Below are 57,098 nucleotides of genomic sequence, written 5' to 3'. Positions count from 1 at the left end.
ATCGATAGGACCCGTGACTGGATAAGCTGCCACAGGCGTACCGCATGCCATTGCTTCTAATAAAACTAGACCAAACGTGTCGGTCTTACTTGGAAATACAAACACATCTGCAGCTGCATACACTTTTGCCAGCTCATGTTGCTGTAAGACGCCTAGATAGTTCACTTCTGGATATTTTTCCTTTATTCCAGCCAGAGCTGGTCCGTCTCCTACCACCCACTTCGAACCTGGTAAATCAATTTCTAAAAATGCATTGATATTTTTTTCAACAGCTACACGCCCTACATATAAGAAGATTGGGTGAGCGGTATTAAGAGCCTTTGAATCCTGCATCTTAAAAATGTCGAGATCCACACCACGTGACCACAGAACTACATTCTTGAGTCCAAATTTTTCGAGATCGTCTTTAACCACAATGGTTGGTGCCATGACTGCCATAGATGGACCATGAAACCAACGAATAAATGCATAGGTAATGCTTAAAGGGATTCCGGTACGTGCCTTGACGTATTCAGGGAAGCGGGTGTGATATGCGGTAGAAAAGGGGAGGTGATTTTTTACTGCATAGGCGCGAGCAGATAATCCTAATGGACCTTCGGTGGCGATATGCATGGCATCAGGTGCAAACTCTTTAATTCGACGTGCTACCTCTTTTCCCGGGAAAAGGGATAAGGCGATATCAGGATAGGTTGGGCACGGAATTGATTTAAAACCAGTGGGGGTGATCATCTCTACTTCATGACCCATGGCAATTAATTCTGCACGGGTTTGCTTAAGGGTGCGGACAACACCGTTCACTTGTGGATCCCATGCATCAGTAATGATCATAATTTTCATAGCGCAGCCTCTTTAATAATTGATTCAATAGCGGGTGGAAGGGAAGTTTGAATGACTTCAACTGGCTCGCCTTTGATGTGCGTCCAGTAAATGATTTTGAGTTCACCAGTTTGTGTCTCAACCAGGGCGGTAAGGCTTTCAACCCAATCACCATCGTTGCAATACAACAAGCCATCGATCTCACGGATTTCTGCTTTGTGAATATGGCCACAAACAACCCCATCACAGCCTCTTAGACGTGCTTCTCTGGCCATAATGTGTTCAAAGTCTGCGATGTAGCTAACTGCGTTTTTCACCTGGTGCTTGAGGTATTGGGATAGAGACCAATATTGCAAGCCCATCTTGGCGCGGAGCATATTGAAGTAGCGGTTTACGTAAAGAATGAATGAATACATAGTGTCGCCAACATAGGCAAGCCACTTGGCGTATTGCATCACTCCATCAAATTGATCGCCATGGGTTACCCATAGCTTTCTACCATCCACGGTTGTATGGATTACCTCTTCAACTACCTTGACATCACCAAACGAAAGCCCAAAAAATTGTCTGGCGCTTTCGTCATGATTTCCGGGAACGTATATAACCTCACTGCCTTTGCGTGCCTTACGCAGGAGTTTTTGTACTACGTCATTGTGTGATTGAGGCCAATAGAAAGACTTCTTAAGTCTCCAGCCATCAATAATGTCGCCTACCAGATAGAATTTCTCTGCTTCATTGTGTTTTAAGAAATCTAGAAGGTAGTTTGCCTGACACCCCGATGTTCCCAGGTGTACATCTGAAATCCAGATAGCTTTGTAATGCATCATGAAACAGTATTAAGCCAACAGAGTGTGAAAGCAGCATGACAGTTCTGAGGCAGTTTTATGACGATGCAATTATTTTTGGAATTTGATTTATATTGCTAGTCCATATGAGCAAGAAACATTCCTCAAATCAATCGCGAAATACATCAGTAGCTTGGTGTTGGTTTCTGGTATGGGCTCACGTGATCGCTGGCTTAGCTACATTGGCTTTTAAGTTTCCCTTTGCAGATCCACAAAGAAAAGATAAGCTGATTCAGGCTTGGTCAAAAAGATTACTAAATATTTTTGGCATTGAGCTAAGGTTAAAAAATCAATCGATTCTTCCAAATACCCCATTCCTACTTGCTTCGAACCATATCTCTTGGATGGATATCCATGTAATTAATGCTTTTAACCCTATTTGTTTTGTTGCAAAGTCAGACGTAGAGGGGTGGCCGATTTTTGGCTGGATGGCAAAGCAATTAGGTACCGTGTTTATTAAGCGAGACAATGCTCGCCATGGGAAGAAAGTTGCGGAAGATGTAAGCAAAGTTCTTGCATCTCATTCTGTCTGCATTTTTCCTGAAGGCACCTCCACGCCAGGGGAGACCGTGTTGCCATTCAGGCCAAATTTATTTGAATCTGCTGTGATTGCTGGCGTCCCCGTCTATTCCTTAGCAATCTCCTATTGGTCATCAGCGTCTGGCGAAAGAAGCGATGTGGCAGCCTTTGTTGGGGAGATGGGACTGCTTGAATCTATGGCTAAGATATTGAATGATCGTCAATTAATCGTTGAATTAACCTTTTTACCTCCCTCTGGAGGGCATCCAGAAGCATCTAGAGATCGCAAGTGGCTTGCCTTGCATAGCCAGGAGGCTATTTCTGATCATTTAAAGGCTGAACTGCGCTTGATGTAATAAATATGTCATCATTTCTCACTATAAAGAGTGCACTAAAGGGAGTGGAAGCTAATGACATCAAAGCATAAAGAGATGGCCGAGTGGTATCGCCGTGCTCAAGAAGAGATTCTTGACAGCATGGATGAAGAGCTTGAAATGGAGCTTGATGATGATCGCCTATCGCCTGATGGTAGTATAAGTTCCCAAATCCCCCGCAATGTTTACTTCAAAGAGCTTTTTAGACTTCAGGGCGAGCTGGTAAAGCTACAAGATTGGGTGGTGGCTAATAAGCTCAAGGTTGCAGTTCTATTTGAAGGTCGTGATTCTGCGGGTAAGGGTGGCGCCATCAAACGCATTACCCAGCGTCTTAATCCACGCGTTTGCAAAGTAGTTGCTTTACCAGCACCCAACGAACGTGAAAAGACGCAGTGGTATTTCCAGAGATATATTTCCCATCTGCCCGCAGGCGGTGAGATCGTTCTATTCGATCGCAGTTGGTACAACCGTGCTGGTGTTGAGAGAGTGATGGGGTTTTGTACTGATTACGAATACGAGGAGTTTTTAAGAACCGTTCCTGATCTTGAGCGAATGATGATTAGCTCCGGCATTATCTTGATTAAATACTGGTTTTCTATTTCTGATGATGAACAGTACAACCGCTTCATGATGCGTATTCATGATCCATTAAAGCAGTGGAAATTGAGTCCAATGGATTTAGAGGCTAGAAGGCTTTGGGAGGCTTATACCAAGGCAAAAGAAACCATGCTTGAGCGTACGCATATTCCAGAGGCGCCATGGTGGGTTGTAGCCGCCAATGACAAGAAAAAGGCGCGCTTAAACTGTATAACGCACCTGCTAAGTCAGATTCCTTATCAAGAAATTGATCATCCTCTGATTACATTGCCTGCACGCGTACACAATCCAGATTATTTAAGGGGCCCAGTACCTCCTGAAATGTACGTGCCTGAAGTCTTCTGAAGAATTTTATTTTTCAAGTTTAGATAAATCGCCATTCCATTTAATGACGACATCTCTATCCGTCTTCAGTAGTGTCTTATCTTTTCCTGGGTAGGACACTCTAGAGAGTAAATCTCGAATTAAATTTAAGTGCGCCAGCTTCTTGTCGTTAGCCTTTACAATTGTCCAAGGAGCATCTTTAGGGCTGGCTCTCTTCAGCATTTCATTTCTACATTTACTGTAGGCATTCCAATTTTTCTGCGCTTGCTGATCAATGGGGCTGATCTTCCACTGCTTTAGAGGATCATTTTCCCTATCTTTAAGACGCAAAGCCTGCTCTTTCTTGGAGATATCTAAATAGTATTTCAGGATAGTGATGTCTGAGCGCGCTAGAATGGATTCAAAGTCATTTACGGTTTCCATGAAATTAACGTATTGGGCTTTTGTGCAGAAATTCATAACGCGCTCAACTCCAGCTCGGTTGTACCAACTGCGGTTGAATAGAACAAACTCACCTTGTTTGGGTAGTTGCGCCACATACCTCTGAAAGTACCACTCCGCAGATTCAATATCTGATGGTTTGCCAAGCGCAACAATACGCGTTTCACGTGGGCTTAGATGTTCTGTGATGGCTTTAATGGTTCCATCTTTGCCTGCTGTATCTCTACCCTCTAATATGACTAGGATCTGATCACCATTTTTGATTAGGCTGTTTTGCAGCTTCACCAACTCAATTTGCAATTTGCGAAGTTTAGAGTCGTAACTAGAATCCTCCAACTTTTCTTTGTTTTCATGACCCATTAATTTGCTTCGCTATTAGCTACAGGCTGTTTAGCAGCAGCTCTTGTAGCTGGCGCTTTTTTAGTAGGGGTCTTCTTTGCTGCGACTTTCTTTACTGCAGCCTTCTTAGTAGGTGCTTTTTTGGCTGCCGCTGATTTCTTGACAGGAGTCTTTTTATCAGCCACCTTTTTCTCCAACTTATCCAAAGCTTTTGCTAGCTTATCAATAAGTTTTTCTCTATCAGACTCTAGTTTATCGAGCTTTTTTAAAAGTTGCTTCACTAGTTTCTTTTGGCTCATATTTTTCCTGTAATTATTTATGGACTATTAGTAAATCTTCACTATTAGGTTCATCCTACGTTTTAAATCTATCAATTTCAAGCAAATATGACAGTTTTATGACAGTTCTCTAATCTTTGCTTTGGCGTGACCTAGAATAGGCTTACTTTTTAAACCTTTAGGCATTCTTTAAAATGAAACGTCATTACATAGCCTTCCTTCTTGGCCTCCTATTGTCAGCTTGCTCCACCCCTCATAGTGAATTCGGCATCTATCAACAATCCGATGGAACGATTGGAGTGCATGCGCCCAAGACTGCCAAAGAGACAGAGGCACAGGAAGCTGCTCTTGTAGAGTGCAAGAAGCAGGGCAAAAGAACGGTGACGATTCTAGAAAGCAGAAAAACGGTCAATGACCGTTTTCCAATAACTTACATCTACCTTTGCAGATAGTGGCGGATAGTTAGTCCGCCATCAGCAGTCGATCAATTAGCTAAGAAGCCACTTCTTAATGGACTTATTCACACACATAGCATCTAAAGCAAGACCAAAGAACTCGGAACCATTGGTAACCATGCTTTCGATTGCTTCCACTTTGCCTGACTTAATGCCGCGCAAATAGGTTGCAGCACGATAGCGCAAGAAATGCTCTGTTTCGCCTTCCTCGTTCTCGGTAGAGCAGAGCTCTAGGCTGCCATAGCGAGTTTCTGGGTTGATATTCAGAATAGCTAGGCTTACAGCGCCGACCAATTTCTCGGGAACCGGAATAGGTACATAAGAGTAGAGGGAGATCATCATTTCTTCTTCGTCTACTTCGATGATGTGATCAATATCCAATACGTCTTTTTCAGTTAATTCAGTTTCACCAGAGTCGCCACCGCCAAAAGTAGACTCAAACTGCAGCATTGCAGTATTGCTTCCTTTGGAGATCTCAATCATGTCAGGGTAGCCAAGCAAGCCTTTCCACCAGTACATTAATGAGAAGGTGCATGGTTTGACTTCAACCAAACCCTTTTTCGTAGACTTCGCAAAATACAAGCCGTAAAACTCATCATCTTGCTCTAGACCGTATTGATCTACCTTAGGTGCTTTAGATGAAGATTGTTTTATTACTTTCTTGGCAACTTTTTTTGCTGCCGACTTTTTAGCTGCAGGTTTCTTAGCAGCGACTTTCTTCGCTGCTGGTTTTTTCACTACCTTTTTCACTGTCTTTTTGGCTGCTACTTTTTTAGCGGCAACTTTCTTGACAGCTTTTTTTGCAGGGGCTTTTGTTACCACCTTGGTAGCTACTTTCTTTTTTACTGGAGACTTCTTTGTAGCCATGGTCTATTACCCTTCTTTTGGTAGTTATTGTGCTTAATGCACTAGCTGATATTACTGCAATTTCCATAGGGAATTCGCCTTTCCTATATGGGGTTTTTCCTCCAAATTACAAGGAGAGGGGGTAAAGTAAAAAGATGGCAATAAGCATTGTTCTTGGAATGTAGGATTGCTAAACTAATCTCAAGCAGTTTTCTACAACCCTTATTTCAAGAGGATCTATGTTTCCTGAATATCGTGAACTCATTACCAAGTTGAAAACGTCAGATCGTCACTTCCTGCATTTATTTGATAAGCACAATAATTTGGACCAGAAGATCCAAAGAATGGAGGCTCATACAGAGCCAAGCACCCAAGAAGAGATTGAGATTTTGAAGAAGGAAAAGCTTTTGTTAAAAGATCAGATTTACGCAGTCCTTAAAAAAGCGAGCGCTTAAGTCATTTCTGCTGAAAAAGCCTATATTGAAGCTGGATCTAGGCTTTCTTCAAGAAGCAGGCTTTGAGGAGCATATTGCCGGCTTCTGTTTTGCAATCCACCTCGTGGTCGCCGGAGACTAAGCGAATACCTTTGATTTTGGTGCCCACCTTGAGGGTTGTAGATGAGCCCTTAACCTTTAAGTCTTTAATGAGGGTTACCGTATCGCCATCTGCCAATAGATTGCCATTTGCGTCTTTAACGATCAATCCCGCTTCTATTTCTTCTGCGGCAGCAGCCACAGGCCATTCATGGCCGCACTGGGCGCAAACGTAATTCTCCCCATCGGGGTAGGTCATATCTTCCTGGCAGGCAGGGCACTTAGGCAAATTATCTGTACTCATAGGCGTATTTTAGTCCAGGGGTGGTTGGGGGCAGTTGAGGCAGTTGATTGCCTGTATCGCTTTAGAATGGTTGGGTGAACAAAGTCCTGAAGATTTCCTTAATTGCTTTTATAGCTTTCCTTGCTATAGCGGGGTTGGGCGCTTGGTATGCAGCTTCTTTTATTAATCCGACGCAATTAACTAAGCTTCTCAGTTCATCGGTGAAGGATGCTACGGGTCGAGAGCTCAAGATTGCTGGACCAGTTAGCCTCAATCTTTTCCCATCCATTAGCGTGAAGGCCGAACAGGTTTCTTTGAGTAATACCTCATGGGCAAGCAACCCCAACATGTTGACACTCAAGCAAATTGAGTTGGATATTAGGTTATTCCCACTACTCAAGGGTAGTGTTGAAATTAGCAGAATAGGCGTTACAGGTTTAGAGGCTAACCTACAAACTAATAAGAGTGGAGAGGGTAACTGGAATTTCACCCCGCCAGTCTTGACTACCAGTGGTACATCAACCCAAACCCCAAGCGATACAGCAAGCAACGATTCTGTGGATAACACATTTGTTTCTATTAAGACGCTGGACATTGCTGATGCCATCATCCGGTATCAAGACGGCAGTCAGGCTGCAAAAGTCATTCGCCTCCCGCGGCTAACTTTGGGTAGTAGAGATGGAAGATCGACTATTCTGTTGGATGTTCAGTACGAAAAATATAGCTTGAATCTAAAAGGTTCAACGGGTTCCTTGCGTAATGCTTACTTTGCTTGGGATCAGTCTCCTGTAAGCATGGATCTGGATTTGGATCTCACCTTAAATGGGAAAACGCTTGCTATTAAGGGTGACATTGACAAGAGGCCTCAGGTTTTACCAACATTTAATATTCAGTTAAATTCCAAATCCTTTGATTTGACTCCATTGGCTGGGTCTGCCGCCATTGCTGGCAAGGCTGGAAACGCTTCACCTGCAACTCCCCATAAACCTCAAGGTAATTATTTCTTCTCAGACGAGAAATTGCCTTTCGATTTGCTGCCTTTGGCAGATGGAGCAATCAACATCAATATTGCTGAACTGGGTATTCCAGGGCAAGCTCCATTCACAAACTTTAAAACAACAATGCAATTTAAGAAAAACAATATTGATGCAAATGATTTAAGTTTCAATATTGGCAAGGGAAGTGCGCAGGCACAAATTTTTGTTGCTGGTTTTGATGGGCCAGCTCCAAAAGTAGCTATCAAGGGGCTTGCTAAAAACTTTAGCTTGGAGCAGATAGTTGCAAGTGCTGATTCAAGCGCTAAAGTTTCTGGGGGCGCCACTCACATAGCTTGGAACCTTCAAGGTAGCGGAGTAAGTCCACATCAATTGGTCAGTCGCGCTAATGGCGCAATCCAAATTTCAGTTGGGCAGGGAAAATTAGATTCGAAGTTTATTAATAAGGGCGGGGACTTTGTTGTTTCAGTTTTTGATGCAATCAATCCAATGCGAAAAAAAACGAATCAAACTATTTTGGAATGTGCCGTTGCTTATTTGCCCATAAATAACGGCATGATTAATATTCGAGATTCAGTTGGCGCGGAAACAGACCGCTTGGACATTACGCTATCAGGATCAGTTAACCTCGCTAATGAAGCGTTGAATATCAGCATTAATCCAAGAGAAAAATCTGGCCTTACAACTGGCTTGGATCTTGGGGGCTTGGTAAAGATTGAAGGCACTCTGCAAAATCCAAAAGCGGGGGTCAACAAAGAAGGGGTGGTAAATAGTGCCGTTTCGATTGGACTAGGCTTTTTGACTGGCGGTATTAGTATTGCTGCCGAGAATGCTAAATCTTTGGCGACCAAGTCGCAGCCTTGTAAAACGGCGCTGCATTCTTGGTCGGATATCTATTCAGCGAGCAAATAAGAGAAACGAAGCTCGGGATATTTCTTAGAAAACTAAACCACTAACAAAGAGGCTGAATAAAGAAATAAAGATGCTGGCAAAAAACGCAGTCCAGAAGCTGGAAATCGTAAAGCCGCTCACTACTGCAGAGACAAGCATCAACACTAAAGCATTAATCACGAGCAGGAAGAGGCCCATCGTGACTACGGTTAGCGGAAGTGTGAAAAGAACTAATAATGGCTTAACAATTGCGTTGGCAAAGCCCAGAAGCAGAGCGGCAATGATTAAAGAGCCACCATCTGCAAAGCGTAAGCCACTAAAAATGTAGCTAGCAACCCAAAGGGATAAAGAAGTTAAGCCCCACTGGACTAAAAATAGCGTTAAGTTGCTCACGGAGGATTCCTTTGTCGATGTTGTATGGGTGTTTGTGCCTAATAGCTATATTAGCAGTTGATTAATAGTGCGGAGGAATTTCATCCTTTAAGCTACCACCTCCGCCACCACCACTGCTAGCCTGCTCTTTGATGGCTTTGAGTTCGCGATACAGAAATTCAATTTGCTGCTGTTGTTTATAAACTGTCTCATTGAGTTTCTCGATGAGATCTTCGGTAAAGCTCAGTTTGATTTCGAGATTGGTGATGCGTTCTTCGGACATGTGTATGTGACTTTCTTATTCGGAGATGAGTTCAAAGCGACCATCTTCCATTTCTGTTTTAGGTCTAATCCAGAAATCATGAGATTGCATTGATTCATAAACATAAGCAGGCTCGAGGGTAGCCTCTACATTTGCAAGAAAGACAACTCTATAAAAGCCACCGGTCTTGATATGCCTGAGTTTGCTACCTGGTTTAAATAGGCCATCATCGGGGTCAGCCATTTTTGGTTTGCTCATGTAAATAATGCACTTTCTCGGTATGATCTAGCGATGGCAAATTCCATCCCATACTCCATTCTAGATATATCTCCGATTCCGCAGGGCTTTACTGCCGCTGACGCGCTTCGAAACTCGCTGGATGTGGCACAACACGCTGAAAAATGGGGTTATACCCGCTACTGGGTTGCAGAACATCACAACATGACTGGTAATGCGAGTTCAGCAACTGCGGTTCTCGTTGGCTATATCGCTGGTGGCACTAAGCACATTCGTGTGGGTTCTGGTGGGGTGATGCTGCCTAATCATGCCCCGCTAGTAATTGCTGAGCAATTTGGCACGCTTGAGTCTTTGTATCCAGGAAGGATTGAACTTGGCTTGGGTAGGGCGCCTGGAACCGACCAAATGACTGCTAGAGCATTGAGACGAGATTTATTGGGCAGCGATGATCGCTTTCCGCAAGACGTTCGAGAGCTTCAGTATTACTTTGGCCCGCTGCAAGAGGGCCAATCGGTTAAAGCGATCCCAGGTATGAATACCAACGTACCCATTTGGATTTTGGGATCCAGTCTGTACGGCGCCCAATTGGCCGCTCACTTCGGCTTGCCCTATGCCTTTGCATCTCATTTTGCGCCTGAGCAGCTACTGGAGGCAATGAAGATTTATCATGAGCTTTTTAAACCATCGACTCAGCAAGCTAAGCCCTATAGCGCCTTTGTAATGAATGTAGTAGCGGCCGACACTGATGAAGAAGCTCGTCATCTGTTTACTACTTTGCAACAAAATGTTGTGAGGATGCGTAGGAACACCAGGGGTCAGTTGCCACCCCCAATTACAGACATGAACGAATTTTGCGAGCCTCATGAGAGGGCTTCCGCAGACCAAGCCTTGCAGGTATCAGTAGTAGGGTCGCTAGAAACTGTGAAGAAGGGAATGCGTCATTGGTTGGATACCACTGGTGCAGATGAAATCATTTGTACGGGGCAAATATTTGATCATCAGGCTCGCCTCAGATCGTTTGAGATCGCCGCTCAGGCAGCGCAAGGCCTATAGAGTGATTGCTGTGTAGTCTGCGGTAATCAGGATCTGCTCTAAAACTGCTTTATTTGCAAATCGAAGCACTTCATTGTCTTTGCTGATAAGGGTGCAGGGCTTTGCGGTAAAAGCAAGATCTAAAAAGACCTGATCATCAGGGTCTTGGCATAACCAAGGTGACTTCAGTAGCTCCTTGTCATCCAGAACTCTAGCTAAACCTTGCCATTGAAGCAAAATCTGCTCTTGTTGAGCTTGGTCCAATGAAAACAATGGGCGCGCAATGACGTCTGCAAATTCTTCTAAGGTCGCTGGGGTTGCCAAAGCATCTATCTTGCTTTCGATGAGTGCTTGCTTTAAGTGCAGCGCTCTAAAGTCATTAAAGACAAATAGATCTAACAAGACATTGGTATCAAAAACCACTACCTTCATATCTGAAGCCTATTGATTGTTGCGCCAAATCTCTGGAGTAATGGTCACTTGACCTTGGTCGGATGAAACATACGCTTCGCCATCTTGAATATTGACGTGGATGACCATGCTGCGCTCAACTAATTTATTGAGATCTTCAGCCTGTTCGGCCGGAATAGAAATCACTTGCAAGTTGCGAGCACGGGTCAATTTACTGGCAATGCCATCCCACCAAATTTTACTTGTGTGACCACCATAGCAATAGACAACCACTTGATCTGCGCGACCAGATGCTTTCAGAATACGACGCTCATCGGGTTGGCCAATTTCAATCCAAAGCTTAATGGCATCAGTGAGGTCCTTGATCCAAAGATCGGGCTCGTCGGTGTCGCTCAGGCCCTTTGTGAAGACCAGGTCTTCGTGAGCCTGCAAAGCAAAAGCGATGATCCGGATCATCATCCGCTGCTCAGTTTCTGAGGGGTGCTTAGCGATGGTTAAGGAGTGACTGCCGTAGTAATGACGGTCAGAATCTGCGACATGAAGGTCGGCTTTGTGGATAGTTGCGCGTAGAGCCATAACGCATTATCGCCTTTATGTGCGATCTCCTGGCCTGAGCGAGCCCATAACCAGTATTATTTGGTCTATGGCTTCTTCGGGGGCTAAAAAGGCCTTAAATCACTGTGTATCGTAAAACTCCATGATCCGTATTACTGAATTGCGTCTACCTATTGACCATGCTCCTGAAGCCTTGGAGCAGGCGATTCTGAAACGCTTGGATCTACATGTTAAAGACTTAATAAGCTTTGAGGTTTTTAAGCGAAGTTACGATGCCCGAAAAAATGTTGCCTTATCTTTTATCTACACCGTAGATTTATCCGTAAAGAATGAAGATGCTCTGCTGAAAAAATTTGCAGGCGATATTCATATTAGGCCTTCCCCAGATACGAGCTATCACTTTGTAGCCAAAGCACCCGAATCAATTGACTCCGGAAAAGTGCTTCGTCCAGTAGTAATTGGTTTTGGCCCCTGCGGAATTTTTGCTGCTTTGGTGCTAGCACAAATGGGCTTTAAGCCAATTGTTTTGGAGCGTGGCAAGAAAGTGCGCGAACGCACTCAAGATACTTGGGGCTTATGGCGCAAAAATAAACTGAATCCAGAATCGAATGTTCAGTTTGGTGAGGGTGGAGCGGGTACATTCTCGGACGGTAAGTTGTATAGCCAAATCAAAGATCCTAAGTTTTATGGGCGCAAAGTCATTCAAGAGTTTGTGAAGGCTGGAGCCCCAGAAGAAATCACTTATGTAGCCAAGCCTCACATCGGCACCTTCCGCTTGGTTGGCGTGGTGGAAAAGATGCGCCAAGAAATTATTGAGCTAGGCGGTGAGATACGGTTTACCCAAAAAGTGATTGGCTTTGATATTCAGAACAAGCAAATTACCGGGGTCAAGATAGAAGGGCAGCCGGATTTGCCTGCGAGTCATGTGATTTTGGCTTTAGGACACAGTGCGCGCGATACCTTCGAGGCTTTGTACCATGCTGGCGTCTATATGGAAGCCAAGCCATTCTCAGTAGGCTTTCGAATTGAGCATCCGCAGTCACTAATCGATAGAGCGCGCCTCGGTCCTCATGCGGGTAACGAGCTGATTGGCGCCGCAGACTACAAGTTGGTTCACCATGCTAAAAATGGTCGCTCGGTCTACAGCTTCTGTATGTGTCCTGGTGGCACAGTGGTTGCTGCTACCTCAGAACCCAATCGAGTCGTCACCAATGGCATGAGCCAATACTCGCGCAATGAACGCAATGCCAATGCTGGCATCGTAGTAGGCATTACCCCGGATGATTATCCAGGTGGTCCATTGGCGGGCATTGAGTTTCAGAGGGCGATTGAGTCTAAGGCTTTTGAGTTAGGTGGCGGTACGTATGAGGCGCCGGGTCAATTGATCGGTGATTTTTTAGAGGGCAAGCCATCTACTGAGTTCGGCAGTGTTCTGCCATCCTATAAACCAGGTGTTCATCTGACTGACCTGGCAGGGAGTTTGCCTGCCTATGCTATTGAGGCAATTAGAGAGGCAATTCCAGCATTTGAGAAAAAAATCAAAGGTTTCTCCATGAAAGATGCTGTATTGACTGGAGTTGAGACGCGTACCTCCTCCCCATTACGAATTACACGCGGCACCAACTATCAAAGTCTCAACATCAAAGGGCTTTACCCAGCAGGCGAGGGCGCGGGTTATGCGGGTGGAATCTTGTCTGCAGGTGTCGATGGGATTAAAGTAGCGGAAGCAGTAGCACTAGACTATTTGTCAAAGTAACTCCATATAAGCCCTCCATGACCTCTGTAGCAAATTCATCTTCAACCCAAGAGAAAGAAGTTCTATTTCATCCTGAGTTGTTGAAAAAGTTTGATATCAATGGACCACGCTATACGTCTTATCCAAGCGCTGATCGCTTTCATAATGATTTTTCCGAGGCTGATTATTTAGGCGCGCTAGAGCGTGTAGCAAAAGTGGATGAATCACTTTCTCTCTATTTCCATTTACCGTTTTGTCCTAATATCTGTTACTACTGTGGTTGTAACAAAATTATTACCAAAGATCATGGGCGCAGCGCTAAGTACATTAAGTACCTTGCTAAAGAAATGGCCATGGTGACTAAAGCCATGTGCTCCCAGAAAAAGATCCCAGTCACGCAATTACATTGGGGTGGCGGCACGCCAACCTTTCTCTCTCATGAAGAGATGATTGAGTTGATGCAGCACACCCGTGAACATTTTGAGTTATTGCCTGGTGGTGAATATTCTATTGAGATTGATCCAAGGAGAGTGACAGAAAAAGATATCGCACTTTTGGCTGAGTTGGGCTTTAACCGCATTAGTTTGGGCGTCCAAGATTTCAATCTGGCAGTACAAGAAGCTGTGCACCGTGTGCAGACAATTGAAGAAACTCAAGCGGTTATGGATTGGTCCAGAAAATATGGATTTAAATCGCGCAGTGTGGATTTAATCTACGGACTTCCCAAGCAAACACCAGCAACCTTTAAAGAAACTGTAGATGCAGTATTGGCAATGAATCCAGACCGTCTATCGGTCTATAACTATGCGCATCTGCCACACATCTTTAAGCCTCAGCGTCGAATTGCTGAGGCAGACTTACCACCGGCGGCCGACAAGTTAGATATTCTTTCCAATACGATTGAGCGTCTAGGTGAAGCTGGCTATGTCTTTATTGGAATGGACCATTTTGCTAAGCCCGATGATGAATTGGCAATCGCTCAAAAAGAGGGCAAGCTTCACCGTAACTTCCAGGGTTACTCAACCCAAGCAGAGTGCGATCTTTTAGCCTTTGGTATTTCATCTATTGGTAAGGTGGATGACTGTTATTCGCAAAACGTGCGAACCCTTGATGAATATTACGAAGCACTAGATCATGGGCATTTGCCAGTACTGCGTGGCTTAAGACTTGATCAAGATGACTTGCTGCGGCGTGAGTTAATTGGTGAACTTATGTGTCAATTCGCATTGGATACAAAGACCTTTGCCAAATCACACCAGATTGATTTCCAAACTTACTTCAAAACTGAGATTGAAGAGTTAAAACATCTGGGTGAGGCGGGCCTTCTGGATTGGGAGGGCGATACGATATTGGTTCCCACAAAGGGGCGCCTATTGGCGAGACGAGTTGCCATGTCTTTTGATCGACATCTCAGGGAATCACAAGTAAAAGGCACTTACTCTAAGGTTCTATAGGGTAACTCTCTAGTCATTTGATCTAGATCAAATAAGCTTTAAAACGGTGTTGCTTTTTAGCAATCAAAAAATTCTCAAGCGCTTTCCATTTGATTTACATCAAATTCGCGCATTGGTATCAATTCGAAAATAGTTTCATCGAAATTGATAACAAAAAGGGAAACCATCATGCGTATTAAGTCACTCGTAGCAGTTATGGCTGCAGTAGCATCCTTAGCTCCAATCGCAGCACAAGCTCAAGCAGAAGAAAATCCTTGGATGGTGCGCGTACGCGCAGTAGATTTATTGTTTCAGAATGGTCAAACAAGTACTGTTGCAGATCTCAACGTAAAAGCTAAAAATCAAGTTATTCCTGAGTTTGACGTTTCCTACTTCTTTACTAAGAATATTGCTGCTGAATTAGTGTTGACATGGCCACAACAGGTAAACATTACTGCGGGACCTGGAAATACCAATATTGGTAAAGTTTCAGCGCTGCCACCTTCATTACTAGCCCAATACCACTTTACTGATCTAGGCGCTTTCAAGCCTTACGTTGGCCTTGGTGTTAATTACACCATCTTCGGTAACCGCGCTAATTTCCCTGGCTTGAATAACTCTGTACAAGTTGATCAAAATAGCGTGGGTGTAGTTGGTCAGATTGGCGCAGACTACATGTTTGATAAAAACTGGGGCTTAAACGTTGATGTTAAATACGCAACTATGAGCACCAATGTAACTACAGTTCAAGGTGGAACAAATCTTGGAAAGTTGACATTGAATCCATGGATGCCTGCTGTTGGTGTGACTTATAAGTTCTAAGAATTCAGTTCTTGGGTCTTGAGATGGGGCTCCTTAGGAGCCCTATTTTTTCTGACTTTTTATTTCACCAACTCATCCACGAGTTTTTCAAAATCAGAATCATTAAAAACAGAGTTATCGAATCGATGCAATAAAGCATGTGTAGGTGGTTCAGTTCTACGATTTGCATATTGATTCCAATGTGTCAGCTTCCACTCATCCCTAGGGTCAGCACGTTTCTCCATGCGTTTTTTGGCTTCAAACTCATCTAAATCAATCCAGGCAATCCGAATGTTCGTTTGCGGTGGCACGCCAAGTGCTTGAGCATCAAACATTTTGCCGCTCTGAATTTCTCTCGAGAACGGCCCAACTAAAATGACATTTACTCCAAGGAGTAAATTTTCTCTTGCGATATCAATGAGCCCTTGGTATTCCCAGTCACGGAGATTTTCAAGATAGAAGGGGCTATCTCGGTCATTTGGGTTTTGGGTGGTGAGTTGCATGACATGGGCGCTAAAGGCGCCATAGGCAGTGTCCTTGTCGAGAAAGAAAAAATCTTCCCCGGTTTTCTCAATAATCAATGGCAAGGCTTTTTTTGCCAAAGTGGACTTGCCTGTGCCCGCATGACCGGCGAATAGGATGAGGCGGGGCGCAGAAGGGGTTAATTTGCAGACCATATAGAGCTAGTCTCGCAGAAATTGACGAAAATATCTCGTCTTTTGGGGAAGTGACGATAATGTCGCCATGGCTTTAATCGTACTTACTGATGCAAAACTGGCTTTTGGCCACGTTGACCTCCTCGCAAACACTGCTTTTTCACTGGAATCTGGTGAACGTGTTGGCTTAATTGGCCGTAATGGCACCGGCAAATCTTCTCTATTGAAGATCTTGGCCGGCATCGAAAAAATGGATGATGGCCTCCTGCAGTATCAGCAAGGCTTGCGCATTGCTTACGTTCCTCAAGAACCTATTTTTGAGGCTGAGGAAACCGTTTTTGATGCAGTGTCCAAGGGTGTGGCGCAAGCAAAAGCTTTGCGCGAAGAATATGAGGCGCTTAGCGTTGGCGAATGGGATGACGCTTCCCATCACCGTCTGGATGAAGTGCAATCCCAGCTGGAAGCTCTAAGCGGTTGGAACTGGGAACAGCGCGTTCATGAAACTCTAGATCGTCTCCACCTAGAAGCTGATCTGAAAATCAATACGCTTTCTGGTGGCACCAAAAAGCGGGTCGCTCTAGCGCGCGCTTTAGTAGAGATGCCCGACGTACTCTTGCTAGACGAACCAACCAACCATTTGGATTTGGATTCGATTGCATGGTTGGAAGAGTTGCTTAAGGAATATCAAGGCTCAGTTATCTTGATTACCCATGATCGCGCCTTCTTGGATAACGTCTGTACACAAATTGTTGAGCTTGATCGCGGCATTCTGCGCAGCTACCCTGGAAACTTTACTCAGTATGAAGTTCTTAAGGAACAAGAGCTTAATTCTGAATCCCTAGCTAATGCTCGTGCAGATAAATTATTGGCCCAAGAAGAGGTTTGGATTCGTAAAGGGGTTGAGGCTCGTCGCACACGCAGTGTTGCCAGAATTGCACGCCTCGAGAAATTGCGTAGTAGCCGTGCCGAACGCCGAGATGCCATGGGGCAGGTGAAGTTAGCAGTTTCTTCCGGCGACCGTAGCGGCAAGATTGTGGCAGATCTGCAAAACGTCAGCAAGACTTATGACCGTCCGATCGTGAAGGATTTCACAGCTACGATTTTGCGTGGCGATAAGGTTGGTTTACTAGGCCCTAATGGTGCCGGCAAGACAACCTTGCTCAAATTGATTTTGGGAACCATTGCACCAGACTCAGGTACCGCAACGATGGGTACTCGTATTGAGGTTGCCTATTTTGATCAAATGCGCGAAGGTCTTGATCTCAATGCTTCATTGGAAGATTACATTAGCCCAGGTAGTGAGTGGATTGAAATCAATGGCAATAAAAAGCACGTTAAGAGCTATCTGAGTGATTTCTTATTCGCACCTGAGAGAACCAATTCACCAGTAAGCACCTTGTCTGGTGGTGAGCGTAATCGTTTATTGCTTGCTAGGCTTTTTGCTAGGCCAGCCAATGTATTGGTATTAGATGAGCCAACCAACGATTTAGATATCGATACTCTAGATTTGCTTGAGCAACTCTTGCAGGATTACAAAGGCACCGTTTTCTTGGTCAGCCACGATCGTTACTTCTTAGATAACGTAGTAACAAGCATCATTGCAAATGAAGGCGATGGCTTCTGGCGTGAATACGAAGGCGGCTATGAAGACTGGAAGATTCAGAAGGCCCGTTCAGATAAGATCCGCGCTGCTAACGCTAGTTCAAAATCAGCAGAGAAGTCAGAGGCAAAGGCTGAAGTAAAGGTGGAAGCTAAAGTAGAGGCAAAGCCGGCAGCCAAAAGCGGCGTTCAAAAGCTCAACGGTAAAGAACGTCAAGAGTTAGAAGCTTTGCCATTGCAGATCGAAGCGCTAGAAACTGAGCAAGCAGATATTGGAATTGCTATGAGCAACCCCGATTTATATAAGAATGAGCCTGAGCTAGCGGCGAGCATGCAAGCCCGTCTGAGTGAAATTACTGCCGATTTAGATCAAAAACTTCAGCGCTGGGAGCAACTCTTAAGTCGCTCTGAATCTTAAGTTGTCGCGAGTTTTATCGTCCTACTTTAAACGCGCGCGCAGCTGAGCAATTTCATCAAGCAGATCAAGTGCTAGGGCAACCCCAGGCACATTCAACTCAAGATCGTATGTAAGGTGAGCTGCAGTTTTGGCTTTTCTCAATGAGTCACCACTAAAACGCCAATCTTGTGGCGATGATCCTGCTGGGCTGAGTACGCCTTCAGAAACCCAAGTCATGATGAGATCTTCTGGTGTGCGTGAAGCATGAGAGAGCTCAACAATCGTCATGTGTACTTCGTTCTCAACAACTTCGCCTTCAATCCAAGTGATATTCGTTTGTGTCATATCTATCATCCCTTCAAGTGAGATCTAGGGTTGAAATCAAAAGCCTTCTCAAAGTTTTGATAGGCTTCTTTTTGAGCATCAGTTTGTGCTGGTGGGAGGGCAATCGTAGGGACAACGTATAAATCACCCGGTTCTGAACTAGGGATACCTTTGCCTTTGAGACGCATCTTGCGACCCGCCACTGTTCCTGCTGGGATTTTTAATTCCAGAGTGCTGCCAGCTGGAGTAGGTACATTGACTGTCGTGCCTAAAGCCGCTTCCCATGGTGCCAAAGGAATGTCAATCAATACATCCTTACCATCTACGCGATAGATGGGATTTGGATGGAAGTCGATTTCTAAATAGAGATCACCGGCAGGGCCTTCGCCCATACCAGGTCCACCTTGACCAGATAGTCGTAGATTTTGTCCAGCTTTAATGCCCTTGGGGATGCTGACATCTAGCTTGCGTTCTTGTGTGCTGACATGGCCACTCGCATCTTGTGTAGGCATGTGTAAGGCAATGGTGCGTTTGGCACCGTTATAAGCATCTGCAAGATCGATCAAGATTTTGGCGTGATGATCTTGGCCTTTGAAGTTCATGCCCTGACGGCTATTTCCACCACGTCCACCTTGACGATGTTTGCCTCTACCAAAGAGAGATTCAAAGAATTCGCTTTGATCACCCTCAAAGCCTCCACCATAACCTGGATGACCGCCACCAAAGCCAGCATCAGAATATTCAAAGCCCTCATTCCAATTGGGGGGAGGTGTAAAGTCTTGACCGTTCTTCCAGTTTGCGCCAAAGCGATCATAGGCTGCACGCTTTTCAGTATCTTTTAAAACGGCATAGGCTTCACCGATTTGCTTGAACTGTTCTTCAGCACCAGCTTCTTTGTTGACGTCCGGATGATATTTGCGCGCCAGTTTGCGATAGGCTGTTTTGATTTCAGCTTCGGTGGCGCCGCGAGGAACGCCGAGAGTTTCGTAGTAATCCCTAAATTTCATAAGCCTGTTTCAGTGTCGTTTCTGTCTGGGTTGAGCTAATAGGAATAATTCTACAGTTCTCTTAGCTCATTACCCCAATTTGCCAGGGGACAAATTCATAGTCGCCCAAACCGAGTAGCTCACTTTTGGAGGCTTCCCCAGATGCAGTCCTGAGAAATAACTCAAATATGCGTTGCCCCATCTCCTGGACAGAGACAGTGCCATCCAAAATCTCACCGCAGTTGATATCCATATCCTCGGTAAGGCGTTGATACATTGGGGTATTCGTAGCCAATTTGATGCAAGGTGCTGGCTTAGAGCCAAACATAGAGCCTCGACCAGTAGTAAAGGCAATCAGGTTAGCGCCCCCAGCTATTTGTCCGGTAGCCGAGACCGGGTCAAATCCAGGGGTGTCCATAAATACGAAGCCCTTGGCTGTGACTGGCTCGGCGTACTTATAGACTTCCATCAGTGGACCTGTTCCACCTTTCATGGAGGAGCCCAATGATTTTTCAAAGATATTGGCCAGACCGCCGATTTGATTACCGGGGCTTACTTGTCCGTTGATTTGTACATCTCTACCAACAGAGTATTCATCTTTCCACCAGCGAATACGTCGAATGAGTTTTTCGCCTACCGCTTTACTCACTGCACGACGGGTGAGGGTGTGTTCTACACCATAAATCTCTGGTGTCTCAGAAAGAATGCCTGTTCCACCGTGATGAGACAAGATGTCAATTGCTGCACCTAAGGCTGGATTGGCCGTGATGGAGGAGAAGCCATCCGATCCACCGCATTGCAGTCCAACACATAAATGACTTGCTGAAACAGTTTCACGCTTGGCTTTATTTGCTTCTGGTAATAATGCTTTGACTGCTTCAATGCCGGCTTCAATCGTTTTGCGAGTACCACCTGTTTCTTGCATGATGAAAGTGTGCAAGTTGGCATTCTCAGTCAGATCTTCCTGCTCCATCAAGCCCTTAAGTTGATTGCGCTCACAGCCAAGACCTACAATGAGTGCGGCAGCTAGGTTAGGGTGCCGCGCATAGCCAGCCATCGTCCGACGCAGTAACTCCATGGGTTCACCGCTCATCTCCATGCCACAGCCAATGTCATGACTAAAGGCCACAACACCGTCTACGTTAGGAAACTCTTTGAGTCGTTCTGGCGTAAACCAATCTGCAATCTTATTAACAACTGTTGCAGAGCAATTTACTGTAGAAAGGATGCCGATGAAATTACGCGTTCCCACTTTGCCATTGGGTCTGACATAGCCCTGGAAAGTGGCGCGTTCAGATTCTGGTAAGAGGGTTGTAGGCTTGTATTCACTTGCGTAAGCATAGTCACGATCAAACTCACGAAACTCAGTATTGTGGCTATGGACCATCGTGCCAGCTTCAATATCGGTATTAGCAAACCCAACGGTAACGTTGTACTTGAGGATGGGTTCGCCCTTGAGTATTTTCTTAGCCGCGATTTTGTAACCAGCAGGAACTTGGCTACGACTTGTGAAATGCTCGCTCGGCACTTCAGTGCCTATAGCAACATCTACTCGTGCAACCACAATGTTGTCATTGGGATGCAGGCGAATAATCGGGCCAGCCAGTTTCTTTCCAGAGGTTTCAATCATGATCTTTTGGTTTTCCAGGTATTGAGCTGATCGTATATCTAGCAGGCCAAATATTTAATGACTCAAGTCAAATATCAGCACTTCTGCATCAACACCATCGCTGATCACTAGCGATGATTCATCCTCAATCAACAGGGCATCGCCACCGACCAATTTTTGGCCGTTAATGGTAAGCATTCCACGGATGAGATGAGCGTAAGATTTTCTCTTGGGATCTAGATTAAGTGTTGCTGATTGAGGACCATTGAAAAGTCCGGCATAAATCGTCGCATCTGCATGAATTTTCACGGCGCCATCATTTCCGGCGGGGGAGGCGATGATGCGAAGCTTGCCATCTTTTTCAATTGCTGGAATAGTTTTTTGTTCGTAGCTAGGCTCAATCTCAGAAACGTTGGGCTCTATCCAGATTTGTAGAAAGTGGGTTGTGTGGGCTTTGTCGTGATTGAACTCGCTATGGGTCACACCGCTACCAGCACTCATGCGCTGTACATCCCCTGGGGGGATAGACTCAATGTTTCCCATGCTGTCTTGATGAGCTAATTCACCGGAGAGAACATAGCTAATAATTTCCATATTGCGATGGCCGTGTTTACCAAAGCCCATTCCGGCTGCAACACGATCCTCATTGATCACACGCAGGTTCCCCCAGCCCATAAATTGCGGGTCATGGTAGCCAGCGAACGAAAAGGAGTGAAAGCTTTTTAGCCAGCCATGGTCGGCATAGCCACGATCTTGGGATTTTCTGAGATTTATCATGGTTTTAGGGTGTCCAAAAGCAAATTGAAAGAATCTGTATAAGGACATTATCATTAGCTTTAACGAATTTTGCAGATTGCTAGCTCATGGGTAGTTTTAAACAAGACATTAGAGAAACATTCTTAGGTCTTTCTGAGAGCGCTCAGGAGAAGTGGGGCGACTTTACTCAATTTTTACAAGAAGCGTGGCCATTGCTCCTGCTTTTATTGGCCATACTGATGGGTATCTGGTGGTATGCAGATCCACCCCCGCCAAATCGGGTGTTAATGGCTACTGGATCTCCAGGTGGATCTTATGAGGCGCTGGGAAAAAAGTATGCAGAATATTTTGCTAGTAAGGGCGTCACCCTGGAGCTTGTGCCGACCTTAGGCGCGCAAGAAAATATCGAGCGCTTAGCGGACCGTAATGACCCTGTTCAGGCTGCATTTGTACAAGCAGGGGTGGCTCACGCAAAAGAAATCAAGGGAGTCCAATCGCTGGGAGCGATCGCCTACGATCCGGTTTGGTTTTTTTATCGTGGCCCAGAAGTGAAAAATAGTGATCTAGAGGCGCACAGAGGAAATTTCAAATATTTCTCATCTAAAACCCTTTCTATTGGCGTGAAGGGTAGCGGCACTTACGCGCAAGCATCTAAGATTTTGAAAATATCAGGATTTGAGCATCTTCCACAGTTCGTATATTTACCTGGAGGAGAAGCGGTTAGGGCACTGCAAGCAGGAAAAATTGACGGTGCTTTTATCGTCGATGCTTTTGAAGCCCCTAATGTGCAGGCGCTACTTAATGACCCATCTGTGCATGTCGTCACTTTTAAGCGTGCTGAAGCCTATGTCAAACTCATCCCCTACCTTCATATTTTGGAGGTGCCTCAGGGATCTTTTGATCTAGCTCGTAACTTCCCTCCAGAGGATATGAAGTTACTTGCTACCACTACTAATCTACTGGTAGATGATCGCATGCATCCAGCAATTCAATTCCTCTTTTTAGAGGCTGCTCGTGAAATCAATGGTCGCGGCTCATTTTTCTCAGAGCGAGGAGAATTTCCTTCTTTCAAGGATTCGATATTGCCCGATAGTCCCATAGCAGTACATTACGAAAATAATCATTACCCACTATTGTCGACCTACGTGCCGTTTTGGTTGGCCGAACTGATTAATCGACTAGTCTTTATTCTGTTGCCATTTTGTGCTCTTGCGTACCCGATCCTGCAATCTCTGCCTGGCTACCGTACGAAGCGGATGCAAAATAAGATCAATCGTTTATATGGTTCTCTTAAAGCCTTAGAGCAAGAATTGCTGAATGGATTTAATAATGAGCAGCGCGACGAGTATCTGAAGAGGCTAAATCTACTGGAGTATCAAGCGCTCAGAATCAAAGTCTCTAAGCGGTTGTCGAGCGATTACTACACCTTGCGAACCAGTATCGATTACGTACGCAATTGCTTAAATAGGGGTGAGCACCCCTATGGATATGAGAATTTCGATATAAATAGCGAACCTATTTAGATTCATGGGTATGCGTGAGATAGCTTGGGTATATGATCTAAAGAAATAAAAAAATACATAAGCTATGAGACCATACGATCACCCATCTAGAGCGCTATTGCATGAAGAGGTACATGCTCGACCTCCTATTCCCTTATGGCCAAACGAGAGGGTGATTTCTCAATCCTTCTTATTGGACGCTGCTACACGTAAGCAGCAGATTGCCTGGGTACAAAAGCTAAGCCATGCTTTAGGTTGTGCTCCTAGCAGAGATGACCACTCATTTATGACACTGCATTTGGCGCCAGAACCAGAAAGAGTTTTGGTGAAATGGGAGTTGCATGGTGAATTTGCAACCATTGCAGTCATTGTTCACAATAAGACCAAGGTTAAAGAACCATTGCTCAAGTCGAGGTTAGAAATTGAGCGTGATCTGGATTTGCTTTTCAAGGGTTTGGGTTGCCCAACTATTTCTGAGTCTGGCGGACAAAGAATTTCTGCCTTAGATTTAGTGTTTGAGCATCGCCCTTTATTTGCTGAGGCTTTGGAAGTATCTGAAATTTTTAATGGCAACACTGTACTTGGTAGTTTTATTCTCTCAAGTAAGAAAGCACAGCTGTGGACCGACTTGCAGCTTGATGAAGATGGCTTTATTTCTTTCTTTATTCCACATGATGTATTGGGCTCCAGACAACTTGGTCGAATAGCCAGGGGTTTAGCTGAAGCTGAAACTTACCGCATGGTTGCCATGGTTTCGTTTCCAGTGGCCAAAAGTCTGTCACTGCCTTTAAGAGAGGCAGAGTCGGAGTTGGCTGCGGTATCCGAAAAAATTTCCAAACTTCAAGCAGAGTCGGGTGTAAATACCGAAAAAGATGGGTTGTTTTTAGAGGAACTTTCTCGATTGGCTTCCCGTATTGAGCAATGGATCTCTGGATATGGGCTTCGCTTTACTGCAGCCGAGGCTTATAGCCAGCTACTATCAAAAAATTTACTGGAGCTAAACGAAACCTCTATTCCGGGAGTGCAAACGTTGTCAGAGTTTATGGATCGACGTTTTCAGCCGGCTATGGGTACTTGTATCTGGACTCAACGTCGCTTACGCGAATTGTCTGACCGTATTTCTAGAACAACACAAACCCTCAGAACCCGTATTGAGTTTGTAAATGAACAGCAGACGCAAAAATTATTGGCCAGCATGGATCAACGCGCTAGACTTCAACTCAGACTTCAAGAGACCGTAGAGAGCTTGTCTGTATTGGTGCTAACGTATTACGCAGTTGGTTTATTGGCATACATCGTCAAGGGCGGCAAGGAGGCTGGACTCGCTATTCATCCCGAGATTATTGCCGCAATTGCTGCCCCAATAATTGCCATTACCTTTTTGGTGATTAGTAGGCGCAGACGTCGTAGACAAAAGTCATAATTGACTCAGGAAATAAAAAAGAGACCCGAAGGTCTCTTTTTTATTAGGAGCGAAGGCCTTGGCTTCTTAACCCAAGCTATCTGCCCAGATATTATGAGCCCAGCCCCAAGCATAGACTCCCTCAAGAGTAGATGGAGCAGGGGATAGGCCGCCAGATCCAGGAACCGTTTTAAAAGTCTTTTCTGCCGCGTTGTATTGGTGGACGCTAGCAACGTGGACAACTTCCTTGGAATTAACAAAGCTATAGCAAGTGTTTGTTAATACCGGCGCTGGGTTAACCTCCCAACCGCTGAGTTCTGCGACGATGGCTGCTGCAGCTACTTTGGCGTGTTGGTTAGCCATATGTCCAGACTTGGGCATTGCTGGCGCAATCTGAATCGCATCGCCTAAGACGTGAATATCTTTACGAGCAGTCGATTCAAAGTTGAGGAAGTTCACATTCGCCCAGCGACCATTGGAATTTGCTAAGCCAGTTTTGATAGCAATTTCACCAGCGGCCATTTGTGGCAAGACGTTGAGTACATCTGCCTTCACATCATCCTCGACTTCGAGTTTGAGTGTTCTGGTTTTGGCATCTACGCCAATCACATTACTCTTTGGTCGGTACTCAATGATTCCGGCGTACTGCTCAGCCCAAACTTTCTTGAACAAAGCGCCCTTAGAGGTGACGTCTTGGTTTGCATCCAAGATCAGCACCTTGCCACGCGGGTTGTTTTGTTTCAGGTAATTGGCTACCTGGCAAGCACGCTCGTAGGGACCAGGAGGGCAGCGATACGGGGCTTCTGGAATGCTGATCGCAAAAGTTCCACCTTCACGCATTGCTGCAATTTGCTTGTGTAGCGCAACTGTTTCTGGTCCAGCCTTCCAGGCTTGCAGAGTAATACCATCTTTATTGGCTTGTGCAAGACCTTCAATACTCTTGAAGTTGAGTGATACGCCCGGAGAAACAACTGCTTTGTCGTAACGCAAAGTTTTGCCAGAGGCCAGTTTTACGATTTTCTTGTCTGGGTCAATACTACTTACGCTATCTTGAATAATCTTGATGCCATGACGTTTGCTGAGTGTGTCATATGGTGAGGTGATTTCAGCCAGAGTGCGTGAACCACCAATCACTAAGTTAGACATAGGGCAAGAAATGAAAGAGGTATTTGGCTCAATCAATGTGACCTTGGCTGTGTTGTTAGAAAACAAGCGCAGATATTTAGCGGCAGTAGCACCACCATAACCGCCACCAATCACCAGAATTTCTGCCTTTTGTAAATTAGCGTGCGCTTGTCCAGAGAAGCCAGCCAATAAGCCAATTGCTGCTGCGCCTTGGCCAATAAAGTGTCTACGATCCATGATGGGCTTCCTTATTATTTCTTGCCAAGTTGATTGGCGATGGTTTCTAGTTGCTCGTCGGTATAGCCTTTGGCTAACTGCGGCATGATGGTGCCTTCACGTGCGCCAGACTTAAATGCTTTCATTTGAGTCAAAATTTGTTCGCTGGTGAGGTTGTTAATTAATGGCATACCGCCGTCAACTACGCCCTTGCCATCGGTTCCATGACAATTAGCGCAGGTGGCTGCAAGACCACGTTTATATAAATTGCTGGCATCAGCATTTTGCGCGAGGGCAACGCCACTCCACTGGCTAATGCCAATATAAATAGATGCTAGGATTGCGGGTTTTAAATACCTTGCTCGCATATGGTGGTTCTCCGTTCGGATTATTTCTAAGTAATAAATTACTAATTCGTTTTTAGGTATCTTAATCAAGAAACTCTTAAAACCTGATATTCATATCAGATTGATTTTTCATAAGCTCATTCAAAAATACAGGCATTAACAGTTTTATAGGGCTTTCCTGCAAGCCCTATAAACTATAGCTATGCGTGCCTCATTTTCTTACCGTTCTGCCGTATTAATCCTGCTTTTAGGTGTATTTACCTATCTTTACGGCTTAGATAGTCGTTTTGCCCCTAAAAATGGCGATGAGTATCCCTACATGCATATTGTGCGCATGACGGCAGATGCGGGGCAGTGGCTGCCTTTGCAGTCCGAGATGGATGGCATAAAAAACACGAAGCCCCCGCTTATTTTTTGGCAGGGTATTGCTAGCACCTATTGGGCATCCGATTGGACTTTGGCTAATTTGCGCTGGCCAAGCGTTTTATATACCGGCTTAACTGCTTTCTTCTTGTTTTTAGCGGTGCGTCGGTTTAGTGGCAAAACACAAACGGGATTATTAGCTGCATTAGTCTGGCTATCTTTTTTTGCGACGTATCGCTATGGTCGTCCATTCTTGGCAGACCCCCCTGAGGTCTTCTGGATTTCGTTACCATTTTTTGCAATCTTATATTGGGGTAAGAGTGCATTCGAATCCAAATTCTTTTTCCCTTTGATGGCGGGAATATGTTTTGGTTTTGCTTTATTTGCAAAATCCTTTGCATATATCGTGCCAGCTTCTTTTGCCTTGGCTCTTTACTACTGGCGCTGGCGGCAGTGGAGTATTCCGCAAGTATTAATACGGGATCTCTATAAGTTAATCCTCATTGCCGTCCTTGCCTTGGGCGTATTTGCCTTATGGTTTGCCATGGACCCATATCCTGAGGCGGTTTGGAGGGAATTTGTCCTTGGCGAGAATGCTGGCAAGTTTGCTGCGCGCCAATCTAGCTACCTGATGGATTTACTTCGTGGTGGTGACAGTATTTGGTTGCTGTTACTGACCACAATTGCTAATGGTGGCTTATTTAGCTTTGTACTAATTTCTACATTGATGCAATGCTGGCGTACACGCCGTTTTCTGACTCTAGAAGAAGTGTTGTTATTGCTATTGATCGCAGCATTCTTGATTGTGTTTAGTTTGCCTAGTCAGCGCTCAGGCCGCTACCTTCTCCCAGTGATGCCAGCATTTGCTGCATTGATTGCTTTGTATTGGGATAAGTTACCTTTATGGGGATTCCGAATTGCCTTGCTACTGCAGTTGCTGGTGGTATCACTATTGATATGGATTGGCGGCAATTTGCAGTTTTCCCATTTTATGGGTGATTCTAGTCAGTGGACTTATTCTAATTGTCACTGGATCTTGATGTCTGTGAGTTTGTTAGTGGTCTTGGTCGGCTTGTTTAGACGTAGCCAAACCAAGGTGCTGGCATTAGCAGCTTGCTTCCTGGTCTATTGTGCTTTAACGAGTAGTCTTGCTCCATTAGAGGGGCGTCTGGGGCGCTATTCCATTGAGACTATTGCCCAGACACAAGGTAAGGATGTTTGGGTTCCTTGCGACTACCGCGCTAAAGACGAGGAATATCGTCTACTTTTGCCAGGCAGCAAGTTGCACGGCTACTTAGCCAAAGACGCTGCTGATATCAACGGACTGACTGCTAGCTATCCTCTGGTAGCGGTGCATTCGCCTCTTGGTGTTGCGCCTACCTTATGTGAATCTTGTCAGATTGTTGGGCAAAGAATGGAGATGCGGGCGCGCCACTCTAATGAAGAAATTGCGGAGATGTTAGCAGGACAAATTGGCAAACACTTATTTGTAAATGAGTATTTAATTGCCACTCCAGCTGCTATGCCAGATTTATCAAACCTGAAGGATGTTTGTAGATGAGTCGTATTTTTGCACTTTGTTTTTTATTGCTTGCTGCTGTATTGGGCTTTCTACATATCGATAGTCGTCCTGTTTGGGCGCCATTTGTAGTGCCCGCTTTTCCTCAAACGGAGGAAGTGGAAGATGAGACTGTAACTACAACACCCAAGACCAAGCCCCCGTCCAAGGCTATTGCACCAGCATCACAAGCAAATTGGTTGCCCGATACTGGAGCTCCATCGGTTCATGCAGCCTCGTTGATTGTATTAAAAGATGGTGCGGTTCGGGCATTTTGGTTTGCAGGTACTCGCGAGGGCGCAGCGGATGTCTCGATCTATAGCTCGGTATACGGTTCGCATTCTGCTAACTGGAGTGCGCCTACTGTTGTGATGGATCGAGTTAGCGCCGAAAAAGGTTTGTTACGCTATATCGCTAAGTTAGGCAACCCTGTACCAAGTAGATTGCCCGATGGAAGGCTGCAGCTATTTTTCGTGACTGTTTCTATTGGTGGTTGGGCGGGAAGTTCAATCTCTGCGATTACTTCAGATGATGAAGGATTGACGTGGAGTCATCCACAGCGACTGATCGCTTCTCCGTTATTGAACTTAAGCACCCTTGTGAAATCTCCGAGCGTCTCATTCACTGATGGCTCACTGGGCTTGCCTGCCTATCATGAGTGGGTAGGGCGCTTCGGTGAGTTTTTGAGGGTAGACGCCGGGCGCGTAATCGATAAGCGTCGCATGAGTTCTGGCCGTAGTGCAATTCAGCCTCTGATGTTTGTGAACGACGCTCAAGATGCTAGCGCGTATTTTCGACAAACGCGCAGCTCTGGATTGCCAAAGCAAATTCCAGTTGGTAGTACGCAAAATGCAGGCCAAAACTGGCAACAGTCTGAGGACTTGGCAATTGCTAATCCTAATTCCGCAGTGGCAGGTGTAACGCTGAAGAACGGTGCTCGCATCTTGGCTTTAAATAACATTGAGTACGGTCGCCATCGATTGGTTTTAATGATGAGCAGTACCAAGTCGGGTCAATGGCAAACCGTTGAGGTATTGGAGGATGACGAAGCTTTGCCTGATGCGCAGCGTAAAGAATTTTCCTATCCGTACATGATTACTGTTGATGGTGATGATGCCCATTTAGCGTATACCTGGGATCGTAAAAAAATTCGACATCGTTATTTTTCGGGTGCTTGGCTAAAACAAGCTTTAAATAAGGTGCAGACACAAGAATTGGAAGTGCAGCGTTCGGAGGCCCAACAATGAATTCATTAATGCAAATCTTGCCTTTGATAGAGCTATCTATTACGTCCTCGGTTATTTGTATTTGGGTGCTGCAAAAATTCGCCACCAATCCTTTTCCGTTCGCCGTAAAGCTTTTCTTGGTCCTGTTAATCGGAAATGTATTGTTCTGGCCGCTAGGCTTGGGCATGGAATTACCCTTGGTAGCTTATGTGCGTGGAGTAACTGGAGATCTCAGTATTGTCTTGACTCTATTGCTGTGGAGCTCCTTGTTGCCTTCAAGCCAGCCGACGCCTATCGCGTTTAAATTTGCCGTTGCCATCTTGGCGTTCTGCTTTTATCCATTTGCTCTAGGATTTGGAATGATTGATCCCTATGCCTGGGGATATGGATCTATTACATTCTTAATAGCGGTTCTGGTATTCGCAGTAGTTTGTGCATTAGCCAATTGGACGAAGGGCGCTTGGATCATTGCGATTGCCATTATTGCTTGGGCGGCTCAGTGGCATGAATCCAGCAATCTTTGGGATTATTTGCTCGATCCTTTCCTGGCGATTTGGGCTTTGATTTCCTTCGTTGGAGTGATTTATAGAAGGCGTCGCGATAAGGCCCGGTCTGGATACTTGTTTAGACCGGGTTAAGTGAAGAAGAATTTACTCACCGCTAGGTCAGCTCAATAGTAAGAAACAAAAAAGCCAGCATTGCGCTGGCTTTTTTGTTTGAAGCGATTAATGCTTAGTCTGGAATATTCGCTTTACGGATAATTGGACCCCATTTATTAATTTCCGCATCAAGATGTGTCTTGAGGCCGTTAGGAGTCATCTTGTCTGGAGAGACAATATCGATATTGGCATCTGCCAGACGTTTTTGCACATCAGGAGTATTGAGTGCTTTTTTCAGGGCAGCATTCAACTTATCCAAGATTGGCTTAGGAACGCCTTTTGGTGTGTACATGCCATGCCAAACTTTTACTTCAAAGCCTTTGAGGCCTTGCTCGTCCAAAGTAGGAACATTAGGAATGGCAGGCAAACGCTTCAAGGTAGTTGTGCCGTAGGCTTTAACGCGACCATCTTTAATGTAAGGAATGGTTTGTGTTGTTTGGTCGCAAAGAAGATCTACTTGACCGCCCAGTAAATCGGTAAGTGCAGGGCCAGTTCCTTTGTAAGGAATGTTGGTTAACTTCACGCCCATGCGGCTTTGAAACAACAATCCGCATAACTGTGAAACAGCGCCTGGACCAGCGTTGGCCATCGTAACTTTAGAACCGTTGGCTCTGATGTAAGCCTCAAGCTCTTTAAAGTTATTTGCTGGCAAATCTTTTTTACCCAAAAGAACCATGGGGACGTCTGCAACTTGACCAATGTATTCAAAGTTGGTCATCGGATCATATGGGAGCTTGTCATACAGGGCATTTGCTGTTGCCATACCCATGTGATGCAAGTAGATGGTGTAGCCGTCTGGAGCTGCACGCGCAACTTTGGTGGAAGCGATTGTGCCGCCCGCGCCTGGTACGTTCTCAACAACAACTGTTTGGCCAAGTGCTTGACCCATTGGAACTGCAATCAAACGTGCCACAGAGTCGGTTGGGCCACCAGCTGCAAATGGAACAATCAGATTGATTGATTTAGTAGGCCAGTCTTTTTGCGCTAGAGCGCTAGTGCTTAGAAATGCGCCAGCCGTTAATGCTGCTGCAATTCCTGAAAATAAAAATTTCTTCACTTTCAATTTGATCTCCATGTTGTTGTTATGTAGATCGATTTTGCCAGTTTTAAAACTTTTTTGTCTTGAATAACCCTAGTGTTTACCAGTAATTGCCAAGGTTCTTTGAGCCAATAACACTACTGGCCTATCAATCATCCGGCCATCTAATTTCACTGCGCCACCTTTAGAGGCTTTATCTGCATCAATCACTCGCTGGGCCCATGCCAGCTCTTCCTCTGTGGGTGTAAAGGCGGCAATAACAATACCCACTTGCTTAGGATGAATGCACAGTTTTCCGCCAAAACCCATGCGTTTTGCACGTTCCGCATCTTCTGCAATACGCTCAACATCATCGGTAGAGGGTGTAACCCCATCAATAGGAGGGGCAATCTGCGCAAGGCGAGAGGCCAAAACTATTTGATAGCGAGCGGTTTGTAGCTCAGTTTCTTGACGATCGCAAACCATGCCAAGGTCAGCCTGCAAATCTAAGTTGCCCAAGGCGAGACGAATCACCTGATTGGAGTTAGCAATTTCCTTCAGCTGATCCAAGCCGACTGCAGTCTCAATCATCGGAATAATGGCGGTGTTGGGCAATATCAAAGCGGCGCCATTAATTTGATCGAGCGATTCGCTTTTAGGAATGAGTAGACATGCCACTTGCAGTTCTTGCGCAAGAATGAGATCGGCCGCATAAAACTTACTACCTGGTGAGTTCGTGCGAATGACTAAGCGTTTCTTTTGCTCAGCGCTAAAGTTAGGCCAAGCAGCGCGAATGGCATCGCGCGCGCTGACTTTATCTTCCTCGGCAACAGCATCTTCAAGATCTAATACAACGCCACTGGCACCACTATCAAGGGCTTTTACAAAACGCTCAGGGCGAGTGCCCGGGACAAAAAGAAAGTTGGTGCTATAGCCTAGTGGCGTATCAAGTGGATTCATAAAAGAGTTATGTGCTTAATTCGAAGGAAGTAGAAAGCCTATCTTGGCTTGTTTGCGGATATTCCACAAGAGATCAATTGCTTTATTCATCTCGGCTGGGTTGGCGCCACCGCTGAAGGCAGCTAGACGCATTGCCTTGTCGGTAATTTCTGCGCGAGATAGGGTGTTGCCAGGATCGCCCTTAGGCTCGTCTACACGACCGTCCAAGACTTGCCCGCTTTTTAAATGCACTTTGACTTTGCCGATCCAGCGTTGTGGATAGGCTCCATCTACTTCGGGATCCAGGATCATCGTAACGCGCTCGCGGAATGCGCAAATCTCATCATCATGAAAGTGCTTGTCGAACTCTTGAAGGCCGGCAAATTGATAGTGAGCAACTAAAGCCAAGACTGTGCCCATAGAAAACTTCGATTGATGCACGGTAGCCGGATCAGTGACTGGTCCTAAAACATCAATAGCGCCCTGATGAACTAAAGTCTCGACCTTGGCGATATCGCTAGGGGCTAACTTACTGGCCAACATCACTTGCAATAAAGCATCTGCAGCAGGGTGAGTATGGCGGCATGAGGCGTAGTACTTAAAACTGGTTTCTGCTAAAGCCCAGCGACTACCCAAACGATCTACGAGCTTACTTGGATCGCTATCGCTAGACATGCCAGCTGCAAGACCTTGCTTGCCTTCCAGAATATGCTGCGCACCTGTAAAACCAGCTTGTGCAATATAAGCAGACATCAAGCCGGTAGATGCGGCATGTGCAGTATGGAGTTGCTTTGAGTCGGCCGCATCGCGCAGAAATTCCCAAAGACCAGCTGACTGTGTGCCCGCTGAACCAAAGGCGTTGAGCATTTGCTCTGGAGACAATTTCAGAAGTCTTCCAACTGCTGCAGCCGCCGCTAGAGTGCCAGCGGTGCCAGTAGTGTGAAACACTTTGTAATGAGAGCGACCTAGAAATTCGCCAACACGGATACCTACTTCATAGCCCGCTACTGCAGCAACCAATAATTCTTCTCCAGAGGAGCCCAGCGCTTGTGCGCAAGCCAGTGCAGGAGGAAAGACTACTGTCGCCGGATGAAAGACTGAACCATTGTGCACATCATCTTGTTCTGCAACATGGGATGCTGCCGCATTTGCCATTGCCGCCAAAAAGGGGCTGGAGGTTTTGCGTGAAACCAGAATCTCAGATGGGCCAGCGTGTGCCGCATCAAACCCACCCATGTTCTGCGCAAATTGGGTAATAAGCTCAACCGGGCGTGAGCCTTTGCCGGCGATAGCAGAACCAAACCAATCTACCAATAAATCTTCGGCACGGTTCATGACATCGTTAGGGATGTCTGCAGCCTTGAGATTTGCTGCAAAGCTGGCGAGCTCACGAGAGAGGTGTTGAGTAGTCATAAATAAATAGTGTTTGATTAAGCTAGTACGGCAGTGGCTTGCATCGTGAGCCAACCTTCATGATCTTGCGCCCAAATCGAAATCGTTTTTCCGCTGGGATCTTTTTCCAAATCTGGCTTGGCATTCACTTTAAAAATATTGATGTCAAAAGTCGGGCGAATAGCGCGGAACTCAAAACTCTTCAGCTTGCAGCCTGGAATGCTTTGGCGTACCAGATCAACTAATAAGGTTGCAATCAACGGTCCATGCACAATTAAGCCAGGATAGCCTTCAACCTCCGTAACGTATTTACGATCGTAGTGAATGCGATGACCGTTAAATGTTAGTGCTGAATAGCGAAACAGCAATACATCATCTGGCGTAATTGTTTTGCTCCATTTGGCATCAGTTGGTGCGGAAGTAGGGGCCACGGGCTTGTCGTCTGGTCCAGGAGCATCGCGATACACGATGTCATGTTCTTCTATGATTGCTAAGCCATTTTGATTGGAGATCTTGTGATTGACTAAAACGAAAATCAAATCACCAGTGCGACCTGCTTTATGAGTGACAGATTCAATTGTGGAAACCCGTTCAATTTCATCGCCAACAGCTAATGGTTTTAGCCATTCAATACGACTACCTGCCCACATGCGACGTGGCAATGGAACGGGAGGTAAAAAACCGCCACGTTTTGGATGACCATCAGGGCCTATTTCAGATTCGCGGGCATGAGGTAGAAAGTACAGCCAGTGCCACAACTCCGGCAAAAAAGTACCCTTGCTGGGCGCGGGATCTTCGCGATCCAAGGTGGCTGAGAGGGCGCGCACTGGCGCTGATGTAACTGTGTCTTGAAATGACTCCGTTTTACCGAGCCATTCTTGCAGATGAGTGATGGTTTGAGGTTCGATTCGCATAACTTCCATTATGCCAATCTTGGAGAAAAATTCACCCCATCAAGATGGAGATGTAATGAAAGAGTAATCCAGCTAAGGCAGAACCACCCAATACTGTGAGAACACCCTTTTGAAATTTAAATAAGGCTAATCCAGCCAGGGCGCAGATCAAGATCGAGATCCAAGAAATCGAGCCGCTAAAGCCTCTCGGTAAAAAGACGTGATAGGCAAAAAAGAGACCCAGATTGGCAATAACACCAACTACGGCTGCAGTGATGGCGGTCAGTGGCGCTGTAAAGCCCAGTTTGCCGTGAGTTGACTCAATGAGTGGTCCACCAACCAAGATAAAAAAGAAGGAGGGCAAGAAAGTAAACCAAGTAGCAACGCATGCACCCAGCACGCCAAACCAAAAAGGATTGCTAGCACCTATCAAGTGTTGAATATGTCCCGCAAGGTAGCCAACAAAAGCAACCACCATAATCAACGGTCCTGGGGTGGTTTCGCCAAGCGCCAGGCCATCAATCATTTGGTTAGCGCTGAGCCAATGGAAGTGATCAACGGCGCCTTGATATACGTAAGGAAGAACTGCATATGCACCACCAAACGTCAGAAAGGCGGCTTTAGTAAAGAACCAGGCTATCTGAGGATATAGGGTCTTCCAGCCGAAGAGTAAGACTAGAGCGCCTATAGATAGCAACCAACAACCCAGAGCAATCAAAGAGTGGCGAATCATTTTTTGATAATGAAATTGCGCATGCTCCGGAGTGGGAGTGTGATCATCAATAAGCGCGCTACCATATCCGCTAGTTTCTTTACTGCTATGGGTATTTTTTTGTTGAAAATATTCTGGATATTTTTTGCCACCCCAATAGCCAATAGCAGCAGCAATCGCCACGATGATCGGAAAGGCGAGATTGAGAATAAAGATAGCCAAGAAAGAACCCAAAGCAATCCATTGCAATACTTGGTTATGAATGGTGCGTTTACCAATACGTACTGCAGCGTGTAATACGATTGCAGTGACTGCTGGCTTGATGCCAAAAAAGATCGCTGCAATCCAAGGTACTTGTCCGAATGTGAGGTAAACCCACGATAGGCCAATCAATATGAATAAAGAGGGCAACACAAAGAGTGTTCCTGCCAGAATGCCGCCCCAGCTGCGGTGCATCAGCCAACCTATATAGGTCACCAGCTGTTGAGCCTCAGGCCCGGGAAGGAGCATGCAGTAGTTCAGCGCATGTAAAAAGCGCCGCTCAGAAATCCAGCGACGCTTTTCAACTAACTCTTGATGTAGAACGGCGATTTGTCCTGCCGGCCCACCAAAACTAATGAAGCCCAGCTTGGCCCAAAACTTCAGGGCCTCGCGTAGTGGAACACTCAAACTTCGTCCATTCCGCCAACTACTTGGCTAAAGCCGTTATCAACATAAATGATTTCAGCAGTAATACCATTTGCCAAATCAGATAACAAGAATGCTGCAGTGTTGCCCACATCATCAATGGTGACATTGCGACGCAGTGGTGCAGTTTGTTCAACTGCTTCCAAAATCTTGCTAAAGCCTTTGATGCCAGACGCTGCCAAAGTTTTAATTGGGCCAGCAGAAATTCCGTTAGCACGAATGCCTTTAGGGCCAACTGAGCCAGCGAGGTAACGCACGGAAGCTTCAAGAGAAGCTTTGGCTAAACCCATGGTGTTGTAGTTTGGAACATTCTTCATCGAACCCAAATAAGTCAGGGTGAGTAAAGAGGATTTATCGCGCAACATTGGTAAAGCCTCTTTTGCCATTGCTGGGAAGCTATATGCTGAAATGTCATGGGCAATCTTGAAGCCCTCACGAGAGAGGCCATCTAAGAAATCACCGGCAATTGCTTCGCGCGGTGCAAAGCCAATAGCATGAACGAAGCCGTCAAATTGAGGCCAGGATTTAGCCAAATCCTTGAAAAGTGCGCTAATTTGCTCATCGCTGCCCACATCACAGTCAAAAATCAGGTCGGTATTGAATTCTTTTGCAAAATCAACGATGCGGTCCTTAAAGCGTTCACCCACGTAGGTAAAAGCTAGTTCAGCGCCTTCGCGGTGGCAAGCCTTGGCAATGCCATAGGCGATAGAGCGGTTTGAGAGGAGGCCGGTAATGAGGATTTTTTTGCCGGAGAGAAAGCCCATGTTGTGTCCTTTGCTTCAAATATGATTAGCTATCTACAATTGTTGCATATATGCCCACCCTAAAACCCATTCGCCAAATTGCCCATTTCCTGCTGCTAGCGCTGCTAGTGGGGCTAGGACTCAATACGGCCATGGCTGGACAGGGCATTGCGCAATACGGTAAACCCAAATATCCCGATGGATTCGCCCATTTTGATTACGTGAATCCGAATGCCCCTCGGGGTGGCACCTTGGTATTACCCAATCCGGGGCAAAGAACCAGCTTCGATAAATTTAATCCGTTTACGTTGCGCGGCATTACTGCCCCAGGTATTGATTTGATGTTTGAATCTTTGGCCGAGGGAAGTGCTGATGAGGTATCCAGTATTTACGGGTTATTGGCTGACGATATTCAGGTGGCTAAAGATCATAAATCCGTGACGTTTCATATTCGTTCGGAAGCGAAGTTTTCTGATGGTAGTCCAGTACTAGCAGCTGACGTTAAATATAGCTTTGATACTTTAATGAGTGGTAAGGCCCACCCACGCTACAAGACAACTTTTGCTGACATTAAAGAAGCAGTAGTTTTGTCTGAGCGCTCCATCCGCTTTGACTTTAAAAATGACAATGCAGAGTTACCAATCTTGGCGGGTACCTTTCCAGTGTTCTCACGTAACTGGGGTAAGCGGCCCGATGGGTCGATGATCCCATTCGAGAAGCTTGCCTTTGAGGCGCCGATTGCAAGTGGCCCTTATTTGATTGAGTCTTTTAAAGCTGGCAAGTCGATTGTCTATAAAAAGAATCCAAACTATTGGGCCGACCAACTCAGTAAGCCACTTAACGTGCGCGTTGGTTTTTATAACTTTGATCGCGTGCTGTACAAGCTCTACAGCGATGATGCTGTCAGGTTAGAAGCCTTTAAAGCAGGGGAGTTTGATGCTTTAGTCGAGTATCGCGCCAAGATTTGGGCCAAAGGCTATGTTGGCTCAAAGTTTGATAAAGGTATTTTGCTGAAAAAGGCATTCCTCAATCACAACGGTGCTGGGATGCAAGGTTTTGCAATGAATGTACGCCGCCCAATCTTTAAGGATGTGCGTGTTCGCGAAGCCTTGGGGTATGCCTTAGATTTTGAGTGGCTCAATCGTCAGATATTTTTTGATCAATACAGTCGCATCAATAGCTACTTTACGAATAGCGACTTAAGTGCCAATTTTGACGGCCCTCGCAAACCAACTGAAGCTGAGTTGAAATTACTTAAACCTCTGAAAGCTAAATATCCACAATGGGTTCCAGATGCTGTCTTTGATCCAATGCCTGCGGCGCCATCAACTAAGCCGCCTGGAAGTTTGCGTCAGAACCTAAAGAGAGCAAGAGAGCTTCTCATGCATGCGGGATGGCAGTATCGCGATGGCGCATTGCGCAATGAAAAGGGCGAGCCGTTTCGTTTTGAGATCGTGGAGGATGGCGGTTTCTTCTTGAGAGTCATTTCTGCGTATGTTCGCAACTTAGAGAAGTTGGGAGTGCAGGTCGATATTCGTACGAGCGACTTTGCCTTGCATCAAAAGCGTATGAACGAGTATGACTTTGATATGACCACCGTACGATTCCAGGATTCTCAAAACCCAGGTAACGAGCTCTGGGATCGCTTTGGTAGCCAAGCTGCCAAAGAAAAAGGTTCTGATAACGTGATTGGCGTGCAATCACCTGTAGTCGATGCCTTAATTGATGAAATTACCAAGGCGCAAAATCGTGAACAGTTGAGAACTGCTACTAGAGCGCTTGATCGTGTCTTGTGGAATAGTTATTACGTAGTCCCTCAGTGGTACAACCCAACCCATCGCGTTGCCTTCCGTCATGAGATGCGCTACCCAGAGCCACCTTTGTACTATTCAGCTGAACTGTGGATCATGCAAAATTGGTGGAAAGAGGAGTCTAAATAATGCAGGGTCAAATGCGCGCCTACATCTTCAAGCGTTTGCTCTTGATGATCCCAACAATCTTGGGTGTGTTAACACTTACCTTTGCCGTAGTGCAATTTGTTCCAGGTGGTCCAGTTGAGCAAATGGTGTTGGAGTTAAAGGGTAAAGGTAGTGCAGCCACAGGCGGCTCAGAGTCATCGGGCTCTGGTGCAACCTATCGTGGTCGTCAAGGTGTTGATGCACAGCGTCTAGAAGAGGTGAAGGCCTTATATGGTTTTGATAAGCCACCTCTTGAGCGTTATTTCATGATGTTGGGTCGCTTTGCTAGATTCGATTTAGGTCAAAGTTATTACCAGCACGAAAGCGTTTGGCGTTTAGTGGTTTCAAAATTACCGGTATCAATCAGCATCGGTTTATGGACTTTCTTTATTACCTATTTAGTTTCTATTCCTTTGGGTATTGCTAAAGCGGTACGAGACGGCTCACGCTTTGACGCTATCACTAGCAGCATGATCCTTGTGGGTTATGCGATTCCGGGATTTGTGTTGGGCGTCCTATTGCTAGTAGTCTTTGGTGGAGGGAGTTTCTTACAGATCTTCCCGTTAAGAGGTTTAACTTCTGATAACTGGAGTGATCTGAGCCTCATTGGTAAGGTCATGGATTACTTGTGGCATTTGGTATTGCCAATTACTGCATCTGTTCTGGGAAGCTTTGCAGTAGTGACTATGTTGACCAAGAATTCATTCCTAGAAGAAATTCGTAAGCAATACGTCCTGACTGCACGCGCAAAGGGTCTTACAGAAAAGCAAGTTCTTTGGAAGCATGTCTTCCGCAATGCTCTCTTGCCACTGGTAACGGGTTTCCCTGCAGCGTTTATTGGTGCATTCTTTACGGGCTCCTTATTGATAGAGACCTTGTTCTCCTTAGATGGGCTTGGCTTGCTTTCGTACGAGTCAGTGATGCGCCGTGACTATCCAGTCGTATTTGGCACTCTCTACTTATTCACCTTAATTGGTTTATTTACGAAGTTAATTTCTGATCTTTGTTATGTCTACATAGACCCACGCATTCAGTTTGGTGCGGGAGGGGGTTCATGAATCGTTGGCAACGTTTTAAAAATAGCCGCATGGGCTATGCCAGCCTGTGGATCTTTATGGTGCTCTTCGGTTTATCGATGTGCGCCGAGTTGATTGCCAACGACAAGCCTTTGGTAGTTCGTTACGAGGGGCATTTCTATTTTCCAATCGTAAAAAGCCAACCAGAAACCGTGTTTGGTGGAGACTTCGCCACGCCGACTGATTTCTTGGATCCAGACATTCGTCACAACATCACGAGCAACGGTAACTGGGCAATTTACCCACCGATTCATTACAGCTACGAGACGCTCAACTATTTCTCTAAAGTGCCTAACCCAGCGCCTCCTTCTTGGGAAAACTGGCTCGGTACGGATGATCGCGGGCGCGATGTTTTGGCGCGACTCATCTATGGCTTTCGCCTATCGATACTTTTTGGTTTAGCGCTCACGATTGTTGGTGTCACTGTGGGCATCATCACTGGATCCTTGATGGGGTTCTTTGGTGGTAAGTTTGATTTGATTTCTCAGCGACTGATTGAGATTTGGTCGGCTATGCCAGAGTTGTACTTGCTCATTATTTTTGCTTCGATCTTTAACCCCAGCGTTTCCTTGCTCATCATTTTGCTGGCTGCCTTTGGTTGGATGGGCTTATCAGATTACGTGAGAGCGGAATTCTTCCGCAACCGCGCTCTGGAGTATGTGCGTGCAGCTCGAGCCTTGGGTTTAACAAATGTACAAATCATGTGGCGCCATATTTTGCCCAATAGCTTGACGCCGGTAATCACCTTTTTACCGTTCCGCATGAGTGCGGCCATCCTCTCTCTAACGAGTTTAGATTTCTTAGGCTTGGGAGTGCCGCCAGGTACGCCAAGCTTGGGTGAGTTGTTATCTCAAGGCAAGAGCAATCTCGACGCTTGGTGGATCTCCTTATCCACCTTTGTGGTCTTGGTAGCAACCTTGCTGCTATTGACCTTTATGGGCGAGGCATTACGTAACGCATTTGATTCTCGTAAAGCAGGCTTGATGAGTGGAGGTCGCTCATGAGTTTGCTGCGCTATGAAGATCTGTGTATTTCTTTTGGAACAGGTCGTCGCGAAAAGTTTGCCGTCAATCATCTTGATTTAGAAATCGGTATAGGTGAGCGTGTTGCCCTTGTCGGTGAGTCTGGTTCTGGTAAGACCCTGACTGCGCTGGCGCCTTTGAGACTTGAGCCAGAGGGCGCGAAAGTTTCTGGAAAGATTCTCTGGAATGGAAATGACGGGAAGGGCGAAGTCGATTTACTTTCCATGTCCATTCAAGACATTCGGGAGATTCGTGGCCGCGAAATTGCCATGGTGTTTCAGGAGCCAATGACGGCTTTGAACCCACTGTTTACCGTAGGCAATCAAATTATTGAAGCAGTGCAGATTTATCAGCCATTGATCTCTAAAGCAGATGCGATGGATGCGGCGGTTGATTTACTGCGCAAGACAGGCATTCCTGAGTCTGAGCGCCGTTTTCATTCCTATCCACATCAACTCTCTGGCGGTCAGCGACAGCGCGCCATGATTGCCATGGCTTTGGCATGCAAGCCACGCCTTCTCATTGCAGACGAGCCTACAACAGCATTGGATGTGAGTTTGCGTTTGCAGATTTTGGATCTACTCAAAGAGCTACAAGAGGAATCTAAAGATGATGGCGGCATGGGAATTTTATTGATTACCCATGACCTCAATTTAGTAAAACACTTTGCGCAGCGTGTGGCTGTCCTGAACCAAGGCAATCTGATGGAGTCTGGATCAACGAAGCAAGTGTTTGAACATCCCGAAGATCCATACACTCGCGCTTTGGTAAACAGTGAGCCTGTGCGTGACTTAGCACCGCTGATGCCATTGGCTCCAGTGCTGCTAAAAACAGAAGAGCTATCAGTAGCCTACCCAAGCTCTGAGTCAGCGTCTTGGTTTAAAAAAGCACCGCCACATAAAGTTCTGAAAAAAGTCAGCTTCTCGCTAAAGCAAGGTCAAACCATTGGTGTAATTGGCGAGTCTGGCTCCGGCAAAACAACTTTAGGTATGGCGGTCTTGGGTTTATTGGGTGATTCCGCTGCAGAGGTATCTGGTGATGTTGATGTGCTTGGCAATGATTGGCAGAAACTAAAACCTGTGGAGAGAAGGGCGCTTCGCTCGAGCTTACAAGTGATCTTCCAGGATCCATTTGGATCGCTATCACCGCGCATGAATGTATTGCAAATCGTTTCAGAGGGTTTGGATGTGCATTTTCCACGGCTGTCGACAGCAGAACGAGAAACTCGTGTGGTCGATATGCTCAAAGAGGTTGGTCTGGATCGTTCGGCGCTTTTACGTTATCCCCATGAATTCTCTGGTGGTCAGCGACAACGTATTGCGATTGCACGAGCGCTCATCCTGCGCCCTCAAATTTTGGTTCTGGATGAGCCTACTTCCGCGTTAGATGTTTCTATTCAGAAACAGGTGCTCGCCTTATTGACCGAGCTGCAGAAAAAGTACAACTTAGCCTATCTGATGATTAGTCATGATTTGGCTGTGATTAGGGCAATGTCACACGAGGTCATGGTTCTCAAGGGTGGCAAAGTAGTGGAGTTCGGTGATACCGAAACCCTCATAAAGCATCCCCGCCAAACCTATACCAAAGAGCTTTTTGCAGCAGCAGAGCTTACTTAGGCAGGTTTGGAGGAGAGGACTAAATCCCTGCTAAATGGGCTAATTTAGTGCATTTGCCCCTATTTAGTAAAAATTTATCTTTATAAACAAGGACTTAGGTCTAAATTGAAGACTTGGTAAATTATGGGTTCTTTGTTAAACTGAACAGATGTCATTGAAAAAAACAATGCTTTCTAAACTCCTAGGCTTTGGTCTGGGTGCATTCATTTGCGTATCCGCTTATGCGGCAGACCCTGTGGTCGAGCCAAGCGCAGATGCAGCTGTGCCTAAAGAAAGCATGTTCCAAGCAGGGCGCTCTTACATTGCCCGCGTTTCTGATCGATTGGCAGATACCGTTACAGGTAAATCAGAAGAGTTAATCAACCGCGCGATGGAAGTGATTGGCGTGCGTTATCGCTGGGATACAGAACTGCCACAGTCTGGATTAGACGGCAGTAGTTTTGTTGGTTATGTCTTCAAAGACAAACTTGGATTTTTATTGCCACGCAAATCTACTCAGATGAGTCGTGTTGGCAAACCCATTACTCGTGAAGAGTTGCAGCCAGGTGACCTCGTATTCTTCAACACCATGCGTTTAACTTTTTCTCATGTTGGTATTTACGTGGGCGATAACAAGTTTATTCATTCACCTTCCAAAGGTACGAATGTCAGAGTCGATGATCTCGGTAGTCTCTACTGGGATAAACGTTTTGATGGCGCGCGCCGTTTAGATGGTAGCGACAACCTCAATGACTCAGAGCGTCAAGAACTTCTCAACGAAGTCAAAAATCTTAAGCGTAAGTCACGCAATCTCTAAGACAATAGGGCTGATAAGCCTTATAAATACTAGCCTTTCAGCTTTTCCTTAATGAGCGCCATTTGTTCTTGTGCTGCAGCTTCGCCTGCAAGAATAGCTGCGTTTCTGGATTTGAAATCCCCGCCACCCATTTGTTTTAATTGCGGTTGAATCACAATGTCAGCACTTTTTAATTCGTACTGATTGATACTTCGCTGCATGATGGAAATGGTTTGCTGTAAGACGCCAAGAGTTCCGCTGGCATCTTGATGAACCGGCTCAGAAGATATATTGACCGCAATTACTAAAGTTGCCCCCATTTGTCTTGCATAGCTAACAGGTACCGGTGCCACTAAGCCACCATCTACATATTCTTTGCCGCTAATCACTGCTGGCTGAAAAACGCCTGGTACGCTGCAAGAGGCCCGCACTGCTAAGCCGGTGTTGCCCGTTCTAAATAAAACACCTTTGCCTGACTGTAATTCCGTAGCAACAATGCCCAGGGGTATGCGCATTTGTTCAATAGATTTGTTTTGCACCTCTCGGTTCACCATGTTTTGCAGGGCATCCCCTTTAATGAGTCCCCCAAAACGGCCTGCAAAAGGGAGTCCCCAGTCAGCAATGGTGGCCTCATCTAGGTTGAGGGCCAAGCGATTGAGTTCATTGCCGCTGGCTCCTGAGGCTAATAGGGTGGCAATCACGCTACCAGCGCTGCTGCCAACAACAATATCGGGCCTAATGCCTTGGGCTTCTAAAGCTTTAATAACACCTACATGAGCGAAGCCTCGGGCTGCACCAGCTCCCAAAACCAAGCCAACAACCGGTTTTTTGCTGCTCATAAGACTGCAGGAGCTCAAGCCCGCGCCCCCAAGAATGGTGCCCACACCAATTCCAAGGTTCAGGAACTTGCGACGCTCCATATAGGCAGGGGCTCCAGATGTCAGAAAAAGGGGTTTGGTATATTTCTTATGCATGTGGCTATTGTATTGAGCCTACCTTATAATAGGTGCAAGGTGAACGAAAAGGACTTCGTTTCAGCGCGGGCATATTCCAATAAGAACTGATGAGATGGATTGTCCGTAGTCGCTAGAGAACACCAAAACCCATTACTAAATACATTTTTAAAGCCTAGTCAGGATGATTCCTGGTAGCCCGACTTTTATGGACGATCACAATAAGCGCGTAATTGAAACAGCCCTCCTGTGCGCACAGGAGCCACTCACCGTTGCTGATTTGTCTCGCCTGTTTGTTGAAGACATCACTACGGCAGATATCGATGAAGCATTGGTCGAGCTGCAACGCGCTTGGGACGACAAGGGTATGGAATTGGTTCATATCGCAACAGGTTGGCGCTTTCAGAGCCGTCTGTCCATGCGTGAGTACCTCGATCGCCTTACACCTGAGAAGCCGCCTAAGTATTCACGTGCAGTCATGGAGACCTTGGCCATCATTGCTTATCGCCAGCCAGTGACTCGTGGTGAGATTGAAGAGATTCGCGGTGTAGCAGTTAGTAGTAATGTGATGAAGCAGTTGGAAGACCGCGGTTGGGTTGAAGTGATTGGCCATAAAGAAACAGTTGGCCGCCCTGGTTTATATGCAACCACTAAACAATTTTTAGATGATCTCAGTCTGACCAATTTACAAAGCCTGCCAGTTTTAGAAGACGCTGCGCCAATGGCGGCTGCAGAACAATTAGGTCAAGCAGTGATGGAATTTGATCCGTCTGCAACCGTAGAAACAGTCATCATTGATGGCGAAGAACAAGCAATTGAAGTAGAGGCTTTAGAAGTAACTGAAATCACAGTAGAAGAAACAGTGATTGAAGAGACCGAAGAACTTACAGAAGAAGTTACCCCTGAGTCTGAAGACAAACCAGACGAAACAAAATAATTATTAATGACAAGCTCTAACGAAAACGATTCATCCCCGGTAGTAAATCCATCGGCAACTCCATCTAATGCAGACTCTGCACCATCAAATGCTGATGGTCAGAAGACTGAGGGTGGAGGGCGCGCAGAACGTGGTGATCGTCGTTCGCGCCGTCAAGGCGCTGGTGGCAGTAAATACCCATTCAATAAAAAGCGCCCTTTTAATAAAGACCGGCCACGCCGCGAGGGTGGTGAAGGCAATGGTTCGCGTGAAGGCGGCAATCAATCTGCCAAATTAGCCCCTAACCCAGCTGAGAGCGAAGCTTTGTTTGCCTCAGTAGTATCTGGTGAGTTTGATGCAGCTTTAGATGCCCCGGAAGTTGAAGAAGTTAAAAATCCTGATGGTGTCAATGAGAGTGAAATCTCTCATCAAACTGGAGCAGAGCGTCGTGCGCAACGCGCACAACGTTCGCGCGAAGATGAAGATCCGGATGCACCAACAGAAGAAGAAATGAGTAGTTTGCAATTTGCAAACGTAGATGACTTGCCTTTGAGTTTGCGTGATGAAGTGTGGTCAGATCTTGATGGTTTAGATGACGACGCGGATGACGAAGACACCGTTAAATTGCATAAAGTATTAGCTGACGCCGGCATGGGATCACGTCGCGATATGGAAGACTTGATTATTCAAGGACGTGTTTCTGTAAACGGATTACCAGCTCATATTGGTCAACGTATTGGACCAACAGATCAAGTGCGTATTAATGGCAAGCCAGTTCATCGCAAGATTCAGACTAAGCCGCCGCGCGTGATCATGTATCACAAGCCTGCCGGCGAGATCGTAAGTCAATCCGATCCAGAAGGCCGCCCAACTGTATTTGATCGTTTGCCAAAGCCACGTCAAGGTCGCTGGATTGCAGTTGGACGTTTGGACTTTAATACTGAAGGACTGTTGTTATTTACTACTTCAGGTGAATTGGCGAATCGTTTGATGCATCCGCGTTATGGTGTTGAGCGTGAATACGCTGTTCGCATTTTGGGGGACTTGAGCCAAGAAAACACAGCGCTATTAAAGAGTGGCATTACGCTTGATGATGGTCAAGCTAAATTCTTACGCCTAGCAATGGGCGGTGGTGAAGGCGCAAACCGTTGGTACCACGTTGCATTAAATGAAGGTCGTAATCGCGAAGTGCGCCGCATGTTTGAGGCGGTTGGTCATACGGTATCTCGCTTGATCAGAACTCGTTATGGCATTTTCTTGTTGCCTCCACGCTTACGTCGTGGCAAATGGGAAGAGATTGAAGCTGGCGGCATCTATAACTTGATGAAGTCTGCAGGGTTAAAAATGCCTCAGCCACAAGATAAGGGTCGTAACCCTAATCCTAATAGTCGTGATCGTCGCCCGATGGGTGAAGATTTCCAGCCGGATCCAATGCAAACCTCAGTTTCTTACTGGGGCTCCCGTGACGCCTTAACCCTTGCTAGCGGTCACAACGGCCTGACTCATCAAGGTAGGGGTGGCAAACCTGGTGGTGGCGGTGGATCTGGTGATGGGCGCGGTCCTTTCCGGGGTCGTACGCAAGGCGGAAGGCCGGGTCAGGGCGGTCAAGGTGGTCGTGGAGGCCAGGGCGGCGGCCAAGGCCAAAACCGTAGTAAAGGCGCCAAAGTTCATCATGGACAGTCCGCATTTGTGACTGGAAACCCTCAAAGCCCTGGAAATGGGCCCAAAAGAGGTGCACCAAAGGGACGTAAGCCATTCAATAAAGGACCAAGAAAACCGCGAAATCCGGGCGAAAGCTTCTGATTTGTATCGGTTTTCTGCCAAATAGGCTATAATTTTGGTCTTACAGCAGGATTCTGCTGTTTTTAGTGGTTACCGACTGATGTTGCGATCAACGTAAGTCGGCCTGTTCTGAATTTCGAGAATATGGGCTTTGAAGCCCATTTTTTTTTGCCATTTTGGTATGAAGGGGTGTCGTGAAGGATCAGCAGGTTATTTCTGCAGAGCTGGAAAACTTAGGTTACACGCTAGTTGAGATTGAGCGTGAAGCCGGAGGTTTGCTGCGCGTCACGATTGAAAACCCAGATTACGAGCGCTTGATTACGGTATTAGATTGCGAGAAGGTCAGCCATCAGTTGAGCTATACCTTGCCGGTTGAAAATATTCCATATGAGCGCTTAGAGATTTCATCTCCAGGATTGGATCGTCCGGTAAAAAGTGCCGCAGATTATGAGCGCTTCGCTGGAATGCAAGTGGATTTGAAGTTGCGTGTTGCTGTTGGCAATCGCAAGAATTTTCGTGGTGAGTTGCAAGGTTTGTTGAGTGGTGAATTGAATTCACCGGATGCAAAGTTTGGTTTGGTATTTGAGGGTGCTGATGGTCAGCCTTCTCAATTGGAGTTCTCTTTAGCCGAGGTCGATAAGACTCGGTTGGTCCCTGTTATTGATTTCAAAGGAAGAAAGTCATGAGCCGAGAAGTTCTCATGTTGGCAGACGCGCTAGCGCGTGAAAAGAACGTTGATCAAGCTATCGTTTTCGAGGCGTTGGAGATGGCTTTAGCCTCTGCAACCAAGAAGCGTTATGCCACAGAAGACGTGGATATCCGCGTTTCGATTGATCGCGAAACTGGTGAATACGAAACCTTCCGTCGCTGGTTGGTAGTTCCAAACGAAGCCGGTTTGCAAGAGCCTGATAAAGAGATTCTGCAATTTGAAGCACAAGAACAACTTGCCGACATGGAAGTTGGCGACTATATCGAAGAGCAAATCGAATCTTTAGCTTTCGGCCGTATCGGCGCACAAGCTGCTAAGCAAGTGATCTTGCAACGCATTCGTGATGCTGAGCGTGAACAAATTTTGAACGACTACCTTGAGCGTGGCGAAAAAGTCATGACTGGTACCGTAAAACGCGCTGATAAGAACGGCCTCATTATCGAATCTGGTCGTGTTGAGGCGTTGCTGCGCCGCGATCAAATGATTCCAAAAGAGAACTTACGTTCTGGTGACCGCGTACGTGCTTACATCCTCAAAGTGGATCGTGAAGCTCGTGGCCCACAAATTGAACTCTCACGTACTTGCCCAGAATTCTTGATCAAGTTGTTTGAGAATGAAGTTCCAGAGATGGAGCAGGGCTTGTTAGAGATCAAAGGCGCTGCCCGTGATCCTGGTATCCGCGCAAAGATTGCTGTTATTACTTATGACAAACGTATCGACCCAATCGGTACTTGCGTTGGTGTACGTGGCACACGCGTTACCGCAGTGCGTAACGAAGTAGCTGGCGAAGCAGTGGATATCGTGTTGTGGTCTGAAGACCCAGCGCAGTTTGTGATTGGTGCTTTGGCTCCAGCCCAAGTTTCTTCTATCGTGGTTGACGAAGAGCGTCACGCGATGGACGTAGTAGTTGATGAAGAGAACTTGGCAATCGCGATTGGCCGTAGTGGACAAAACGTTCGCTTGGCGAGCGATTTGACTGGCTGGCAGATCAACATCATGACTCCTGAAGAGTCTGCTGAGAAAACTGAAAAAGAGGCTTCTACTGTACGCCAATTGTTTATGGACAAATTGGACGTAGACCAAGAAGTGGCTGATATCTTGATTGAAGAAGGCTTCAATACATTGGAAGAAGTGGCTTACGTGCCATTGTCTGAAATGTTAGAAATCGATTCTTTTGACGAAGACACTGTGAATGAGTTGCGTACTCGTGCTCGTGATTCCTTGTTAACGATGGAGTTGGCAAAAGAAGAGCGTATTGGCGAAGTTTCACAAGACTTGCGTTCCTTAGAGGGAATGACCACAGAGTTGATTGCGAAGCTTGCTGAAAATCAAGTACATACCCGTGACGACCTTGCTGAACTGGCTGTTGATGAGCTGGTTGAGGCGACACAAATTGACGAAGAAACTGCGAAAACGCTCATCATGAAAGCGCGCGAACATTGGTTTACTTCATGAGAGGAAGTAGTGCATGGCAACAACAGTAAAAGTACTCGCTAAAGAATTAAAACGTACCGCGCCAGACCTCTTGGAGCAGTTGAAGGCGGCCGGTATCGAAAAAGGTTCTGAGGACGACAGCATTACCGAGAAGGACAAAACTGTCCTACTCGAGCACTTGAAAAAAGCGCATGGTAGCGCTGATACAGGCGCGCGCAAAAAGATTACTTTAATCAAGCGCGAAAGCTCAGAGATTCGTCAAGCAGACTCTGCTGGACGTACTCGCACTGTGCAAGTTGAAGTACGTAAAAAGCGCGTACTCGTTAAGGCGGGTGACAAAGCTTCTGAGCCGGCGGCACAGGAAGCTCCGGCGAAAGCGGCAGCTAAAGCTGCGCCAGCTAAACCAGTTATTTCTGAAGAAGAATTAGAGAAACGCGCAGCCGAGGCAACTCGCCAAGCTGAGTTGCTAGCTCGTCAAGAAGCGGAAATGAAAGCGGCTGAAGAGGCGCGTCAAAAAGAAGTTGCCGCTCCAGTAGTGAAAGAAGTTGCTCCTGTAGATAATGCTCCGGATGCTGCTGCAGTTGCCGCAGAGAAAAAGGCGACTGCTGACAAAGCTGCAAAAGACTTAGCTGCAACTAAGGAAAAAGAATTAGCTGACATTCGTGTACGTCGTGCTGCCGCTGAAGCGGAAGCTTTGGCGATTCGCGACATGATGAGTGCTCCTGCTCGTGTTCTGAAGGCACCAAGTGAAATTGCCGCCGAAGAAGCGAAAAAAGGTACTTTGCATAAGCCTGCAAAAGTTGAAGGTGCTGATGATAAGAAGAAGGCTGTTACCAAAGTTGGCGGCAAGACTATTAAATCTTCTGAAACATCATCCACATGGCAAGAAGAAGGCGCCAAGAAACCTGGTGGCTTAAAAACTCGTGGTGATACATCTGGTGGTGTTGGTGGTTGGCGTTCAGGTGGCGGCCGTAAGAAGCAGCGTCAAATCGCTGAAGCAAACGTCGACACAAACTTCCAAGTGCCTACTGAGCCAGTAGTACGCGATGTTCATGTTCCAGAAACGATTACTGTTGCTGAGTTAGCTCATGCAATGGCAGTGAAGAGTGCAGAGGTGATTAAGTTATTGATGGGTATGGGTCAAATGGTCACCATCAACCAAGTGCTTGATCAAGATACTGCAATGATCATCGTTGAAGAAATGGGTCACAAAGCCTTTGCTGCGAAATTAGATGATCCAGATTTGGACCTCGGCACTGACGGTCATGATGCAGAGTTATTGCCACGTCCGCCAGTTGTAACGGTGATGGGTCACGTTGACCACGGTAAAACATCTTTACTCGATAAGATTCGTGCAGCGAAAGTCGCTACCGGTGAAGCTGGTGGCATTACCCAGCATATTGGTGCGTACCACGTAGAAACTCCACGCGGCATGATTACGTTCTTGGATACTCCGGGTCACGAAGCCTTTACGGCAATGCGTGCTCGCGGTGCTAAAGCAACTGACATCGTGATCTTGGTAGTAGCTGCTGATGACGGCGTGATGCCACAAACTAAAGAAGCGATTCACCATGCAGTAGCAGGTGGCGTACCTTTGGTAGTTGCAATCAATAAGATTGATAAACCAGAAGCAAATTCTGAGCGCGTTAAAACAGAATTGGTCGCTGAGCAGGTTGTTCCTGAAGAATACGGTGGCGATGTGCCATTTATTCCAGTGTCCGCTAAAACAGGTGAAGGCATTGATGCTTTGCTAGAGAACGTTCTCTTGCAAGCTGAAATTCTGGAACTCAAGGCTCCTAAAGATGCGCCAGCCCAAGGTTTGGTCATTGAGGCGCGTTTGGACAAAGGTAAGGGCCCAGTTGCAACCATCTTGGTTCAATCTGGAACGCTTAAGCGTGGCGACATGTTGCTAGCAGGCTCTACATTTGGTCGTGTACGTGCGATGTTGGATGAAAACGGTAAGCCTTGTAATGAGGCTGGCCCATCAATTCCAGTGGAAATCCAAGGTTTGTCAGAAGTTCCTGCTGCAGGCGAGGCGGTGCAAGTAGTCCCTGATGAGCGTAAAGCTCGTGAGATTGCATTATTCCGTCAAGGCAAGTTCCGTGATGTGAAGTTGGCTAAACAGCAGGCATTCAAGCTTGAAACCATGATGGAAAACATGGAAGAAGGCGCAGTTGAAGCTAAGTTGTTACCGCTGATCATTAAGGCAGACGTTCAAGGTTCACAAGAAGCTTTGGCTCAATCATTAATGAAGCTTTCTACTCCAGAGGTGAAGGTGCAAATCGTTCACGCTGCTGTGGGCGGCATTACTGAAACTGACGTTAACTTAGCGGTTGCCTCTAAGGCAGTGATTTTTGGATTTAACTCTCGCGCTGATGCCGCTGCACGTAAGTTAGCCGAGAACAATGGCGTTGATATTCGTTATCACAACATTATTTATGACGCAGTTGATGAAGTGAAATTGGCTCTGAGCGGAATGTTGACACCAGATAAGAAGGAAGAAATCACTGGTCTCGTTGAGATTCGTCAAGTCTTCTTGGTATCAAAAGTTGGCGCAATTGCTGGTTGCTTGGTCGTTGACGGTATCGTTAAACGTACTTCAAGTGTTCGTCTCTTACGCGATAACGTGGTTGTTTGGACAGGTGAGCTTGATTCCCTCAAGCGCTTCAAAGATGACGCGAAAGAAGTTCGTGCCGGTGTTGAGTGTGGCTTGTCATTAAAAGGCTACAACGACATCAAAGAAGGCGATCAGCTCGAGGTGTTTGAAATAACTGAAGTTGCACGTTCACTCTAAGCAATATGCATAAGACTAGCCCGCATCGCAACCAGCGTCTCGCCGATCAAATTCAGCGAGACCTGGCCGAGCTCATTCCTCGTGAATTGCGCAGTCCAAGCTTAGGTTTGATTACTTTGCAAAGTATCGAGCTCACGCCGGACTTAGCGCATGCCAAAGTGTTCTTTACTGTTTTGGGTGCTGAGCCTGAACATGCTTTAAAAGCGCTCCAGGAAAAAGCGGGTTACTTACATTCATTGCTGTTTAAACGTTTGCACATTCATACAGTGCCTACATTGCATTTTCACTATGACAGCTCAGTTGAGCATGGCATAGAAATGTCTCGTTTGATCGATCAGGCAGTCGAGAGCGATCAAAAAGACGAGACTAAGTAATTCATGGCCATTAGAATCGACGGCGTAGTGCTGCTAGATAAACCTGCTGGAATGAGTTCACAGGGGGCAGTTACTGCCGTCAAGCGCGCTTTTAACGCTGATAAAGCAGGGCACACCGGTACTTTAGATCCGATGGCTACTGGTCTGCTGCCTATCTGCTTAGGTGAAGCTACTAAGTATTCCCAAGACTTGCTCGAGGCTGATAAAACTTATATTGCCCAAGTGAAATTTGGTTCACGCACTGATACAGGTGATGCAGAAGGCCAAATTATTGAAGAGTTGCCTTTACCAGCATTCTCAAGTGATGCAGAAATAAAAGCCGCCTTAGATGCGCTGCTACCTAAATTTACTGGTGCCATTTCTCAAGTACCGCCAATGTATTCGGCTTTGAAGCGTGATGGCAAACCTCTTTATGAATATGCTCGTGCTGGTGTTGAATTAGAACGCGCACCACGTGACATCATTATTCACTCCATTCGCTGGACTAATATCAACTGGCCAGAAGCTACTCTAGAAGTGAGTTGCAGCAAGGGCACCTATATTCGTGTTCTGGCTGAAGATATTGGTAACGCGCTGGGTTGCGGTGCGCATTTAGTGGGCTTGCGCCGTACTGAAGTAGGGCACCTAACTCTCGAGCAGTCTTTTACGATCGAATCAATCCAAAGCGGCCTACAAAATACTGCTGACTATATATTGCCAGTAGATGCGCTCTTACAAACATTGCCACACCTCACGGTGGATGAGCAACAGGCTAAGCGCCTGGAGATGGGGCAACGTGTTCCGCTCAATTTACCTTCTATCGAGGCATTAGTTCGCATCTATCGCGCAACTGCTGCTCCCCATAACTTTATTGGTACTGCTGATTGGCGCTCTGGAGTTTTACATCCGAAACGCTTAATTTCGCAGGCACATTAAACATTATTTATAACCCTTTTACTTATCTTTAACTTTAGAAGCTTCACATGACTAAACGCGCACTTCGTAACATCGCCATCATCGCCCACGTTGACCACGGTAAAACTACTTTGGTTGACCAACTCTTGCGCCAATCTGGCACATTCCGCTCCAATGAAAAAATGACCGAACGCGTCATGGACTCAAACGACTTGGAAAAAGAGCGTGGCATTACTATTTTGTCTAAGAACTGTGCGGTTGAGTATGACGGCACACATATCAACATCGTTGATACCCCAGGACACGCGGACTTCGGTGGTGAAGTAGAGCGCGTACTTTCTATGGTTGACGGTGTATTGCTCTTGGTTGATGCGGTTGAAGGCCCAATGCCACAAACCCGTTTCGTAACCAAGAAAGCCTTGGCTTTAGGTTTGAAGCCAATCGTTGTTATTAACAAAGTAGACCGCCCAGGTGCACGTACTGATTACGTTATCAATGCAACTTTTGAGTTGTTTGACAAATTAGGCGCTACTGAAGAGCAGTTAGACTTCCCGGTTGTCTACGCTTCAGGCTTGAATGGCTACGCTGGCTTGACTGATGATGTTCGTGAAGGCGATATGCGCCCATTGTTTGACACAGTGTTAAAGCACGTTCCAGTTCGTGATGACAATCCAGAAGGTCCTTTGCAGCTGCAGATTACTTCGATTGAGTACAGCACATACGTAGGTAAGATTGGTGTTGGCCGTGTTAACCGCGGAACTGTTAAGCCTTTGATGGACGTTGTATTTATGGATGGTCCTGACGGCGTTCAACGCAAAGGCCGTATTAACCAAGTATTGAAATTCCGTGGCTTAGAGCGCGAAATCGTTGACGAAGCGCAAGCTGGCGATATCGTATTGGTAAACGGTATTGAAGATTTGGCTATCGGAACAACAATCTGCGCGCCAGACGTTCCAGAAGCATTGCCAATGCTCAAGATTGACGAACCAACCTTGACCATGAACTTCATGGTGAACACTAGCCCGTTGGCTGGTCGTGAAGGCAAGTTCGTTACTAGCCGTCAGATTCGTGAGCGTCTTGACCGCGAATTGAAGTCAAACATGGCTTTGCGCGTTAAAGAGACTGATGATGACACTGTATTTGAAGTGTCTGGTCGTGGCGAATTGCATCTCACTATTTTGGTAGAAACAATGCGTCGTGAAGGTTACGAATTAGCAGTTTCTCGCCCACGCGTTGTGTTCCATGAGGAAGATGGCGTGAAGATGGAGCCGTACGAGAACTTAACGGTTGACGTTGAAGATACAACCCAAGGCGCCGTGATGGAAGACTTAGGTAAGCGTAAGGGTGAATTGCTCGACATGGTGAGTGACGGTAAAGGTCGTACACGTCTTGAGTACCGCATTCCTGCACGTGGCTTGATCGGCTTCCAAGGCGATTTCATGACCATGACTCGCGGTAATGGTTTGATGAGCCATACATTTGATTCATATGCACCAGCTAAAGACGGCATCTTGGGTGAGCGTCATAACGGCGTATTGATTAGCCAAGATGATGGTGAAGCAGTTGCTTACGCTTTGTGGAAATTGCAAGACCGTGGTCGTATGTTCGTAAGCCCTGGCGATCCTTTGTACGAAGGTATGGTGATTGGTATTCATAGTCGTGATAACGACTTGGTTGTGAACCCTATTAAGGGCAAGCAATTAACCAACGTTCGTGCATCTGGTACTGACGAGGCGGTTCGCTTGGTGACTCCAATTGCTATGAACCTGGAATACGCTGTTGAATTTATTGATGATGATGAGTTGGTTGAAGTAACGCCAAAGAGTATTCGTATTCGTAAGCGCTACCTCAAGGAGCATGAGCGTAAAAAAGCCTCACGCGAATAAGCTAGCTTTGCTACACAACAAAAGTCACCTACGGGTGGCTTTTGTTCTTCAATCAATACCAATATTCCAAAAATAGAACGCATCAGAGTAAGAAAATAAAATAAATGCTGCCATCAATAGAACAACGTCTTGCCCAAGAACTTTCCGCTAAACCCGCCCAAGTAGCAGCTGCCATCGCTTTGATGGATGAGGGTGCAACTGTGCCGTTTATCGCCCGGTATCGCAAAGAAGCAACTGGTGGCCTAGATGATGCACAGTTACGCCTATTGGAAGAGCGTCTGAGTTACCTTCGTGAATTAGAAGATCGTCGTAAAACGATTGTTGCTTCAATTGAAGAGCAGGGCAAGATGACGCCGGAGTTACTCAAAGCCATCATGCTGGCAGAGGATAAAACTCGCTTAGAGGACCTATACCTCCCTTACAAGCCCAAGCGCAGAACTAAAGCACAGATTGCTTTGGAGGCTGGCTTAGAGTCGCTAGCAAATGATTTGCTCGCTAACTCTAATTTAGATCCTGAAACAGAAGCTGCTAAATACATTAAAGAAGCATTTGAAGTGGATGGAACCAGTAACCCTGGGGTACCTGACACCAAGACTGCTCTCGAAGGTGCTCGTCAGATTCTGATGGAGCGTTTTGCTGAAGACGCCGCGCTAGTTCAGTCACTTAGAGAGTATTTGCAAGACCACGGAGTAGTAGAGTCCAAAGTGATTGCTGGCAAAGAGCAAGAGGGTGAAAAGTTTGCAGACTACTTTGATTACTCCGAACCCATTAAAGCCATTCCTTCGCATCGCGCTTTAGCTTTATTTAGAGGTCGCCGTGAGCAAATACTGATGGTGAGCTTGCGTTTAGATTCTGAAGAAGAGAAGCCAAAGTGGGATTCACCTCACAATCCTTGTGAGAATCGTATTGCTAATCACTTCAAGATTAAAAATGATGGCCGTCCAGCCGATACATGGTTGGCTGATACTGTGCGCTGGACTTGGCGCATCAAGTGCTCCTTACATCTAGAGTCAGAACTCATGACTGCCTTGCGTGAGCGCTCAGAAACCGAGGCAATCAATGTATTTGCCCGCAACCTAAAGGACCTGCTCTTGGCCGCTCCAGCTGGCCCTAGAGTAACGATTGGTCTTGATCCTGGTATGCGAACTGGTGTGAAGGTGGCGGTAGTAGATGCCACGGGCAAAGTGGTTGATACCGATGTGATCTATCCTCACCAGCCCAAGAATGATTGGGCAGGTTCATTGTATACCTTGGCTAAATTGGCCGAGAAGCATAATGCGACTTTAATCTCTATTGGTAATGGCACGGCATCGCGTGAGACCGATAAATTGGCTCAAGAGCTTATTAAAGCAAAGCCTGAGTTAAAGCTGACCAAGATTGTTGTCTCTGAAGCGGGTGCATCTGTTTATTCTGCATCGGAGTACGCTTCAAAAGAATTGCCAGGGATAGATGTTTCATTGCGAGGCGCAGTATCTATCGCCAGGCGCTTACAAGATCCACTTGCAGAGTTGGTCAAGATCGATCCTAAATCAATTGGTGTGGGTCAGTATCAGCATGATGTGATGCAAACCCAATTGGCCAAATCATTGGTTGCAGTTGTGGAGGATTGTGTTAACGCTGTTGGCGTAGATGTGAATACAGCCTCTGCGCCATTGCTGGCAAGGGTTTCAGGGCTAAGTTCTACCGTAGCGGAAGGTATTGTGGCTTACCGTGATAGCAAGGGCGCATTTAAATCGAGAGCAGATCTCAAGAGTGTTCCGCGTCTTGGCGAAAAGACCTACGAGCAAGCGGCTGGATTCTTACGCATCATGAATGGCGATGATCCATTGGATGCCTCTGCAGTCCATCCAGAATCCTATCCATTGGTTGAAAAGATTCTGAAAGATATTAAGAAGGGTGTAAAAGAAGTGATTGGCGATTCCAGTCTTCTTAAATCACTCTCACCAGAAAAGTATGCCGATGGTCAGTTTGGTGTGCCGACAGTAACCGACATCATTAAGGAATTGGAGAAGCCTGGCCGCGATCCGCGTCCTGAATTTACTACTGCAACTTTTAAAGATGGTGTAGAAAAGATTAGCGATCTGAAAGCGGACATGATTCTGGAAGGTGTTGTTACTAACGTAGCGGCCTTTGGCGCCTTTGTCGATATTGGCGTACATCAAGATGGCTTGGTGCATATTTCTGCTTTATCTAATACCTTTGTTAAGGATCCGCATAGTGTTGTTAAAGCAGGGCAGGTAGTGAAGGTCAAAGTGCTTGAGGTGGATGAAAAGCGCAAACGCATTGCCTTAACAATGCGCTTATCAGATGAAGCGCCAAGGGAGAGTTCTAAAGCAGGTGCTAAGCCCGAACAAAGAGCCCCAAATCGTCCCAGAACAGCCGAGCCTAGAAAGTCTCAAGAGGACAGAAGACAGGCTCCACCCGTC

The 57,098-nt window shown here is 46.2% G+C and carries 53 protein-coding genes (2 of these 53 only partly in view); 28 read left to right on the top strand and 25 right to left on the bottom strand.

Annotated elements, in window-relative coordinates; translation table 11 throughout:
• Both JaK3_RS08560 and JaK3_RS08555 read right to left on the bottom strand, forming a co-directional pair.
• On the bottom strand, positions 1-837 hold the 5' portion of the coding sequence (locus JaK3_RS08560; RefSeq protein ID WP_068323528.1) for a glycosyltransferase family 4 protein. 192 nt of this gene lie to the left of the window's left edge; the window shows 837 of its 1,029 coding nt (coding positions 1-837); its start codon is at positions 835-837; the stop codon falls past the left edge of the window.
• Entirely contained in the window at positions 834-1,643 is an 810-nt protein-coding gene (locus JaK3_RS08555) for a UDP-2,3-diacylglucosamine diphosphatase (protein ID WP_068323526.1), read from the bottom strand. The genes JaK3_RS08560 and JaK3_RS08555 overlap by 4 nt, the downstream gene beginning before the upstream one ends.
• Positions 1,644-1,747: 104 nt before the next feature.
• Here JaK3_RS08555 and JaK3_RS08550 point away from each other — a divergent pair, with 104 nt between their 5' ends.
• Positions 1,748-2,536: a lysophospholipid acyltransferase family protein gene (locus tag JaK3_RS08550; protein WP_068323525.1), complete on the top strand. Its 789-nt coding sequence runs from the start codon at positions 1,748-1,750 to the stop codon at positions 2,534-2,536.
• A 54-nt stretch (positions 2,537-2,590) separates the two neighbouring features.
• Entirely contained in the window at positions 2,591-3,496 is a 906-nt protein-coding gene (gene ppk2, locus JaK3_RS08545; RefSeq protein ID WP_068323520.1) for a polyphosphate kinase 2, read from the top strand.
• Between the two features lie 6 nt (positions 3,497-3,502).
• Here the strand turns inward: ppk2 (JaK3_RS08545) and ppk2 (JaK3_RS08540) are convergent, their stop codons facing one another.
• The 3 genes from ppk2 (JaK3_RS08540) to JaK3_RS08525 all read right to left on the bottom strand — a co-directional run bounded on the left by ppk2 (JaK3_RS08540) (position 3,503) and on the right by JaK3_RS08525 (position 5,855).
• Complete coding sequence (ppk2, locus tag JaK3_RS08540) at positions 3,503-4,276, bottom strand: polyphosphate kinase 2 (protein WP_068323517.1); 774 nt, start codon at positions 4,274-4,276, stop codon at positions 3,503-3,505.
• Entirely contained in the window at positions 4,276-4,554 is a 279-nt protein-coding gene (locus JaK3_RS08535; RefSeq protein ID WP_068323510.1) for a serine/threonine protein kinase, read from the bottom strand. The genes ppk2 (JaK3_RS08540) and JaK3_RS08535 overlap by 1 nt, the downstream gene beginning before the upstream one ends.
• A 467-nt stretch (positions 4,555-5,021) precedes the next feature.
• A complete protein-coding gene (locus JaK3_RS08525; protein ID WP_068323496.1) occupies positions 5,022-5,855 on the bottom strand; it encodes a hypothetical protein in 834 nt (277 codons plus the stop codon).
• A 218-nt stretch (positions 5,856-6,073) separates the two neighbouring features.
• Here JaK3_RS08525 and JaK3_RS08520 point away from each other — a divergent pair, with 218 nt between their 5' ends.
• Positions 6,074-6,289, top strand: coding sequence for an HP1242/YdcH family protein (locus JaK3_RS08520; protein ID WP_068323490.1), 216 nt, complete (start codon positions 6,074-6,076; stop codon positions 6,287-6,289).
• Between the two features lie 37 nt (positions 6,290-6,326).
• Here JaK3_RS08520 and JaK3_RS08515 read toward each other — a convergent pair whose 3' ends face one another.
• Positions 6,327-6,671: a zinc ribbon domain-containing protein YjdM gene (locus JaK3_RS08515; RefSeq protein ID WP_068323487.1), complete on the bottom strand. Its 345-nt coding sequence runs from the start codon at positions 6,669-6,671 to the stop codon at positions 6,327-6,329.
• Positions 6,672-6,745: 74 nt separating this feature from the next.
• On the opposite strand from JaK3_RS08515, the gene JaK3_RS08510 reads away from it, so the two are divergent.
• Positions 6,746-8,557: an AsmA family protein gene (locus tag JaK3_RS08510; protein WP_068323485.1), complete on the top strand. Its 1,812-nt coding sequence runs from the start codon at positions 6,746-6,748 to the stop codon at positions 8,555-8,557.
• A 24-nt stretch (positions 8,558-8,581) separates the two neighbouring features.
• Here the strand turns inward: JaK3_RS08510 and JaK3_RS08505 are convergent, their stop codons facing one another.
• From JaK3_RS08505 to JaK3_RS08495, 3 genes are all read right to left on the bottom strand, one after another.
• Positions 8,582-8,929, bottom strand: a complete 348-nt coding sequence (locus JaK3_RS08505; protein ID WP_068323482.1) for a phage holin family protein — start codon at positions 8,927-8,929, stop codon at positions 8,582-8,584.
• 61 nt (positions 8,930-8,990) lie between these two features.
• Positions 8,991-9,191, bottom strand: coding sequence for a SlyX family protein (locus JaK3_RS08500; protein WP_068323479.1), 201 nt, complete (start codon positions 9,189-9,191; stop codon positions 8,991-8,993).
• A 15-nt stretch (positions 9,192-9,206) separates the two neighbouring features.
• Positions 9,207-9,428 carry a hypothetical protein gene (locus tag JaK3_RS08495; RefSeq protein ID WP_068323477.1) on the bottom strand — a complete coding sequence of 74 codons (222 nt, stop codon included), beginning with the start codon at positions 9,426-9,428 and terminating at the stop codon, positions 9,207-9,209.
• A 33-nt stretch (positions 9,429-9,461) separates the two neighbouring features.
• Here JaK3_RS08495 and JaK3_RS08490 point away from each other — a divergent pair, with 33 nt between their 5' ends.
• The gene (locus tag JaK3_RS08490) at positions 9,462-10,460 is read left to right on the top strand and encodes an LLM class flavin-dependent oxidoreductase (RefSeq protein ID WP_068323475.1); all 999 of its coding nucleotides are present in this window, start codon (positions 9,462-9,464) and stop codon (positions 10,458-10,460) included.
• Here JaK3_RS08490 and JaK3_RS08485 read toward each other — a convergent pair.
• Both JaK3_RS08485 and JaK3_RS08480 read right to left on the bottom strand, forming a co-directional pair.
• Complete coding sequence (locus JaK3_RS08485) at positions 10,455-10,871, bottom strand: putative toxin-antitoxin system toxin component, PIN family (RefSeq protein WP_068323471.1); 417 nt, start codon at positions 10,869-10,871, stop codon at positions 10,455-10,457. The two genes, JaK3_RS08490 and JaK3_RS08485, sit on opposite strands and share 6 nt — an antisense overlap.
• Positions 10,872-10,880: 9 nt before the next feature.
• A complete protein-coding gene (locus tag JaK3_RS08480; protein ID WP_068323467.1) occupies positions 10,881-11,426 on the bottom strand; it encodes a YaeQ family protein in 546 nt (181 codons plus the stop codon).
• A gap of 121 nt (positions 11,427-11,547) precedes the next feature.
• On the opposite strand from JaK3_RS08480, the gene JaK3_RS08475 reads away from it, so the two are divergent.
• The 3 genes from JaK3_RS08475 to JaK3_RS08465 all read left to right on the top strand — a co-directional run bounded on the left by JaK3_RS08475 (position 11,548) and on the right by JaK3_RS08465 (position 15,395).
• Positions 11,548-13,161 carry an NAD(P)/FAD-dependent oxidoreductase gene (locus JaK3_RS08475; protein ID WP_068323463.1) on the top strand — a complete coding sequence of 538 codons (1,614 nt, stop codon included), beginning with the start codon at positions 11,548-11,550 and terminating at the stop codon, positions 13,159-13,161.
• Between the two features lie 17 nt (positions 13,162-13,178).
• Positions 13,179-14,594: an oxygen-independent coproporphyrinogen III oxidase gene (gene hemN, locus JaK3_RS08470; protein WP_068323461.1), complete on the top strand. Its 1,416-nt coding sequence runs from the start codon at positions 13,179-13,181 to the stop codon at positions 14,592-14,594.
• A 168-nt stretch (positions 14,595-14,762) separates the two neighbouring features.
• Positions 14,763-15,395 (top strand): OmpW/AlkL family protein, encoded by a 633-nt coding sequence (locus JaK3_RS08465; protein WP_068323459.1) that lies wholly within the window; start codon positions 14,763-14,765, stop codon positions 15,393-15,395.
• 59 nt (positions 15,396-15,454) lie between these two features.
• On the opposite strand, the gene JaK3_RS08460 is transcribed toward JaK3_RS08465, so the two are convergent.
• Positions 15,455-16,051 carry a P-loop nucleotide/nucleoside kinase family protein gene (locus JaK3_RS08460; RefSeq protein ID WP_068323456.1) on the bottom strand — a complete coding sequence of 199 codons (597 nt, stop codon included), beginning with the start codon at positions 16,049-16,051 and terminating at the stop codon, positions 15,455-15,457.
• A gap of 67 nt (positions 16,052-16,118) precedes the next feature.
• Here JaK3_RS08460 and JaK3_RS08455 point away from each other — a divergent pair, with 67 nt between their 5' ends.
• Complete coding sequence (locus JaK3_RS08455; protein ID WP_068323451.1) at positions 16,119-18,047, top strand: ATP-binding cassette domain-containing protein; 1,929 nt, start codon at positions 16,119-16,121, stop codon at positions 18,045-18,047.
• A 21-nt stretch (positions 18,048-18,068) separates the two neighbouring features.
• Here the strand turns inward: JaK3_RS08455 and JaK3_RS08450 are convergent, their stop codons facing one another.
• The 4 genes from JaK3_RS08450 to JaK3_RS08435 form a co-directional block, all read right to left on the bottom strand.
• Positions 18,069-18,371 (bottom strand): chaperone modulator CbpM, encoded by a 303-nt coding sequence (locus JaK3_RS08450; protein WP_068323760.1) that lies wholly within the window; start codon positions 18,369-18,371, stop codon positions 18,069-18,071.
• 5 nt (positions 18,372-18,376) lie between these two features.
• Positions 18,377-19,357: a DnaJ C-terminal domain-containing protein gene (locus tag JaK3_RS08445; protein WP_068323449.1), complete on the bottom strand. Its 981-nt coding sequence runs from the start codon at positions 19,355-19,357 to the stop codon at positions 18,377-18,379.
• A gap of 61 nt (positions 19,358-19,418) precedes the next feature.
• Positions 19,419-20,966 (bottom strand): UxaA family hydrolase, encoded by a 1,548-nt coding sequence (locus tag JaK3_RS08440; protein ID WP_068323443.1) that lies wholly within the window; start codon positions 20,964-20,966, stop codon positions 19,419-19,421.
• 54 nt (positions 20,967-21,020) lie between these two features.
• Positions 21,021-21,722, bottom strand: a complete 702-nt coding sequence (locus JaK3_RS08435; protein WP_068323757.1) for a pirin family protein — start codon at positions 21,720-21,722, stop codon at positions 21,021-21,023.
• An 86-nt stretch (positions 21,723-21,808) separates the two neighbouring features.
• Between JaK3_RS08435 and JaK3_RS08430 the strand changes: the two genes are divergently transcribed.
• A complete protein-coding gene (locus tag JaK3_RS08430; RefSeq protein ID WP_068323439.1) occupies positions 21,809-23,224 on the top strand; it encodes a TAXI family TRAP transporter solute-binding subunit in 1,416 nt (471 codons plus the stop codon).
• A gap of 64 nt (positions 23,225-23,288) precedes the next feature.
• Entirely contained in the window at positions 23,289-24,626 is a 1,338-nt protein-coding gene (locus tag JaK3_RS08425) for a DUF3422 domain-containing protein (RefSeq protein ID WP_068323436.1), read from the top strand.
• 66 nt (positions 24,627-24,692) lie between these two features.
• On the opposite strand, the gene JaK3_RS08420 is transcribed toward JaK3_RS08425, so the two are convergent.
• Positions 24,693-25,967, bottom strand: a complete 1,275-nt coding sequence (locus JaK3_RS08420; RefSeq protein ID WP_068323433.1) for an NAD(P)/FAD-dependent oxidoreductase — start codon at positions 25,965-25,967, stop codon at positions 24,693-24,695.
• Positions 25,968-25,981: 14 nt separating this feature from the next.
• Positions 25,982-26,314: a c-type cytochrome gene (locus JaK3_RS08415; RefSeq protein ID WP_068323430.1), complete on the bottom strand. Its 333-nt coding sequence runs from the start codon at positions 26,312-26,314 to the stop codon at positions 25,982-25,984.
• 181 nt (positions 26,315-26,495) lie between these two features.
• Between JaK3_RS08415 and JaK3_RS08410 the strand changes: the two genes are divergently transcribed.
• The 3 genes from JaK3_RS08410 to JaK3_RS08400 are packed head-to-tail and all read left to right on the top strand — an operon-like array spanning position 26,496 to position 30,078.
• The gene (locus JaK3_RS08410; protein ID WP_068323427.1) at positions 26,496-28,217 is read left to right on the top strand and encodes an ArnT family glycosyltransferase; all 1,722 of its coding nucleotides are present in this window, start codon (positions 26,496-26,498) and stop codon (positions 28,215-28,217) included.
• A complete protein-coding gene (locus JaK3_RS08405) occupies positions 28,214-29,461 on the top strand; it encodes a sialidase family protein (RefSeq protein ID WP_068323425.1) in 1,248 nt (415 codons plus the stop codon). The genes JaK3_RS08410 and JaK3_RS08405 overlap by 4 nt, the downstream gene beginning before the upstream one ends.
• On the top strand, positions 29,458-30,078 hold the full coding sequence (locus tag JaK3_RS08400) for a hypothetical protein (RefSeq protein ID WP_068323422.1): 621 nt from the start codon (positions 29,458-29,460) through the stop codon (positions 30,076-30,078). The genes JaK3_RS08405 and JaK3_RS08400 overlap by 4 nt, the downstream gene beginning before the upstream one ends.
• 94 nt (positions 30,079-30,172) lie before the next feature.
• Here the strand turns inward: JaK3_RS08400 and JaK3_RS08395 are convergent, their stop codons facing one another.
• Genes JaK3_RS08395 through fabI form a run of 6 tightly spaced genes read right to left on the bottom strand, consistent with a single transcriptional unit; the run spans position 30,173 to position 36,504 of the window.
• Positions 30,173-31,174: a tripartite tricarboxylate transporter substrate-binding protein gene (locus JaK3_RS08395; protein WP_068323420.1), complete on the bottom strand. Its 1,002-nt coding sequence runs from the start codon at positions 31,172-31,174 to the stop codon at positions 30,173-30,175.
• A 57-nt stretch (positions 31,175-31,231) separates the two neighbouring features.
• Positions 31,232-32,077, bottom strand: a complete 846-nt coding sequence (locus JaK3_RS08390; protein ID WP_068323413.1) for an HpcH/HpaI aldolase/citrate lyase family protein — start codon at positions 32,075-32,077, stop codon at positions 31,232-31,234.
• Between the two features lie 15 nt (positions 32,078-32,092).
• Positions 32,093-33,469: an MmgE/PrpD family protein gene (locus JaK3_RS08385; protein WP_068323410.1), complete on the bottom strand. Its 1,377-nt coding sequence runs from the start codon at positions 33,467-33,469 to the stop codon at positions 32,093-32,095.
• A 17-nt stretch (positions 33,470-33,486) separates the two neighbouring features.
• Complete coding sequence (locus tag JaK3_RS08380; RefSeq protein WP_068323407.1) at positions 33,487-34,371, bottom strand: HTD2 family dehydratase; 885 nt, start codon at positions 34,369-34,371, stop codon at positions 33,487-33,489.
• A gap of 22 nt (positions 34,372-34,393) precedes the next feature.
• On the bottom strand, positions 34,394-35,722 hold the full coding sequence (gene chrA / locus JaK3_RS08375) for a chromate efflux transporter (protein ID WP_068323404.1): 1,329 nt from the start codon (positions 35,720-35,722) through the stop codon (positions 34,394-34,396).
• On the bottom strand, positions 35,719-36,504 hold the full coding sequence (gene fabI / locus JaK3_RS08370) for an enoyl-ACP reductase FabI (RefSeq protein ID WP_068323402.1): 786 nt from the start codon (positions 36,502-36,504) through the stop codon (positions 35,719-35,721). The genes chrA and fabI overlap by 4 nt, the downstream gene beginning before the upstream one ends.
• Positions 36,505-36,554: 50 nt before the next feature.
• Here fabI and JaK3_RS08365 point away from each other — a divergent pair, with 50 nt between their 5' ends.
• From JaK3_RS08365 to JaK3_RS08345, 5 genes are all read left to right on the top strand, one after another.
• Positions 36,555-38,423, top strand: a complete 1,869-nt coding sequence (locus tag JaK3_RS08365) for an extracellular solute-binding protein (protein WP_068323397.1) — start codon at positions 36,555-36,557, stop codon at positions 38,421-38,423.
• 11 nt (positions 38,424-38,434) lie between these two features.
• Positions 38,435-39,499: a microcin C ABC transporter permease YejB gene (locus JaK3_RS08360; RefSeq protein ID WP_205627523.1), complete on the top strand. Its 1,065-nt coding sequence runs from the start codon at positions 38,435-38,437 to the stop codon at positions 39,497-39,499.
• The gene (locus JaK3_RS08355; RefSeq protein WP_068323391.1) at positions 39,496-40,521 is read left to right on the top strand and encodes an ABC transporter permease; all 1,026 of its coding nucleotides are present in this window, start codon (positions 39,496-39,498) and stop codon (positions 40,519-40,521) included. The genes JaK3_RS08360 and JaK3_RS08355 overlap by 4 nt, the downstream gene beginning before the upstream one ends.
• Complete coding sequence (locus tag JaK3_RS08350; protein ID WP_068323386.1) at positions 40,518-42,155, top strand: ABC transporter ATP-binding protein; 1,638 nt, start codon at positions 40,518-40,520, stop codon at positions 42,153-42,155. The genes JaK3_RS08355 and JaK3_RS08350 overlap by 4 nt, the downstream gene beginning before the upstream one ends.
• Positions 42,156-42,303: 148 nt before the next feature.
• On the top strand, positions 42,304-42,951 hold the full coding sequence (locus tag JaK3_RS08345) for a C40 family peptidase (protein ID WP_068323376.1): 648 nt from the start codon (positions 42,304-42,306) through the stop codon (positions 42,949-42,951).
• A gap of 29 nt (positions 42,952-42,980) precedes the next feature.
• Here the strand turns inward: JaK3_RS08345 and JaK3_RS08340 are convergent, their stop codons facing one another.
• On the bottom strand, positions 42,981-43,850 hold the full coding sequence (locus tag JaK3_RS08340) for a patatin-like phospholipase family protein (RefSeq protein WP_068323373.1): 870 nt from the start codon (positions 43,848-43,850) through the stop codon (positions 42,981-42,983).
• 241 nt (positions 43,851-44,091) lie between these two features.
• Here JaK3_RS08340 and scpB point away from each other — a divergent pair, with 241 nt between their 5' ends.
• The 9 genes from scpB to JaK3_RS08295 all read left to right on the top strand — a co-directional run.
• The gene (gene scpB, locus JaK3_RS08335) at positions 44,092-44,820 is read left to right on the top strand and encodes an SMC-Scp complex subunit ScpB (RefSeq protein ID WP_082786417.1); all 729 of its coding nucleotides are present in this window, start codon (positions 44,092-44,094) and stop codon (positions 44,818-44,820) included.
• Between the two features lie 6 nt (positions 44,821-44,826).
• Positions 44,827-46,602: a pseudouridine synthase gene (locus tag JaK3_RS08330; RefSeq protein WP_068323367.1), complete on the top strand. Its 1,776-nt coding sequence runs from the start codon at positions 44,827-44,829 to the stop codon at positions 46,600-46,602.
• A 173-nt stretch (positions 46,603-46,775) separates the two neighbouring features.
• Positions 46,776-47,267 (top strand): ribosome maturation factor RimP, encoded by a 492-nt coding sequence (gene rimP, locus JaK3_RS08325; RefSeq protein ID WP_068323364.1) that lies wholly within the window; start codon positions 46,776-46,778, stop codon positions 47,265-47,267.
• Entirely contained in the window at positions 47,264-48,745 is a 1,482-nt protein-coding gene (gene nusA / locus JaK3_RS08320) for a transcription termination factor NusA (RefSeq protein ID WP_068323361.1), read from the top strand. The genes rimP and nusA overlap by 4 nt, the downstream gene beginning before the upstream one ends.
• Before the next feature lie 13 nt (positions 48,746-48,758).
• Entirely contained in the window at positions 48,759-51,518 is a 2,760-nt protein-coding gene (gene infB, locus JaK3_RS08315; protein WP_068323360.1) for a translation initiation factor IF-2, read from the top strand.
• A 5-nt stretch (positions 51,519-51,523) separates the two neighbouring features.
• A complete protein-coding gene (gene rbfA / locus JaK3_RS08310; protein ID WP_068323359.1) occupies positions 51,524-51,892 on the top strand; it encodes a 30S ribosome-binding factor RbfA in 369 nt (122 codons plus the stop codon).
• Between the two features lie 3 nt (positions 51,893-51,895).
• Positions 51,896-52,807, top strand: a complete 912-nt coding sequence (truB, locus tag JaK3_RS08305; RefSeq protein WP_068323348.1) for a tRNA pseudouridine(55) synthase TruB — start codon at positions 51,896-51,898, stop codon at positions 52,805-52,807.
• A gap of 47 nt (positions 52,808-52,854) precedes the next feature.
• On the top strand, positions 52,855-54,672 hold the full coding sequence (typA, locus tag JaK3_RS08300) for a translational GTPase TypA (protein ID WP_068323346.1): 1,818 nt from the start codon (positions 52,855-52,857) through the stop codon (positions 54,670-54,672).
• Between the two features lie 104 nt (positions 54,673-54,776).
• On the top strand, positions 54,777-57,098 hold the 5' portion of the coding sequence (locus tag JaK3_RS08295; RefSeq protein ID WP_068323339.1) for a Tex family protein. 42 nt of this gene lie beyond the right edge of the window; the window shows 2,322 of its 2,364 coding nt (coding positions 1-2,322); the start codon lies at positions 54,777-54,779; its stop codon lies beyond the right edge, outside the window.

Source organism: Polynucleobacter yangtzensis (assembly GCF_001595965.1).
Taxonomy (GTDB): Bacteria; Pseudomonadota; Gammaproteobacteria; order Burkholderiales; family Burkholderiaceae; genus Polynucleobacter; species Polynucleobacter yangtzensis.
Note: the sequence above shows the minus strand (reverse complement) of the source record. Positions and strands in the feature narration are given on the sequence as shown.

What these genes read in the sequence shown, in the direction of transcription:
- JaK3_RS08555 (WP_068323526.1), bottom strand. Translation starts at nt 1,643, where the DNA reads ATGATGCATTACAAAGCTATCTGGATTTCAGATGTACACCTGGGAACA.
- JaK3_RS08550 (WP_068323525.1), top strand. Translation starts at nt 1,748, where the DNA reads ATGAGCAAGAAACATTCCTCAAATCAATCGCGAAATACATCAGTAGCT.
- ppk2 (WP_068323520.1), top strand. Translation starts at nt 2,591, where the DNA reads ATGACATCAAAGCATAAAGAGATGGCCGAGTGGTATCGCCGTGCTCAA.
- ppk2 (WP_068323517.1), bottom strand. Translation starts at nt 4,276, where the DNA reads ATGGGTCATGAAAACAAAGAAAAGTTGGAGGATTCTAGTTACGACTCT.
- JaK3_RS08535 (WP_068323510.1), bottom strand. Translation starts at nt 4,554, where the DNA reads ATGAGCCAAAAGAAACTAGTGAAGCAACTTTTAAAAAAGCTCGATAAA.
- JaK3_RS08525 (WP_068323496.1), bottom strand. Translation starts at nt 5,855, where the DNA reads ATGGCTACAAAGAAGTCTCCAGTAAAAAAGAAAGTAGCTACCAAGGTG.
- JaK3_RS08520 (WP_068323490.1), top strand. Translation starts at nt 6,074, where the DNA reads ATGTTTCCTGAATATCGTGAACTCATTACCAAGTTGAAAACGTCAGAT.
- JaK3_RS08515 (WP_068323487.1), bottom strand. Translation starts at nt 6,671, where the DNA reads ATGAGTACAGATAATTTGCCTAAGTGCCCTGCCTGCCAGGAAGATATG.
- JaK3_RS08500 (WP_068323479.1), bottom strand. Translation starts at nt 9,191, where the DNA reads ATGTCCGAAGAACGCATCACCAATCTCGAAATCAAACTGAGCTTTACC.
- JaK3_RS08495 (WP_068323477.1), bottom strand. Translation starts at nt 9,428, where the DNA reads ATGAGCAAACCAAAAATGGCTGACCCCGATGATGGCCTATTTAAACCA.
- JaK3_RS08490 (WP_068323475.1), top strand. Translation starts at nt 9,462, where the DNA reads ATGGCAAATTCCATCCCATACTCCATTCTAGATATATCTCCGATTCCG.
- JaK3_RS08485 (WP_068323471.1), bottom strand. Translation starts at nt 10,871, where the DNA reads ATGAAGGTAGTGGTTTTTGATACCAATGTCTTGTTAGATCTATTTGTC.
- JaK3_RS08480 (WP_068323467.1), bottom strand. Translation starts at nt 11,426, where the DNA reads ATGGCTCTACGCGCAACTATCCACAAAGCCGACCTTCATGTCGCAGAT.
- JaK3_RS08475 (WP_068323463.1), top strand. Translation starts at nt 11,548, where the DNA reads ATGATCCGTATTACTGAATTGCGTCTACCTATTGACCATGCTCCTGAA.
- hemN (WP_068323461.1), top strand. Translation starts at nt 13,179, where the DNA reads ATGACCTCTGTAGCAAATTCATCTTCAACCCAAGAGAAAGAAGTTCTA.
- JaK3_RS08465 (WP_068323459.1), top strand. Translation starts at nt 14,763, where the DNA reads ATGCGTATTAAGTCACTCGTAGCAGTTATGGCTGCAGTAGCATCCTTA.
- JaK3_RS08460 (WP_068323456.1), bottom strand. Translation starts at nt 16,051, where the DNA reads ATGGTCTGCAAATTAACCCCTTCTGCGCCCCGCCTCATCCTATTCGCC.
- JaK3_RS08455 (WP_068323451.1), top strand. Translation starts at nt 16,119, where the DNA reads ATGGCTTTAATCGTACTTACTGATGCAAAACTGGCTTTTGGCCACGTT.
- JaK3_RS08450 (WP_068323760.1), bottom strand. Translation starts at nt 18,371, where the DNA reads ATGACACAAACGAATATCACTTGGATTGAAGGCGAAGTTGTTGAGAAC.
- JaK3_RS08445 (WP_068323449.1), bottom strand. Translation starts at nt 19,357, where the DNA reads ATGAAATTTAGGGATTACTACGAAACTCTCGGCGTTCCTCGCGGCGCC.
- JaK3_RS08440 (WP_068323443.1), bottom strand. Translation starts at nt 20,966, where the DNA reads ATGATTGAAACCTCTGGAAAGAAACTGGCTGGCCCGATTATTCGCCTG.
- JaK3_RS08435 (WP_068323757.1), bottom strand. Translation starts at nt 21,722, where the DNA reads ATGATAAATCTCAGAAAATCCCAAGATCGTGGCTATGCCGACCATGGC.
- JaK3_RS08430 (WP_068323439.1), top strand. Translation starts at nt 21,809, where the DNA reads ATGGGTAGTTTTAAACAAGACATTAGAGAAACATTCTTAGGTCTTTCT.
- JaK3_RS08425 (WP_068323436.1), top strand. Translation starts at nt 23,289, where the DNA reads ATGAGACCATACGATCACCCATCTAGAGCGCTATTGCATGAAGAGGTA.
- JaK3_RS08420 (WP_068323433.1), bottom strand. Translation starts at nt 25,967, where the DNA reads ATGGATCGTAGACACTTTATTGGCCAAGGCGCAGCAGCAATTGGCTTA.
- JaK3_RS08415 (WP_068323430.1), bottom strand. Translation starts at nt 26,314, where the DNA reads ATGCGAGCAAGGTATTTAAAACCCGCAATCCTAGCATCTATTTATATT.
- JaK3_RS08410 (WP_068323427.1), top strand. Translation starts at nt 26,496, where the DNA reads ATGCGTGCCTCATTTTCTTACCGTTCTGCCGTATTAATCCTGCTTTTA.
- JaK3_RS08405 (WP_068323425.1), top strand. Translation starts at nt 28,214, where the DNA reads ATGAGTCGTATTTTTGCACTTTGTTTTTTATTGCTTGCTGCTGTATTG.
- JaK3_RS08400 (WP_068323422.1), top strand. Translation starts at nt 29,458, where the DNA reads ATGAATTCATTAATGCAAATCTTGCCTTTGATAGAGCTATCTATTACG.
- JaK3_RS08395 (WP_068323420.1), bottom strand. Translation starts at nt 31,174, where the DNA reads ATGGAGATCAAATTGAAAGTGAAGAAATTTTTATTTTCAGGAATTGCA.
- JaK3_RS08390 (WP_068323413.1), bottom strand. Translation starts at nt 32,077, where the DNA reads ATGAATCCACTTGATACGCCACTAGGCTATAGCACCAACTTTCTTTTT.
- JaK3_RS08385 (WP_068323410.1), bottom strand. Translation starts at nt 33,469, where the DNA reads ATGACTACTCAACACCTCTCTCGTGAGCTCGCCAGCTTTGCAGCAAAT.
- JaK3_RS08380 (WP_068323407.1), bottom strand. Translation starts at nt 34,371, where the DNA reads ATGGAAGTTATGCGAATCGAACCTCAAACCATCACTCATCTGCAAGAA.
- fabI (WP_068323402.1), bottom strand. Translation starts at nt 36,504, where the DNA reads ATGGGCTTTCTCTCCGGCAAAAAAATCCTCATTACCGGCCTCCTCTCA.
- JaK3_RS08365 (WP_068323397.1), top strand. Translation starts at nt 36,555, where the DNA reads ATGCCCACCCTAAAACCCATTCGCCAAATTGCCCATTTCCTGCTGCTA.
- JaK3_RS08360 (WP_205627523.1), top strand. Translation starts at nt 38,435, where the DNA reads ATGCGCGCCTACATCTTCAAGCGTTTGCTCTTGATGATCCCAACAATC.
- JaK3_RS08355 (WP_068323391.1), top strand. Translation starts at nt 39,496, where the DNA reads ATGAATCGTTGGCAACGTTTTAAAAATAGCCGCATGGGCTATGCCAGC.
- JaK3_RS08350 (WP_068323386.1), top strand. Translation starts at nt 40,518, where the DNA reads ATGAGTTTGCTGCGCTATGAAGATCTGTGTATTTCTTTTGGAACAGGT.
- JaK3_RS08345 (WP_068323376.1), top strand. Translation starts at nt 42,304, where the DNA reads ATGTCATTGAAAAAAACAATGCTTTCTAAACTCCTAGGCTTTGGTCTG.
- JaK3_RS08340 (WP_068323373.1), bottom strand. Translation starts at nt 43,850, where the DNA reads ATGGAGCGTCGCAAGTTCCTGAACCTTGGAATTGGTGTGGGCACCATT.
- scpB (WP_082786417.1), top strand. Translation starts at nt 44,092, where the DNA reads ATGGACGATCACAATAAGCGCGTAATTGAAACAGCCCTCCTGTGCGCA.
- JaK3_RS08330 (WP_068323367.1), top strand. Translation starts at nt 44,827, where the DNA reads ATGACAAGCTCTAACGAAAACGATTCATCCCCGGTAGTAAATCCATCG.
- nusA (WP_068323361.1), top strand. Translation starts at nt 47,264, where the DNA reads ATGAGCCGAGAAGTTCTCATGTTGGCAGACGCGCTAGCGCGTGAAAAG.
- infB (WP_068323360.1), top strand. Translation starts at nt 48,759, where the DNA reads ATGGCAACAACAGTAAAAGTACTCGCTAAAGAATTAAAACGTACCGCG.
- rbfA (WP_068323359.1), top strand. Translation starts at nt 51,524, where the DNA reads ATGCATAAGACTAGCCCGCATCGCAACCAGCGTCTCGCCGATCAAATT.
- truB (WP_068323348.1), top strand. Translation starts at nt 51,896, where the DNA reads ATGGCCATTAGAATCGACGGCGTAGTGCTGCTAGATAAACCTGCTGGA.
- typA (WP_068323346.1), top strand. Translation starts at nt 52,855, where the DNA reads ATGACTAAACGCGCACTTCGTAACATCGCCATCATCGCCCACGTTGAC.